This window comes from Streptomyces sp. NPDC096310, from assembly GCF_044763125.1.
Taxonomy (GTDB): domain Bacteria; phylum Actinomycetota; class Actinomycetes; order Streptomycetales; family Streptomycetaceae; genus Streptomyces.
This window is the reverse complement of the sequence record NZ_JBIWFO010000010.1, coordinates 168418-224062: the sequence shown is the minus strand read 5'-3', so window position 1 is coordinate 224062 and position 55645 is coordinate 168418. Positions and strand designations below refer to the sequence as shown.

The following is a 55645-nucleotide window of genomic DNA, read 5'->3' as shown; positions in this document are numbered from 1 at the left end:
TGCCACCGGGGGACTTCGTCGAAGCGTCGCTCGCGGCGCCGGCGCCGCGTCGGCGGCCGCACCGGGCCGCCACCCGCGGACACGTCGCTCAGCCCTTTCTCGGCGAGGGCGGTGGTCACTTGTAATCGCCTCCGAACTTGCTCAGGCGCAGATAGAGAATCGAGCAGAAGAGGAGGATCGCGAAGGCGACGGTGGTCAGCGCGGTGGCATAGCCGAAGTCGTGTGCCTCGAACCCGGTGACCGCGACGTACAGCGGCAGTGTGGTGGTGACACCGGCGGGCCCGCCCTTGGTGAGGGTGAGCAGCAGGTCCACGTTGTTGAACTCCCACACCGCCCTGAGCAGGGTGGAGAGGATGATCGCGTCCCTGAGGTGGGGCAGTGTGATGTGGGTGAACTGCTGGAAACGGTTGGCGCCGTCGACCGACGCGGCCTCGTACAGATCACCCGGGATGGACTGGAGGTCGGCCAGGATGAGGATCGCGAAGAACGGTACGCCGCGCCAGAGTTCGGCGAGCACGGCCGCCCAGAAGACGGTGCCGGTGTCGGAGAGCACGGAGGAGCCGTACTCGCCGATGCCCGCGTCCGCGAGGTAACGCCCCACTCCCGTGGAGGGGTTGTAGAGCAGCAGCCAGATGGTGGTGGTCAGGACGCCCGAGACCGCCCATGGCGAGAAGACCAGGGCGCGGGCCGCGGCCCGGCCCAGGAACGTCTGGTTGACCAGCAGCGCCAGGATCAGACCGAAGGCGAGTTGGAGACTGACCTCGGTGACGACCCACTTGCCGCTGAAGATCAGGCTGTCCCAGAACAGCGGGTCGTCGGTGAAGATCCGCCGGAAGTTGTCGAGGCCCGCGAAACCGTTCCGCCACGGCTTGGTGGCGTTGTAGTTCTGGAGGCTGTAGTAGAAGACGCTGAGCATCGGATACGCGATGAAGCCCACCATCAGCAGTACGGCGGGGGCGATCAGCAGATAGGGGAGGCGGCGTGGTGTCGCTCCGGTACGGCGTCCCGGCTTACGGGGCCGGGGGGCCTGGGGCGGCGCCCCTGAGTCCTGCGCCACAGCAGAGGCCATGACTTGCTTCTCCGTTCGGTGGGTGAAGCGCTTCGCAGACCGGGTCTGCTTCGCAGACCGGGTCCGGCGGAGCGGGCCCGGCGGTGTGCGGGGAGGGTCGCGCGAGGCGACGCGGTGGTCGGCTCAGCCGACGTACGGGTCGGGCACCTCGCCCGGCCTGGCGAGGAAGGAGAAGTCGCAGCCGGTGTCGGCCTGCGTGATCTGCTCGTCGTAGAGGGCGCCGTAACCACGCTGGTAGCGGGGCTCCGGCGCGGTCCACTCGGCCCGCCGGAGCGCCAACTCCTGGTCGGTGACGTGCAGATGGAGGCCGCGGGCCGCGACGTCGAGGGTGATGAGGTCGCCGGTGCGGACCAGGGCGAGCGGCCCGCCGACGTACGACTCCGGCGCGATGTGCAGGACACACGCGCCGTAACTCGTACCGCTCATCCGGGCGTCGGAGAGCCGCACCATGTCCCGTACACCCTGCTTGAGCAGGTAGTCGGGGATCGGCAGCATTCCGTACTCGGGCATCCCGGGACCGCCCTTGGGCCCGGAGTTGCGCAGCACCAGCACATGGTCGGGGGTGATCGCGAGCGCCGGGTCGTTGATGGTGCGCTGCATGGTGCGGTAGTCGTCGAAGACCACCGCAGGGCCGGTGTGCTGGAGCAGTCGCGGCTCGGCGGCGATGTGTTTGATGACCGCCCCGTCCGGGCAGAGATTGCCTCGCAGCACCGCCACCCCGCCCTCGGACGCGAGCGGCTTCTCCCGGGGGCGGATCACCTCCGGATTGTGGACGAGCGCGCCGGCGAGCTGTTCCCGCAGTGTGGTGTGGGCGACGGTCGGCCGGTCCAGGTGCAGCACATCGGTGAGCCGGCTCAGGAACGCGGGCAGTCCGCCCGCGAAGTAGAAGTCCTCCATCAGGTACTGGCCGCCCGGCCGGAGGTTCGCGAGCACCGGTACGGTCCTGGCGATCCGGTCGAAGTCGTCGAGGGTGAGCCGCAGTCCCGAGCGGCCCGCCATCGCGATGAGGTGGATCACCGCGTTGGTGGAGCCGCCCAGTGCGAGCACCGTGGCGACCGCGTCCTCGTACGCCTCCCGGGTCAGCAGCTTCGACAGCCGCAGCCCGCTGCGGACCAGCTCGACGATCCGCCGCCCGGAGGCCGCGGCCATCCGGTCGTGCCCGGAGTCGACGGCCGGGATCGAGGAGGCCCCCGGCATCGTCACCCCGAGCGCTTCCGCGGCGGCGGTCAGTGTGGAGGCGGTGCCCATCGTCATACAGGTGCCGGGGGAGCGGGCGAGACCGTTCTCCAGCTCGGCCATCTCGGCGTCACCGATCAGCCCGGCCCGCTTGTCGTCCCAGTACTTCCACATGTCCGTGCCGGAGCCGAGGACCTCGTCGCGCCAGTGCCCAGGCAGCATCGGACCCGCCGGGACGAACACGGCCGGCAGATCCACACTCGCCGCGCCCATCAGCAGCGCGGGCGTCGACTTGTCACAGCCGCCGAGCAGCACCGCCCCGTCGACGGGGTACGAGCGCAGCAGCTCCTCCGTCTCCATCGCCAGCATGTTGCGGTACAGCATCGGCGTCGGCTTCTGGAACGTCTCGGAGAGCGTCGAGACGGGGAACTCCAGCGGGAAGCCGCCCGCCTGCCACACCCCGCGCTTCACCGCCTGGGCGCGGTCCCGCAGATGGACATGGCACGGGTTGATGTCCGACCAGGTGTTGAGGATCGCGACGACCGGCTTGCCCAGGTGCTCCTCGGGGAGGTAGCCGAGCTGGCGGGTGCGGGCGCGATGGCTGAACGAGCGCAGCCCGTCCGTCCCCCACCACTGGTGGCTGCGCAGCTCCTCGGGGCGTACGGCGGCCTCCTCCCCGGCTGTTTCCCCGGCGGCGGGTCCGGCGGCGGGCTTGGGGTCGCGTCCGGGCTCGCGGGTCATATCGCCCACCCCGCGACCAGGGACGCGACCGCCGACCGCTGCTCCTCGGGCAGCGCCCGGCTCGGCGGGCGGATGTCGCGCCGGCACAGTCCGAGCGCGGCCAGCGCCTCCTTGACCACCGTCACGTTGTCGGCGGACTGGCGCGCGGCCCGCAGCTCCTCGAAGGGCCTGATCTGCTCCCAGACCTTCATGGCGCCCGCGTAGTCCCCGGCGCGCAGCGCCTCCAGCATCCCCAGCGAGACGGCGGGGGCGACATTGACCAGACCGGAGGTGAAGCCGGTCGCGCCGCCCGCGAAGTAGGAGGGGGCGTACAGCTCGGCGAGGCCCGCGACCCACACGAAGCGCTCCAGCCCGGCGTCGCGGGCGAAGGAGGCGAACCGCGCGGCGTCCGGCACGGCGTACTTGGCGCCGATGACATTGGGGCACAGCTCCCCGAGCCTGGCCAGGGTCTCGCCGCCGAGCAGCGGATTGCGGATGTACGGTACGACGCCCAGCTCCGGTACGGCGTCGGCGATCGCGCGGTGGTAGTCGATCCAGCCGTCCTGCGAGACATAGGGGTGCACGGGCTGGTGGACCATCACCATCCCGGCGCCCACGGCACGCGCGTGTTCGGCCGCGGCCACGGCGGTGGGCACGTCGAGACCGATGCCGACGAGGATCGCGGCCTCGCCCGCGGCCTCCTCGACGGTCAGCTCCGTGACGGCGCGCCGCTCGTCGGGGCTGAGCGCGTAGTACTCACCGGTGTTGCCGTTCGGGGTGAGGGTACGGACGCCGCCGTCGAGCAGCCTGCGGAGCAGGGCGCGGTGCGCCGCGGTGTCGACGGCGCCGTCGGCGGTGAACGGGGTCACGGGGATCGCCACGACATCGGCGAGCGCGTCCCGCGACGATGTGAGATCAGGGCTCTTCATGCGTGGTCTCTCCTTCGGGGAACGCCCGGTGCAGGAACGAGGCGATGTGGTCGTGGAGGGCGCCGGCCGCGCCGTCGATGTCACCGGCGAGGGCGAGCCGCAGGATCTCGCGGTGCTCGCCCGCCTCCCGCTCCCAGGACGGGACGGTGGCCCAGGCCACCGTGGAGACGAGGGCGGCCTGGTCGCGCACCTCGTCGAGCATCCTGGCCAGCAGCGGATTGCCGCAGGGCAGATAGAGCGACCGGTGGAACTCCCGGTTGGCCAGGGAGCGTTCGGCCCGGTCGGCGGCCTGGTCGGCGCGGAGCAGAGCTTCCCGGGCGGGCTCCAGCGAGGCGCGCAGGGCCAGGGAGCGCCGGAGCGCCGCCGGTTCCAGCAGCAGCCGTACGTCGTAGACCTCGTGGGCCATCGCGGCGTCGACCGTGCGGACGGTGGCGCCCTTGTACTGGCTCATGACGACCAGGCCGGTGCCGGCCAGGGTCTTGAGCGCTTCGCGCACCGGTGTCTTCGACACCCCGAACCGCGCGGCCAGTTCGGTCTCGACCAGGGCCTGACCTGGACTGAGCCCGCCGGTGAGGATGGCGTGCTTGATCGCTTCCTGGACGTACTGGGTGCGGGAGGGGATCGGACTCGGGGCGAAGGCCATGGGCGCTCTCAGATCTCGCGTCTCATATATGACGTACGAAGTACGACGCGATGAAGCTAGAGCGGCCCTTCATGTTTCGTCAATGCTTCCGACGGAAGTAGAAAGCGCTTTGACAGATGTCGTCCGAACCATTGACGTATGACTCACAGGTCCTTAATTTCTAGCGGCAAGCGCTTACCTAAAACGATTCAATTTTTCGGAGTGAGGGGCGAGCTATGCCTACGTCGGGGAGCGTCGACAGACGCGGCCTGCTCAAGATCGCGGGTGGCTCACTGGCCGCACTCGGACTGACCGCGGCGGGCTGCGGCTCCGGAAGTGGATCGAGCGGCGGGAACGTCACCATCCGCTACGCCTGGTGGGGGTCCGAGGACCGCGCGAAGCGGATCAACAGGACCATCGCCCTCTTCGAGGAGAAGTACCCGAAGATCAAGGTCAAGACGGACTTCCAGCCCTATCTGGACTTCTGGAAGAAGTTCAACACCCAGGCCTCCGGCGGCAATCCGCCCGATGTCTTCCAGAACGCCGTCGGCTTCCTGCGCAAGTACGACCAGAAGAACGTCCTGCTCGACCTGAAGCAGCAGGTGAGCGCGGGCAACCTCAGCATGGACGGCTTCCGGGCCGGCCTGGCCACCTTCGGCGAGGTGGACGGCAAGCTGCTCGGCGTGCCGGTCGGCAGCAACTCCATGGCGCTGGTCATCGACGAGAAGGTGTACGAGAAGGCCGGCGTCGCCCCGAAGCCGGGATGGACCTGGGACGACTTCGACGCCGCGATGCGCAAGATCCGCGACACCCAGGGCATGGCGGGCGACAGCGGGATGTACGGCGTCATGTACCTCTACGACCTCTACCTCCGCCAGCACGGCAAGGCGTTCTTCACCGCCGACGGGCTCGGCTTCACCGAGGCCGACCTCACCCAGTGGTGGACCAAGGCGTACGACGGGGTGAAGTCGGGCGTCTACACGGACCCGAAGAAGATCGCACAGATCAAGCCCAAGTCCGCGGTGGCCGCCGAACTTGCCGCCGGGGAGTTCACCTGGGACAACTTCACGGTCCGCTACACCGCCGAGGGCAAGAGCGCCTATGGCCTCGCCCCGATCCCCACGACCGACGGGAAGAAGACGGGCCAGTACCTCGGCTCGCTGATGCTGAGCGGTTCCCGGCGGACCAAACACCCCAAGGAAGTCGCCCAGTTCATCGACTTCATGGTGCACGAGCCCGAGGTCGCCAAGATCATGGGCTACGACCGGGGTGTGCCCACGACCACCGCGCAGTACGAGGCGTTCAAGCCCACCGACGAGGTGAACCGGCAGATCGCCGCGTACGAGCAGCAACTTGTCGACACCGGCGTGCTGGAGCCGATCACCCCGCACCCGGCCGGCGCGGATGTCGCCGAGTCGGCCTTCCTGCGGATCGCCGAGGAACTCGCCCTGGGCAAGCGGCCGGTGGGCGACGCGGTGAAGCAGTTCTTCACCGAGTCGAACACCGCGCTCGGCTCCTGATGGGACCCACGGTGGTGAGCGCAACGGCCGCCGGGGCGGAGCGCCGCGCCCCGGGCGCGTCCCCGCGGGCCGGCCAGGACCGCCCCGGACCCCCCGCCGCCGGACGGCGGGGCCGCCGGGAGAACCTGGCCGGCCTGCTCTTCATGTCCCCCTGGATCGCGGGCTTCCTGATCCTCACCGCGGGGCCGATGATCGCCTCGCTCTACTTCGCCTTCACCGACTACAACCTCTTCGACGCGCCGAAGTGGATCGGGCTCGACAACTTCACCGAGATGTTCGGGGACGCCCGCTGGCGCCACTCGGTCTCCCTGACGCTGTGGTACGTGGTCGTCGGCACCCCGCTCAAGCTGGCGGCGGCGCTCGGGGTGGCGCTGCTGCTCAGCCAGAAGCGCCGCGGACAGGCCTTCTACCGGGCCGCGTTCTACGCCCCGTCCCTGATCGGGGCGAGTGTCTCCATCGCCATCGTCTGGAAGGCGATCTTCTCGGACGACGCCGTGGTCGACCGGACACAGCGGCTCTTCGGCCTGCCGGCGGGCGGTTGGGTCGGCGACCCCGACATGATCGTGTACAGCTTGGTGGCGCTCACCGTCTGGCAGTTCGGCGCGCCCATGGTGATCTTCCTCGCCGGGCTGAAGCAGGTGCCGGTCTCGCTCCACGAGGCGGCGGAGGTCGACGGCGCGGGACCGCTGCGCCGGTTCTGGAACATCACCCTGCCGATGATCTCGCCGGTGCTCTTCTTCAACGTCCTGCTGGAGACGATCCATTCGTTCCAGATCTTCGGCTCCGCCTACATCCTCGGCGGCGCGGGCGGCACCTGCGGACCGGCCGACGGCACGCTCGTCTACACCTGTTACCTCTACATCCAGGGCTTCGAGAACAGCCGGATGGGGATGGCCTCGGCCATGGCCTGGATGCTGCTGCTCGCGGTCGGACTGGTGACCGCGGTGCTGTTCTGGTCCCAGAAACGCTGGGTGCACTACGAGGAGGCGACCCGATGAGCACACCGCGTACGCAGTCGTCCCCGCGCCCGGCCCCGGGGCCGCCCGTACCGGCGTCCGGACCGCGTCCCGACCCGGCCGCGGCGGTACGGGCCGCCTTCCGCCGCCGGAGCGCCGGCTCGCTGGCCTGGCACCTCGGCTCGCTGGCCGTCCTCGCGGTCGTCCTGTACCCGGTGGCCTGGGTGATCGGCGGTTCGTTCAAGCCGAACGACCAGATCGTGGGCAGCCTGGACCTCTTCCCGGTGGACCCCATCACCGAGAACTACACCCGGCTCGCCGACGGCATCGCGGACATCCCGATCTCCACGTTCTTCGTCAACTCGACGGTGCTGGCGCTGGGTTCGGTGGCCGGGGTGCTGATCTCCTGCTCGCTGGCGGCCTATGCCTTCGCCCGGATCCGGTTCGCGGGGCGCAATCTGCTCTTCACGCTCATGATCGGGACGCTGCTGCTGCCGTACCACGTGCTGCTGATCCCGCAGTACGTGCTCTTCCAGAAGCTCGAACTCATCAACACCTACACGCCGTTGCTGCTGGGCAAGTATCTGGCCACGGACGCCTTCTTCGTCTTCCTGATGATGCAGTTCATGCGGAACCTGCCGAAGGAACTGGACGAGGCGGCGCGGCTGGACGGCTGCGGACACGCGCGGATCTACTGGTCGATCGTGCTGCCGCTGTGCCGGCCCGCCCTGATCACCAGCGCGATCTTCACCTTCATCAACGCGTGGAACGACTTCATGGGCCCGCTGATCTATCTCAACGAGCCCGAGAAGTACACCGTTTCCCTCGGGCTGAAGATGTTCGTCGACCAGGACGGGGTCGCCAACTACGGCGGCATGATCGCGATGTCGCTCATCGCCCTGCTGCCCGTGCTGCTCTTCTTCCTCGCGTTCCAGCGCTATCTGATCGACGGTATGGCGACCTCCGGACTGAAGGGCTGAGCCGCTGCGATGAGCCAGACCGCCCACCTCGCCGAGGAGCGGGCCGAGCGGCGCCGTACGGCCCGCCAGGACTCCCTCTTCCTGCGGGCGTTCACCGTCTTCGCCGAGGCCCTGCTCACCGGCGTGTGGATCGCGCTGGCCTCGCTGCCCCTGCTCACCTTCCCCGCGGCGTTCGCCGCCGGAGCCGCGCATCTGCGCCGGGTGCTGGACCACGAGGTCGCCACCCGGCGTGAGTTCCTGGCGGATCTGCGCTCCGCCGTCCGGCGCGGCTGGCTCGTCGGGGCGGCCGGCTGGGCGGCCCTCTGGCTGCTCCGGGCGGACCTCACCGTCGTACGGGCCGGGCTGCCCGGGGGCGCCTTCGCCGGCACGGTCGGGGTGCTCGCCTTCCTCGGCGTGTGCGTCGCCGGACTGCGCGCCGCCGCGTGCTGGCGGCCCGGGGCGTCATGGCGGGTCCTGCTGCGCGCGGCGGCCCGCCGTACCCTCGCGGACCCCGCCGGATCGCTGCTGCTGGTCTGCGGTCTCGCCGTGGTACCGGCCTCGGCGTGGTTCGCCACCCCGCTGGCGGCGCCCGCGCTCGGCGTGGTGACGGCGGCGGCGCTGGCCGTGGAGCGCCGCCACCGTACCCGCTGACGCCGCGGCGCCCCCGCGCCTTGATCCGCACCCGCGCTCGCACCGCACCCGCGCTCGCACCGCACCCGCGCTCGCACCGCACCCGCGCCCGGCCGGCGCGGGGGCGCGCTTCTCCGCATATGTCATGTGCATGTAAATGCTGAGGAAGGATTGACGATGTCACCGATCCCCCGCAGGTCCCTGCTCAAGGCCGCCGCCGTCGCGGGCGCGGCCACCCAGTTCAGTTGGGCGCTCGGCCGGAACCAGGCCCAGGCCGCGCCCGCCTCCGCCGCCGCGGCCGACGCCCCCGTCACGGTCCGCTGGCTGGAGGACGAGGGCCCCGGGGCCGCGCCCGGCTCCACCTTCGGTGTGCCGTGGCCGCGCGGCGCCCACCCCGCCGGTACGGCGTTCGCCCTGGCCACCGAGGACGGCGAGGCGGTACCCGTACAGACCTGGCCCACCGCCTACTGGCCCGACGGCTCCCTCAAGTGGACGGCCCACGCCGTCGGGATCGAGTCCACGGGCACCGGCGCGGTCGCCGCCACCGGCCACTTCACCCTCACCGCGGGCGCGCCCGCCGCCCCGGCGAAGAAGGTCACCGTCACCGAGACCCGGCGGAAGATCACCGTCGACACGGGTGTCATCAAGGCCGTCATCCGCCGGGACGGCGACCAGCTCGTCGAGTCCCTGACCCGGGGCGCCACCCGGATCGCCACCGACGGCCGGCTCGTTCTGCTGCGCCAGGGCGAACTTGACGAGGACGACGCGGGCAGCGCCAAGTGGGAGCGGTTCGACGGCGAGATCGGCGCCGCCGAGGTGGAACAGGACGGCCCCGTCAGGGCGGTGGTCCGCATCGACGGCAAACACCGCCGGGGCAGCCGCAGTTGGCTGCCCTTCAGCGTACGGCTCTACTTCTACGCCAACGCCGACTCCTTCCGTATGGTCCACACCATCACCTTCGACGGTGAGCAGACCCCGGGCCGCACGAAGGGCGACTTCATCCGCGGCCTCGGCGTGCGCTTCTCCGTGCCGATGCGCGACGCCGCGTACGACCGTCACATCCGTATCGCCGGCGAGGGCAAGGGCTTCCTCACCGAGGCCGTCCAGGGCATCACCGGCCTGCGCCGCGACCCGGGCGCCGCCGTGAGGGCCGCCCAGGTCAAGGGCGAGAAGCTGGCCGACCCCGCGACCTGGGACCAGCGGGTCACCACCCGCCTGAAGTACATCCCCACCTGGGGCGACTACACCCTCTCCCAGCTCTCCGCCGACGGCTTCACCCTGCGCAAGCGCACCAAGCCGGGCCACGGCTGGATCACGGCGGGCGGCGGCGGCCGGGCGTCCGGCTTCGGTTACGTCGGCGGGGCGAGCGGCGGACTCTCCTTCGGGCTGCGGGACTTCTGGCAGAAGCACCCCGCGCAGCTCGACATCCGGGGCGCGGCGGGCGACGAGGCCGAGGTCACCCTCTGGCTCTGGTCGCCCGAGGCCCGCCCCATGGACCTGCGCTTCTACCACGACGGCATGGGCCAGGACACCTATCCCGAACAGATCGAGGGCCTCAACATCACGTACGAGGACTACGAGCCCGGCTTCGGCACCCCGTACGGCATCGCCCGCACCAGCGAGCTGATGTTCTGGGCCAACGCGGCCACCCCCACCGCCGCCGGGCTCGTCGCCCAGTCCCAGGCCGTACGCACCCCGCCGCAACTCGCGACGACCGCCGAAGTCCTCAGCGGGGCAGGGGTGTTCGGCGGCCTGTTCGCACCCGTCGACCGCTCGGAACCCGCGAAGGCGGAGATCGAGGACCAACTCGACTTCCTCTTCACGTACTACCAGGAGCAGGTCGAGCAGCGCCGCTGGTACGGCTTCTGGGACTACGGCGACTTCATGCACAGCTACGACGAGAACCGCCACCAGTGGCGGTACGACGTCGGCGGCTACGCCTGGGACAACTCCGAACTCTCGCCCGACCTCTGGCTCTGGTACGCCTATCTCCGCTCGGGCCGCTCCGACATCTTCCGCTTCGCCGAGGCGCTGACCCGGCACACCGGCGAGGTCGACGTCTACCACCTCGGCCAGTGGGCCGGCCTCGGCACCCGCCACGGCGTACAGCACTACGCGGACAGCGCCAAGCAGCAGCGCATCTCCACCGCCGTCTACCGCCGCCCGTACTACTTCCTCACCGCCGACGAACGGGTCGGCGACCTGATGCGCGCGCAGGTCGACTCCGACGAGACCTTCCTTGTCCTCGACCCCATCCGCAAGATCCGCACCGAACCGTACGAGCCCGACCGCAACGCCCTCTCGATCGGCTTCGGCACCGACTGGAGCGGACTCGCGGCGGGCTGGCTCACGGAGTGGGAACGCCGGGGCCCGCAGGCCGCCAAGGCCGAGGCGCGGCTGCGCTCCACCATGGCGTCGATCGCCGCACAGCCCAACGGCTTCGTGCAGGGCTCGGGGCTGTACGACCTGGACACCGGGAAGTTCGCGGTCTCCGGCACGCCCGTGGTCAGCGTCTCCCATCTCTCCTCGATGTTCGGCCTGGTCGAGATGTGCGCGGAGCTGATCGGTCTCATCGACCTGCCGGAGTTCAAGGACGCCTGGCTGGACTACTGCCGCTACTTCAACGCGACCAAGGCCGAACAGCGCGAACGGTACGGCTCCGACTTCGGCAGCCTGCTCCTCTTCCAGGGCCACTCACGCCAGGACGCGTACGCGGCAGCCCAGTTGGGCGACGAGAAGCTGGCGGCGCGCGCCTGGCAGAAGTTCTACGACAGCGACGCGTACACCTCGGCGATGGTCTGGGACAAGAAGCGCATCGAGGGCCCGGACGTACTCGAACCGGGCTGGGAGAACCTGCGGATCAACAGCAACGAGACGGCCCTCTTCGGGCTGGCGGCGATCCAGAACCTGGCGCTGGTGGGCGACAGCATCCCGAAGAAGTAGCGGAGGGGAGAGACACACCATGGACACGGAACGCGCACGAGGGCGCAGACCCGGCGCCCTCGCCAGGCACACGGGGGCGGTGGCGCTGGCGGCCCTCACGCTGGCGACGGCCCTGTCGTCCCCCGCCGAGGCCCGCCCGCCGCGCCTGCCCGCCGGGTGCGCGGGCACCTCCCCGGTGGTCTGCCACTTCGATGTGGCGCCGGGTACGTACGCGGTATCGGCGCTGCTCGGCGGCGCCACGGCGGGCTCCACCGGTGTCTCGGCGGAGACCCGCCGCACGATGCTGGCCGAGACGGCGACCGCGGCGGGCCGGACCGTACGGCGCGGCTTCACCGTCGACGTACGCGAACCCGAGGGTGAACCCACAGGGCCGAGCGGCAGCCCCGGCCTCGATCTGCGCTTCGACGGCGCGGCGCCCCTCCTGGCCGGGCTCCGGGTCACCCCGGCGCCCCGGACACCCCAGCTTCTCCTGGCCGGTGACTCGACGGTCTGCGACCAGGCGGGCGAACCGTACACAGGATGGGGCCAGCAGCTCCCGCAGTATCTGCGCGACGGCATCTCGGTCGCCAACTACGCCGATTCGGGGGAGGGTTCGCAGTCCTTCCTGGACACGCCCGCGCTCTTCCCCGCCGTCGAGGCCCAGGTGGGCCGGGGCGACCTGGTCCTCGTCCAGCTCGCGCACAACGACAAGCAGACCCCGGCCGACGTCTACCGCGCCAACCTCACGGAGATGACCGACCGGGTACGGGCGCGCGGCGGCCGGCCCGTCCTGGTCACCCCGATCGTCCGCCGCTGGTTCAACGCCGACGGCACACTCGACAACGGCACGGCCCTCCATGTGAACGGCCTGGGCGTCGACCTCCCCGCCGAGATGCGCGCGCTCGCCAGGGACCGGAACATCCCCCTCGTCGACCTCACGGCGCTCACCAAGCACCGGGTGGAGGAACTGGGCCCCGAGGCGTCCAAGGCGCTCTTCCTCTACGACGAGAAACGCGACAACACCCACACCTCGGTCAGGGGAGCGACGGAGTTCGCCTCCTCGGTCCTCGGGGAACTGCGCGCGCGGCGGCTGATTCCGGGCCGGGTGGTGCGCTGACACCCCGGCCCGCGATCCACGCGGATACCCGACAGAAGATGTCGGGTATCCGCGCCATCATCGTGCTGACGCCGCTACCTCGGGCGTCGGTACGACAGTGGTACGTGGACACGGAAGGACACACATGTCAGCAACGTTGGACGGCAAGGTCGCTCTCGTCGCGGGAGCGACCCGGGGGGCCGGCCGGGGCATCGCGGTGGAACTCGGCGCGGCGGGCGCCACGGTCTATGTGACCGGCCGCAGCACCCGCAAGCAGCGCTCGGAGTACGACCGCCCCGAGACCGTCGAGGACACCGCCGACCTCGTGACCGAGGCGGGCGGCCACGGCATCGCCGTCCCGACCGACCACCTGGACCCTGCCCAGGTCCGCGCCCTGGTGGACCGTATCGCGTCCGAACAGGGCCGGCTCGACGTGCTCGTCAACGACATCTGGGGCGGCGAGAACCTCTTCGAGTGGGAGGTTCCCGTATGGGAGCACAACCTCGACAACGGGCTGCGGCTGCTCCGGCTCGCGGTGGAGACCCACGCGATCACCAGCCACCACGCCCTGCCCCTCCTGCTGCGCACCGGAGGCGGCCTGGTGGTCGAGATGACCGACGGCACCGCCGAGTACAACCGCGCCACCTACCGGAACTCCTTCTTCTACGACATCGCCAAGGCCGCCGTCCTGCGCATGGCCTTCGCGCTCGGCCACGAGCTGGGATCACGTGGCGGTACGGCGGTGGCCCTGACGCCCGGGTGGATGCGCTCGGAGATCATGCTCGACCAGTTCGGTGTGACCGAGGCGGCATGGCGCGACGCCCTGGAGCGCGAACCGCACTTCTGTATCTCGGAGACCCCCCGCTATGTGGGGCGGGCGGTGACCGCACTGGCCGCCGACCCCCGGGTGAGCCGGTGGAACGGGCAGTCGCTGTCGAGCGGCCGGCTCGCGCGGGAGTACGGCTTCACGGACCTCGACGGCAGCCGGCCGGACGCCTGGCGCTACCTCGTCGAGGTGCAGGACGCGGGCCGGCCCGCCGACGCGAGCGGATACCGCTGAACGGATCCCGCTCGGCGGGCCCGTACGTCCTTGTCCCGACCCCTGGGGCAACCCCCGGAGTGACCCCCGAGGGGGCTGAAGCACCCCCGGGGTGACGCCTCACCCCGTCCAGCGGTAGCGGCGCTCCGGGCGCCCCGTACCGCCGTAACGGAGCGAGATCTCCGCCCGGCCCGTGGTCGCGAAGTACTCCAGATAGCGGCGGGCGCTCACCCGGGAGAGGGCTCCCGCCGCGGCACACTCCGCGGCGGAGAGCCCTGCGGAGTTCTCCCGCAGAACGCGTTCCACCAGCTCCGCCGTGTGCGCGGCCAGCCCCTTCGGAAGACCGCGGCTGCCCGGCGGCCGGGTGCCGAAGATATGGTCGACGTCCTCCTGGCGCGCCTCGCCCAGAGCGGCCAGCCGGCTCCGCAGCGACGCCACATGGCGAAGCTGCTCCTGGAGCGCCGTCCGGTGGAACGGCTTGATCAGATAGTGCAGCGCGCCCGCGCGCAGCGCCGCGCGGATCAGCTCCGCGTCCCGCGCCGCCGTGATGAACAGCGCGTCGACACTGACGGCCCGCCCGTCCCGTTCCTCGGCGGCCCGCAACTCCTTCAGGACCGCGATCCCGTCCATGTCGGGCAGGTAGATGTCGAGCAGCACCAGGTCCGGCCGGAGCCGCTCGGCCGCGCGCAGCGCCTCGGCGCCGCTGTGCGCGACGCCGACGACCGTAAAACCGTCCATCGCGGACACATAGCGGCTGTGCAGCTTGGCGACCATGAAGTCGTCGTCCACCACCAGCACGTTCATCACGCGCACACGCTAAGCCGCGACCACAACGACCACAACGTCCGTTGATTCCGGAAGAGAGACAGCTTGTTAACGCGCAGGCAACATGTGGCCCACTTCACACTCGCTTCCGAAGGACGGCTCACGTGCGATTGCGCACCCCTCTGGCCCTGCTCGGGTCGGCGCTCCTGGTGCTGGTGGGGCCGCCGCTGCTCAGCTCCGGCAGTGGCACTGACACCGGTACGCAGATACCCGGCCTGCGTTTCATGGTCCCCAACACTCCCGGCGGCGGTTACGACATCACGGCCCGCACCATGGCCAAGAACGCCGAGGACGCCGAGCTCACCCACAACATCGAAGTCTTCAACCTGCCGGGCGCGGGCGGCACCGTAGGGCTCACCCGGCTCGTCGGGGAGCACGGCAACGGCAAGCTCGCCCTGTCCATGGGGCTCGGGGTGGTCGGCGCCGTCCACACCAACAAGTCGCCCAAGACCCTCGCCGACACCACGCCGATCGCCCGGATCACCGAGGAGTCGGACATCGTCGTCGTCGGCAAGGACTCCCCGTACCGGACCATGGACGACCTGGTCACGGCCTGGAAGGCCAACCCCGCCAAGGTCCCGGTCGGCGGCGGCTCCTCGCCCGGCGGGCCCGACCACCTCGCCCCGATGCTGATGGCGAAGGCCGCGGGCATCCCCCCGAAGACCGTCAACTACGTGCCGTTCGACGGCGGCGGCGAACTCCTCGCCTCCATCCTCGGCAACAAGGTCGCCTTCGGGGTCTCCGGCGTCGGCGAATACCTCGACCAGATCAAGTCCGGCGAACTGCGCCTCCTCGCCGTCACCGGCCCCGAACGACTGCCGGGCCTGGACGCCCCCACGCTGCGCGAGGCCGGCCTCGACACCGACTTCACCAACTGGCGCGGCATCGTCGCACCGCCGGGCCTCTCCGGCGCCGAACGTGCCAAGCTGCTCGCCTTCTTCGAGAAGCTGCACGACTCGCCCCAGTGGCGCGCCTCGCTCAAGAAGAACGGCTGGGCCGACGCCTTCCTCACCGGTGACGCGTTCGGTGACTTCCTCGCGAAGGAAGACCGGCGCGTCGACTCCGTGCTCAAGGAGCTGGGACTGTGACACCGCCGACCGGCACCCCGGACACCCCGGACACCTCCGACGCCGCCGCGGCCCCGACGGGCCCCCGCGACGCCCGCTCCTGGCTGCGCGAACACTCCGAGATCGGCGTCGGCCTGCTGCTGCTCGCCCTCGGCGTCCTCGTCCTCACCGACGCCCTCACCATGACCGTCGACCTCACCCAGCGCGGCCCCGTCGGCCCGAAGACCGTGCCCGTCGTCGTCGGCACAGGGCTGCTCGTGGTCGCCGTACTCCTCACCCTCGACGTGCTGCGCGGCGGCCGGGGCGAGGCCGAGGGCGGCGAGGACATCGACCTCGCCGAACCCAGCGACTGGCGCACCGTGCTGCTGCTCGCCGGGGTCTTCCTCGCCAACGCCGTCCTCATCGGCCCGCTCGGCTTCCCCATTTCGGGCGCCCTGCTCTTCTGGGGCTCGGCGTACGCGCTGGGCAGCCGCCACTACGACCGCGACCCGCTGATCGCCGCCGGCCTCTCGCTCCTCACCTACTTCGTCTTCAACAACCTGCTCGGTGTCCCCCTCCCCGGTGGCCCGCTGATGGGGGTGCTGTAACCGATGGACTCCCTCAACTCCCTCATCGACGGCTTCGGTACGGCGCTCACGCCGATGAACCTGCTCTGGGCCGCGATCGGCGTGCTGCTCGGCACCGCGATCGGCGTCCTGCCCGGCATCGGCCCCGCCATGGCGGTCGCGCTGCTGCTCCCGGTGACGTACGGACTCGAACCGACCGGCGCGTTCATCATGTTCGCCGGGATCTACTACGGCGCCATGTTCGGCGGCTCCACCACCTCCATCCTGCTCAACACCCCGGGGGAGAGCGCCGCCGTCGTCGCGGCGATCGAGGGCAACCCCATGGCCAAGGCGGGCCGGGGCGCCCAGGCGCTCGCGGCGGCGGCCGGCGGGCACTTCGCCGGCGGCATGATCGGCACGATCCTGCTGGTCGTCCTCGCCCCGACCGTCGCCTCGCTCGCCGTCGACATCGGCGCCCCCGACTACTTCGCGATCATGGTGCTCGCCTTCATCGCCGTGACGTCCGTCCTCGGCTCCTCCCGGATCCGCGGGCTCGCCTCCCTCCTCATCGGCCTCACCATCGGACTGGTCGGGCTCGACCAGATGACCGGCCAGCAGCGGCTCACCTTCGGCACGCTCCAACTCGCCGACGGCATCGACGTGGTGATCGTCGCGGTCGGCCTCTTCGCGATCGGCGAGGCCCTGTGGGTCGCCGCCCATCTGCGCCGCACCTCGGGCGAGGCGATCCCGGTCGGCCGCCCCTGGCTGGCGAAGAAGGACCTCCGCCGCACCTGGCGGCCGTGGCTGCGCGGGCCGCTCATCGGCTTCCCGTTCGGGGCGATCCCGGCGGGCGGAGCGGAGATCCCCACCTTCCTCTCCTACGTCACCGAGAAGCGGCTCTCCCGGCACAAGGACGAGTTCGGCAAGGGCGCCATCGAAGGCGTGGCGGGCCCCGAGTCGGCCGCGTCCGCCTCGGCGGCGGGCACACTGGTCTCGATGCTCACCCTCGGCCTGCCCACGACGGCCGTCGCCGCGGTGATGCTCGCCGCCTTCCAGCAGTACGGCATCCAGCCGGGCCCGCTCCTCTTCGAACGCGAACCCGACCTGGTCTGGGGGCTGATCGCCTCCCTCTTCGTCGGCATGGTGCTGCTGCTCGCCCTCAACCTGCCGCTCGCCCCCGTCTGGGCCAAACTCCTGCGCATCCCGCGCCCGTACCTCTACGCGGGGATCCTCTTCTTCGCCGCGGTCGGCGCGTACGCGGTCGGCGGCGAAGCCCTCGACCTGGTCATCCTGCTGATCATCGGCCTGATCGGCTTCGGGATGCGACGCTACGGCCTGCCCGTGCTCCCCGCCGTCATCGGCGTCATCCTGGGCCCGGCCGCCGAACAGCAGCTTCGGCGCGCCCTCCAGATCAGCGACGGAAGCGTGACCGGACTCGTCAACACCCCGTTCTCGGTGACGGTGTACGCGGTGATCGTGCTGCTCCTGGCCTGGCCGGGCATCCGCAAACTGATCGCGTCGCGCCGGGGAGCCGCGTCGTAACGTAACGCTGTGACTCTCGTCGTGGGCGACCCGCCGACGGGAACGCTCGTCCGACAGAACGCCCGCCCCCGCGACTTCGGGGCGGGCGTTCTTCTTCCGGGGGATGCGGCCGAGCGCGGCGCGCGGGGCGCTGTTATTGATCACCCACCCCTGGGCTCAGAGCTCTTCGCCGAGGGCCGACCGCAGCCAGTCGAGTGATCCGGTCGACAGCACGGCATCGGCGATCGCCTGACCGGACCTGGTGGTGATGCGGCCACGGCTGTTGTCGATCCAGCGCTGAACGTCGGCGTAACCCTGGGCCCGGTACTCGATTCCCTGGATCATGCATTCCAGCTTGTCGGCGTCGCGCGCACAGACCGCCTCGGGGGACTCCTTCGCCTCGTACTCCGCGACGAGCTCCCTGACCGTGGCAGCCAAGACCTCGGGCATGCCCGCGACCTGGTCGGCGGTGATGTCGCGCGGATCGGCCTCTGAGTAGGGTCGGTTTCCCGGGACGAAGGAGATTGGCGTGTCGACGGACATCGTGATCGCGCAGACCACCATTGACGACGAGGGGAAGGCAGCCCTGCTGGCGGCGGGAGCCGTGGAGCGGCGACTTGCGGCGTGCGCGCATATCGACCCGGCGTTCACTGCCGTTTACCGCTGGAAGGGCGCGGTCCAGACGGAGAAGGAGTGGCGCATCTCGTACAAGACGACGCGCAGCCGTCTGCCGCTCCTGGCCGAGTGGGTCAAGGAAGCCCACGGGTACGCAGTGCCGGAGTGGATCGTCCTGCCTGTTGATGGCGGGTCGGAAGAGTACCTGGCGTGGGTGGTGACGGAGAGCGCGGAAGCGTGACCCGGCTGCGGGCGGGCCCGTTCGAAGCCGGGCCCGCCGCAGTCCTACGATGCGAGGCTGCTCAGGTGCTCGGCAAGGTCCCGCTCCTTGGCCGGGAGTTCGGCGGTGATCGCGTGTGCGCGATCACGGCCCATGGTGTTGGGCCGGGCGGCGGCAGCAACAGCGAATTCGTGTGCTGCGTGCACGCCTTGTTCAAGATCATCTCCCTGGAGCAGGGCTGTGGTGATGTCGCCGAGAAAGACCACACCGGCGTCGGGCCGTTCACTGCCGAGCCGCTCTGTGGCGGCGTTCGCCGCGTCGGTCAGTTCCGGGTGGGCGAGGCGTCCGTATGAGGACAGGACGAGGGAGTCCAGCCTGGCGGGGCTCATGAACCGGACCCACGCGTGCTCGGTGGTGTGGTCGGCGTACGCGGTCCGCGCGCGGTCCAGCGCACGGAGCGCGGCGACGGCGGGCCCCTTGTCAGTGGTGGCTGACAGCATCGGAACATGACCACCACCGACTGGGACGCCGCCGCCGACACCTTCGACCAGGAGCCCGACCACGGGCTCCTGGACCCCGCCGTGCGCGCAGCCTGGGCCGCCAGGATGGCGGGTTGGCTGCCCGCCGCGCCGTCCCGGGTGCTCGACCTCGGGTGCGGTACGGGGAGCCTCGCCCGGCTCGCCGCCGAGCGGGGGCACCGGGTGACGGCCGTCGATCTCTCCCCGCGGATGACGGCCCTCGCCCGGGCCAAGCTGGCCGGCACCGGTGCGGAGGTCCTGACCGGTGACGCGGCGCGGCCGCCGGTGGGGGAGGGGCGCTTCGACGTGGTGCTGGCCCGTCATGTGCTCTGGCTGCTGCCCGATCCCGAGGAGACGCTGCGCCACTGGACGTCGCTGCTGCGGCCCGGAGGCCGGCTGGTCCTGGTCGAGGGGGTCTGGTCAGGGACCGGCCTGCCCGCGCACCGGCTGACCACGGTCCTGGCCACCCTCACCGAACGCGTCCAGTACGAACGGCTCTCCGCGGACCCCGCGCTCTGGGGCCGCCCGGTCGACGACGAGCGGTACGCGCTGATCGCGTCGCGCCGGGGCCCGCGTCGTAACGTGGCGCTGTGACTACTCGCGATGACCGTATCCGCCCCGCGACCGCCGCCGATGTGCCCGGGGTGAAGGCGGTGACCGACGCCGCCTACCTCGGGTACGTCGAGCGCATCGGCCGCCCTCCCGCGCCGATGGACGCCGATCACGGGGCGGACGTGGCCGCGGGGCGGGTGTTCGTCGTGGGGGACCCGCCGGTGGGTGTGCTCGTCCTGGTGGAGCGGCCGGGCCATCTGCTGCTGGAATCCGTCGCCGTCCATCCTGACGCGCGGGGGCAGGGTCTGGGCCGACGCCTCCTGGACTTCACCGAACAGCACGCCAGGGCGCTGGGGTTGCCGGAGGTACGGCTGTACACCCACGCGCTGATGCGGGAGAACCGCGAACGGTACGCACGCCACGGGTACGAGATCGTGGCACGCCGGACCGACGGACCCTACGACCGGATCCACTTCCGCAAGTCGCTGCTCACCCCGCCCCGGCGCCACCGTGAAGTGGTCGACGTCCATCTCGTGCTGCGCAGAGGGGACGAGGTGCTGCTCGCCCGCAGGGCCGGGACGGGGTATGCGGACGGGTTGCTCAACTGCCCATCCGGACATGTGGAGTCCGGCGAGGACGTCCGTACGGCCGTGATCCGGGAGGCGGCCGAGGAGATCGGCCTCGCGCTGACGCCCGGCGATCTGCGCGTCGCCCTGGTCATGCAGCATCGCGGGCCCGGCGGGGCGCCGCGGATCGGGTGGTTCTTCGAGGCGGCGTACGGTGCGGGCGGTGAGCCGTACAACCGGGAGCCGGAGAAGTGCTCGGGCCTGTCCTGGCACCCGCTGTCCGGGCTCCCGGGCGATCTGGTCGCGTACTGCCACGCCGGTCTCGACGCCTACCGTGCCGGTGAGCGCTTCGTGCTGCACTGGCACGAGGACGACGACCCGATCGCCCACAACCCGGACGCCGACCGCTCCGTCGTGCTGCCCGCGACACACGGAGAAGGGGGTCAGCCCAGCTCGCGGACGTGGCGTACCTCGGATGCGCCGATCTCGTAGCCGAACCACCGGTTGACGGCCAGCATCGGGCCGTTGTCCGCGTCGTTCGAGGTGAACGCCTGCTGGTACCCGGCGGCGCGGGCGCGCCGGAGCGAGTCCGTCTTGGCGAGTTTCGCCAGGCCGCGGCCGCGGTAGGCGCGCCGCGTGCCCGTCATGCCGGTCAGATAGCGGGTGGCGCCGTCGGTGTGGGCCGCCGTGAACCCGGCGACCCGGCCGTCCACCTCCACCACCGTCGTCAGCTCACGGTCCAGACACGGGTAGTTCCAGGTGTGGTTCAGCCAGTCGTCGTAGTCGTCCATGCCCGTGTTGATATCGCTCGGCTCGTCGGCCGTCACCTCCGCGTCCGCCTCGAAGAGCGGGCGGGGGTCGGCCGCGTACTCCGCCGCCGTACGCAGCACCACCCCCGCGGGGAGCTCCGCGGGCAGCTCGGGCAGGGTGCCCCCGGCCAGATCGAGCCGCTGGAAGTGGGCCGGGCGCGTCGGGCGGTACCCGTGGCGCTCGGCGAAGGCGAGGCTGGACGGCTCGTCCCGCGCCCAGGAGTAGACGCTGGTCGCGCCGTTGGCCGCGAGATGGTCCTCGGCGGTACGGAGGATCAGCGACCCCGCGCCCCGCCCCCGGCGCCCGGGAAGGACCTGCGGGGTGACCGAGGACTGGCCCGGGACCTCGCTGTCGTACGCCAGGCCGACATGCGCCGTTCCGATCAATTCCCCGTCCTCCTCGGCCACCAGGAGGCGGTACTTCTTGGCCGGATTGGCGTTCGCCACCTCGAACAGCAGCGCCTTCTCGGTTTCGATGAGGAACGGAACGCAGGCGCGGCGCAGGGCCACGACGGCAGCCGCGTCCTCGGTGCGGAAATCACGGACAGTCACAGTCATGGGGAGTGACCTTATGTGGGGGCGCCGCCGGTCCGCCTCTTGTTTTTCCCGTCGCGTTCCGGCCAGCTCTGCCGCGTGTCACTCGGCGCCCACGGCTCGTGGGGGAGAATCGCCCTGTGACGTTGAAGATCGTGATCGACCCGGCCTCCGTGACCGCTCCGTACGAGCAACTGCGTACCCAGATCTCCGCGAAGGCCCGCTCAGGTCTGCTGCCGGTGGGGTACAAGCTCCCCACCGTGCGGGGGCTCGCCGAGGAGCTGGGGCTGGCCGCCAATACCGTCGCCAAGGCCTACCGCGCGCTGGAGACCGACGGGGTCATCGAGACGCGCGGCAGGAACGGTACGTTCGTCGCCGCGGCCGGTGAGGCCGCCGACCGCGAGGCCGCCTCCGCCGCCCGCGCGTACGCGGAGCGTGCCCGGCGCCTCGGACTCGGCAGGGCCGCCGCGCTCGCCGCCGCCGAGGAAGCCGTACGGGCCGTTTACGCGAAGTGACCGGGACGGCCAGACCCCCCGGGCAGCCCGCCCCCGGCGGGGCACCGGGCCTCCGGGGGCATTGGCCTCCGACTCCGGGACCCGGCCCCGGGTCACAGGTACAGGCCCGCCTCCGGGCTCGCGTGCTGGGCCGGGACCGACGCCGGGCCTGTCCCCCGGCGCAGCGCGTACAGCTCCGCCAGCGTGGCGCCCTCCCTGCCCACCGCCGCCTCGCCCTCGCCGTTCTCCCGGCCCAGCCAGGAGACCGCCTCCGCGCGGGTCAGCGAGCCGACCTCGATCCTCGCCAGACAGCGGCCGGGACGGACCACCGCCGGATGCAGCCGCTCCAGATCCTCGTTGGTCGTCACCCCCACCAGAACGTTCCTGCCCTGCCCGAGCAGACCGTCCGTCAGATTGAGCAGCCGCGACAGCGCCTGGCCCGCCGTGTGCTTGGCCTCCCCGCGGATCAGCTCGTCGCAGTCCTCCAGGAGCAGCAGCCGCCACCGCCCCTTGGCCGAGCCGTCGTCCTCGCCGATCGCGATGTCCATCAGATAGCCGACGTCGTTGAAGAGCCGCTCCGGGTCCAGCACACAGTCGACCTGGCACCAGTCGCGCCACGAACGGGCCAGCGTACGCAGCGCGGAGGTCTTGCCGGTGCCCGGCGGGCCGTGCAACAGCAGCAGCCGGCCCGCGATGTCGTCCGGTGTCACCTTCATCAGCCGGTCCATCGCCTCGGCCACCGGCGCGGTGTAGTTGGCCCTGACCTCGTCCCACGTACCGGCGGAGATCTGCCGCGTCGTCCGGTGCGGACCGCGCCGCGGCGACACGTACCAGAACCCCATCGTCACGTTCTCGGGCTGCGGCTCCGGGTCGTCCCGCGCGCCCTCCGTGGTCTGCTGGTGGATCTTCTCCGCCAGTTCGGTACTGACGGCCGTCACCGTCACATCGGCGCCCCGGTTCCAGCGGGAGACCAGCAGCGTCCAGCCGTCGCCCTCGGCGAGGGTCGCGCTCCGGTCGTCGTCACGGGCGGAACGCAGCACCGTGGCCCCGGGCGGCAGCAGCCCCGCGCCCGGCTTGACCCGGTCGATGGTGGAGCTGTGGGAGTACGGCTGCTCGCCCGTCGCGAAGCGGCCGAGGAACAGCGCGTCGACCACATCCGAGGGCGAATCGCTGTCGTCGACGGTGAGCCGGATCGGCAGGGCGTCCTGAGGCTTGGCAGACATGTCGCCCATGATCCGGCACCGGGACGTCCGGTGCACGGTGTTTTGGCCGCCGGTGGCGTCGGCGCGCGGCGCGATGTCCGCGACCCGCCGCACGCCCCGGTGCGCCCCGCCGTCACCGGCGGCGCGCTCCCCGCCCTGCGGCCCCGTCACCCGGCGTCGGCCCCGCCGTCGCCGTACCGCCCGCCGGTCACCGTCCCGCGCGCCACGGCCGCCGATCGGCGCGCACGCCGGACCAGTGCGTATCCCCGGGTCAGCGCCCGGTCCCCGGCGAAGGAGCGGGTGAGCCCCCGGCCCTCCACCAGCCGGCCGAACTCCTCGATCCCGGTGGTGCGCCGCACGGTCACCCGCTTCAGCGCGTACGGGCCCTGGCCCCGGCGCGCCGCCGCGTTGCCCACCGCCAGCGCCTGGCGGAACCCGGCCGCGCGGACGGCGTGGCGCACCCGCCGGCTGGAGTAACCGTACGGATAGGCGAAGGAGACGGGGTCCGTGCCCAGCTCCTCGGCCAGGATCTCCCGGCAGCGCCCGGTCTCGAAGCGCAGCCGCCCGTCGTCGGCCTGGTCGAGCTGCGGATGGGTGTGGCTGTGGCCGCCGATCTCCGTGCCGGCGGCGGCCAGTTCCCGTACCTGGTCCCAGTCGAGCATGGTGTCCAGGGCGCCGCCCTCGTCGTACGCGCCGCGCAGCCACGCCGTCGAGACGAAGAGCGTGGCCGCGAAGGAACGTTCCGCGAGAACGGGGAGCGCGTACCGGTGCACCCCCGCGTAGCCGTCGTCGAACGTGATCAGCACGGGGCGCTCCGGCAGCGGCTTGCCGGTGCGCCAGGCGTCGGCGAGCCGCGCCGTGGTGACCGGGGTGAAGCCGCGCGCGCCGAGCAGCGCCATCTGCGCCGTGAACGCCTCGGGCGCCACGGAGAGCGCGCGGGTGGCGGGCGCGGGCCGGTGCGCGACCGCGTGGTACATCAGGATCGGTACGGCGCCCGCGCCGGTGCCGGTCTCCGGCGGGGCCGGGGGGCCCGGCGCGCGCCGCGCCGGGCCCCTTCCTCCTGTCGTCATACGGCCGCCTCCCACCGGCCGCGCGACTCCTCGCCGGCGCCGGACCCGCCCCGTTCGATCGGGCCCGACGCGAACGCCACCTCCCCGCCCCGGGTACGGAAGCGGCCCACCAGATAGCCGGCCGCCGCCAGAACCGTCCCGGCCGCGATCGCCCCGGCGCGGCCGAGACCGCCGGGTCTGCCCCGTACCGCGTCGCGCAGACCGCGCGCGACGCCCGCCGGAAGCACGCGGGTGGTGTGGCGGCGCTCGGAGGCGAGCCCCTTGTCCGCCCCCACGCTCCGGGCGACCAGCGCCTTCGACAGCCCTTCGGCGTAGGTCCGGGTACGGAAGTAGCCGAACCGCTCGCGGGCCGCCGGGACCCGGTGGTGGATGACCGCGCGGTCGTCGATCAGCAGCACCGCGTCCGGTACGGCCTCGGTGAGCCGGATGCACAGCTCCGTCTCCTCGCAGCCGAGCGGTCGCCGGTCGCCGTCGCGCCCGATGCCGGTCGCGAACCCCCCTGCCGTGTCGAACGCCGTACGCCGGAACGACGCGTTGCCGCCGAGGACGTTGCGTACCCGTACCAGACCCTCCGGCAGTCCCCGGTACGTACAGCCGACGACCCAGTCGAACTCCTCGGGGAACCAGCCGGGTCTGCGTCCCGAGGCCCAGGCGGGCACCGTCCGCCCGCCCACGGCCAGGATCCGCGGATCGTCCCCGTACGCCTCGTCGAAGCGGCGCAGCCAGTCGCGCTCGGCCACCGCGTCGTCGTCCAGGAACGCCACGCACGCGCCACGGGCCGCGGCGATCCCGGTGTTACGGCCCGCGGAGAGCCCGCGCGGGCCCGCGTTGGCGAGCACCCGCACCTCGCCGCGCGCGGCGCGCTCGGCGAGGTGCGCGGTGAGCCGCGCCAGCAGGGACGGGTTGTGGTCGACCACGAGCAGCGTCTCCAGGGCGGGCAGTGACTGCCCGGCCACCGAGTCGACCGCCGCGAGGATGTCCTCCCAGCGCTCCTCGGCGTAGACGCAGATGACCACCGTGAACGGCCGGTGACGCGGGGGCGTTCCCCCCGGGGGCGCCGGACGTCCGGTCACGACGCCTCCCCGCGCGGCCCCACCGGGACGCTGATCCGCAAGGAGACCGGCCGGCGGCGGGTCGAGCGGGGCACGCCCCGCTCGCGGAGGATGACCTTCAGGACCCGCAGACCGTCCCGGACGGCTCTGAGATTGCTCACCCCGTGGATCCGGTCGTACTCGTGGCTCGGTATCTCCTGCACCTTCAGACCGGCCTTGACCACCCGGATGTTCATCAGGGTCTCGACCTCGAAGCCGGTGCAGTCGAGCGTGATCTCGTCCAGACAGTGGCGCCAGAAGGCGTTGTAGCCGTAGCAGAGATCGGTGTAGCGGGCGCCGAACTTGGCGTTGACGACGGCGCAGAGCACCCGGTTGCCGAGCTTGCGGATCGCCGTCATGTCGTCCGTACCGCCGCCGTTGGCGAACCGCGAGCCCTTGGCGAAGTCGGCGCCGGAGACCAGGGCCGACACATAGGAGACGATCTCCTGGCCGTCGGCCGAGCCGTCCGCGTCGACCATCACGATGATGTCGCCGGTGCATGCGGCGAACCCGCTGATCAGGGCGTCCCCCTTGCCCTTGCCGCGCTGGGCGACGACCTTGACGTCCGGCCGTAACGCGCGGGCGACCTCGACCGTGCCGTCGGTGGAGTCGCCGTCCACCAGGACGACTTCGTGGATCCACTCGGGCAGGGTCCGGAAGACGTACGGAAGGTTCTGTGCTTCGTTCATCGCCGGTATCACCACACTCACCGGCGGAGTGATCGCGAGATGCGAGGAGATCGCCCGGTACGGCAGCAGCCCCAGGTTCTGGTGGTCCGTGCCCTGGTGGTCGGTGGTGTGAAGGTCGGTGATCTGGTGGTCGGTGACCTGCTGATCGGTCGTGCTCCGTGCCGGAAGATCCAACGGATCGTCGCCCGGTATCGCCGGGCGCAGAAAAGCGCTCACGGGTCTTTTCCCTCTCGTCCGGTGGACCGCCCACCCCCGGGCGGTCCCGCAGTGTTTCCGGTTCGAAAGGGGGGTTCTCACCCCGCCATGACGGCCTGGCACATGGAACGTGGCACATGGAGCTCGGAACATGGAACGCCGTGCCGGCCGGGTGAGCTGTGGAACTGGTCGCGCGGCACGCGACTCGGCGGCGCGGAACGCGGTCACCGAGCGCGGCACCCCCCTACCGCGCCCCGCCCCGGGAGCCATCGCGACGCTTGAGCCCTCCCCTGGAGCCGCTTGCATGATGGACCGATGCGGGTGGATGTACGACGGTATTGATGATTGGGACTGTATGGCAAGAGGTGGAACCTCGGCGCGCTTTTTTGCTTCTTTGGTCGTACTTAGTCGGTCGCATCCGGAACCTCCCCGATCGGTTCCGCTCAATTTCGCATGATTCATGCGCCGATATCGATCCTGAAGAATCTCTCACCGAACGTTCTTGGCATGGACACTTCCGGTGAACTGTCGTCGCTGGTACGACAGTTGTGGCAGAAATCCTGCTAAGGAGAGGTTCTATGAAACTGGCCCGAATCACGGCATTCTCGTCCTCGCTCCTCCTTGGTGCGGTCCTGGCCCTCACCGGGGCATCGGCGGTCTCGGCCGCCGAGTCGGCCGCCGCCGTCGACTACGTGGCGCTCGGCGACTCGTACTCCTCCGGGGTCGGCTCCGGTGGGTACGACAGCGCGAGCGGCAGTTGCAAGCGCACGCCCAGGTCGTATCCGGCGCTCTGGGCGGCGGCGAACGCGCCGGCCACCTTCGCGTTCACCGCGTGCGCGGGTGCTCGTACGGGTGATGTGACCGCGGGCCAGCTCGGACCGCTCAGCGCCGCCACCGACCTCGTCTCCATCTCCATCGGCGGCAACGACGCTGGATTCTCCGACGTCATGACGGTCTGCGTCCTCCAGTCGGAGAGCGCCTGCCTCAACCGGATCGCGCAGGCCCGCGCGTTCGTCGACTCCACCCTGCCCGGCAGCCTCGACACGGTGTACACGGCGATCAGATCCAAGGCGCCGTCGGCCCGGGTCGTCGTCCTCGGCTATCCCCGCTTCTATCAGCTCAAGGGAACGTGCGCCGCCGGGCTCAGCGAGGCGAAGCGCACCGCCATCAACAACGCCTCCGACTACCTCAACGACGCCACCGCCAAGCGCGCCGCCGACCACGGCTTCACCTTCGCCGGGGTCTCCGGGACCTTCACGGGGCACGAGATCTGTTCCAGCGCCTCCTGGCTGCACAGTCTGAACGTGCTCGACATCGGCGAGTCGTACCACCCCACGGCCGCCGGTCAGTCCCAGGGTTACCTGCCGGTCTTCACCTCGGCCGCATAGGTTCTTCACCCCCGGGCGATCTGTCCAACTCGCCCTGAATTCACATAGATCGGGCTGTGTACATTCCTCCCCGTACGAGTGTGGTTCCGCCCGAAGGCGGGATACACGGGTGTCCTGAAGGGGCGATAGGGTTAACCTGCCCGGACCGGGTGCCCTCGTACGGGTGGGGAGTGAAATGGAACAGATAACGGTGCACAGCAGGGCACGAATCCCTGCGATCACCTGCGGGAGCAGCGCGAGCAGTTCGCGCCTCGACCGCCATCTCTCGGTGCTCGGCGGTCCCGCCGTACCGCAGCGCGAGACGGTCGAGGCGACCTTGCTGATGCGCGAGTTGACCGCACGGGACAGGTCGGACACGCACAGGAGCAGGGGCGCGCGGGTCTCGCTCTTCGCTCCGCTGCGGCGGCTGCGTCGCACGCTCCTCGGCAGCCGCCGCTGACGGTTCGGCTCCACGCGGCACCACCGCGCTCGGATCGTCCGCACCCGTTCGGCGGGCCGGCCGGGCGCAGGCCCCTCGCATCTTCCGCTCCGTCCCCTCCGCGGCGGCCCGGCCGGTGAGTTCACTCCCCGACACCGGCCCAGGCCGGCCGCGGCCCCGTCTCTTCCGCGCACTGCCGGCGTACCGTCTCACTCCCCGCCCCTGGCGTACCGCCGGACCGCGAGCGGTACGAACAGACCGAGCAGCACCAGCGACCACAGCAACGATCCGGCCACCGGATGCGCGGTCGGCCAGGCGGCGTCCGCCGCGGGCGCCGCGTTCCCGCACAGATCCCTGACCGCCGCGGCGAGCGCGCTGATCGGGTTCCACTCCGCGACCGTCCGCAGCCAGCCGGGCAGCCCCTCCGCCGGGATGTACGCGTTCGACAGCAGCGGCAGGACGAACGTCGCGGCGCCGAGCTGCCCCGCGATCTCCTCGTTGCGGACGAGCAGTCCGGCATACGTGCCGATCCACGCGGTCGCGAACCGGAAGAGCAGCAGCAGCCCCACCGAGCCGAGCGCGCCGGACACACCGCTCTCGACCCGCCAGCCCACCGCGAGCCCCACCAGCAGCAGCGGCACCATCCCCACGAGCGTGGTGAGCAGATCCGCCAGGGTCTGACCCAGCGGTACGGCGACCCGGCTCATCGGCAGCGAAAGGAACCGGTCCGTGACACCGCGCTGCGCGTCGTACGACGCCTGGAACATCCCCGTCATCAGGCCGCCTGCGGCCGTCGCCGCGAGCAGCCCGGGCACGAGATACGCGCGGTACTGCTCGCCCGGCATCGCCAGCGCGCTGCCGAAGACATAGCCGAAGAACAGCAGCATGTTGATCGGCATGGTCTGGGTGAGGATCACCACGCCCGGCGCATGTCTGATCCGCTGGAGGTGGCGGCCCAGGACGGCGCCGCTGTCGTACGCGAGTGTGCTCATGCGGCCTGCTCCTCGGGGTGAGAACCGTCTGTCCGGCCGGAACGGCCTGCGCGCCCGGAAGCCCCCGTGCGCCCGGTCAGGCGCAGGAACACCTCGTCCAGCGTCGGCGGCCGCAGGCTCACATCGACCACCGGGACGCCCGCCGCGTCCAGTTCCCGGACGAGCCGGGGCAGGGTCAGCGTGGGGTCCGTGGTCACGGCGCCGACGGCGCGGCGCTCCCGGTCGAACACCGGCTCGGCGCCGGTGAGCTGGTCGAGCACACCCGCCGCCGCGAGGAGCGCCGCCTGTGCCGCGTCGCCCGTCGCCACCTCGGAGAGGACGGCCTCCGCGTACGAGCCGATCCGCGCCTTGAGTTCGGCCGGGGTGCCGCTGTGGGCGGCCCTGCCCCGGTCGATCAGCACGATGTCGTCGGCGAGCCGGTCGGCCTCCTCCAGATACTGCGTGGTCAGCAGCACGGTGGTGCCCTCGGCCGCGAGCGCGCGCACGGCGGCCCAGATCTGGTTACGGCTGTGCGGGTCGAGCCCGGTGGTCGGCTCGTCCAGGAAGAGCACCTGGGGGCGGGTCAACAGGCTGACCGCGAGGTCCAGGCGGCGCCGCATCCCGCCCGAGTAGGTCCGCGCGACCCGGCCGGCGGCGTCCGTCAGCTCGAAGCGTTCCAGCAGCTCGTCGGCGCGCGACCGGCCCGCCGCGCCCCGGAGGCCGAGCAGCTTGGCGAAGAGCCGCAGGTTCTCCCGGCCCGTCAACTCCCCGTCGACGGCGGCGTACTGACCGGTGACCCCGATCGCGCGGCGGACCGCGCCCGGCGCGCGCACGATGTCGTGTCCCGCCACCAGGGCGCTGCCCGCGTCCGGCGCGGTGAGAGTGGTCAGCACCCGTACGGCGGTGGTCTTGCCCGCGCCGTTCGGCCCGAGCACTCCGCAGACGGTGCCCTCGGCCACGGCCAGATCCAGCCCGCGCAGGGCGGGCACGCCACCGGCGCCGCCGAAGCGCTTCTCCAGACCTTCACTAAGTACAGCGTACGTAGTTGTCATGCGGACCACCGTAGCGCACTACGTACGTTGTACGTAACTAGGATGGTGGGCGAGGTGATGATCCATGGCGGGGCGACCTGCTGAACCCGGAGTGATCTGGTCCCGCCCCGAGCGGGCCGGGCGTGGGCCGAAGGCGGCCTTCAGCCGCTCCGACATCGCGTCCGCCGCCGTCCGGATCGCGGACGCGGGCGGCATCGGCGCCGTGACCATGCGGCATGTGGCGGGCGAGCTGGGGTGCGGCACGATGTCGCTCTACAACTACATCCCGCGCAAGGAGGACCTGTACGAGCTGATGGTCGACGCGGTCGCGGGCGCCTACCCGCTGCCCGAGGAACCGTCCGGCGACTGGCGCGCCGACCTGACCCATCTCGCGTACCGCGCGCGCGGGATGATGCGGGACCACCCCTGGATGGCCGGGCTGATGTCGAGCGCCTACGGGTTCAGCCCGAACGTGATCAGCTTCCTGGAGTACAGCCTGCGCTGTCTGGACGCGCTCGACCTGTCGTACGGCGAGAAGATGGAGCTGGTCGCGATGGTCAACGGCGTGGTGACCACCTACGTGGCCAACGAGCTGCACACCGCGGAGCGCGTGCGGTCACTGCCCTGGTCCGCGGAGCGCGAACACGAGGTGCGGATCGCGTACATGGTGAGCGAGCTGTCCACGGGCCGGTACCCGCGGCTGTCGGCGGCGCTCGCGGAGGACTCGGGCCCCATCGACCTGGACGCGGTCTTCGACCGGGCGCTGGGCCGGGTGCTGGACTCGTTCGTACCGGCGGAGCGGAGGACCGGCCGGCCCTCCTGAGACATCGCGGCCCTGTGCGGTCCGCGCGGAGCCCGCGGGACCGAGCGCGCTTGCCGGGAGGGGCACTGGTGCCCCTCCCGGCAAGCTTTGCCGCGTCGCGCCGCCCAGCACGCACGCTCGCGGCGTTGGCCAAAAGCCCTGGTAGCTCCTTCCCCAAGCTCCCAACTCCGTTCGAGCAGGGGAGGGGCCCCGTCCAAGGACTTCCGGCCGCCTCGCGATCGCGCTCGGCATCCGCGGGATGAATCAAAGCGCCGAGACGGAGCGAGCGCAGTGCACCGGACGACCCTCCTTCGGGGCAAACATTGCCGGTCGCGGCACTAGACGAGGGCGAACTGCCCCTCCGGGCCCTCCTCGTGGTGGTCGAGCACCGACGCCGGTCGGCGGGCCGCCGCCCGGACCGGCAGGACGCCTGCCGTACGCAGCTCGGCCCGCCCGATGGTACCTTCGGCCCCGGCCCCGACTTCGGTGAGCAGCTTCCGTTGGAGCGGCCGCACCTCCGCGAGCAGCGCCAGGACCGTGATCAGCTCCAGCAGCTCCGAGGTCCACTCCCGGGGCCAGCCGGCCGGCCGGATCGCCTCCAGCGTGCCCGGCTCCGGCGGCTCCACCAGGCGGGCGCGGCGCTCGAACCACAGCTCCAGCACCCGCGCCCCGCCCACCGTGAACTCCCACGCCCCGGCCGGTACGGGCGAGACGCGCCCCGTACCGACGCACAGCGCCTCCTCCGCCGCGTCGTACGTCAGGGACCCGGGCCGCTCCGGCACGGCGGCGCGTACGTACGGCCGGCGCCCGCCGGGCAGCCGGGGGCGTTCGCCGCCCCGCCCCCCGCGGAGCTGGATCCCGGTCATCCGCCGCCCCAGCTCCACCCCGCAGGCCCAGACGCCGGGGTCGGCGGTGAGCGGCACCACGGCCCCGGCGGGGGAGGGGACGGCGGCGGCCACGGCCCACGCCAGTACGTCCTCGGCGCCGACCTCCCGGCCGAGGCGCGCGGCCAGCAGCTCCGTCAGCCCGGGGGCGAGGTTGGGCTCCCTGCCGCCGGGGCGCCGGTAGAGCGGCCGGATCCGGCCCGGCCGTCCCGTGGGCGTGTGGCCGTCCGGGAGCAGGGCACTGACCAGCAGCGCGGGCCCCGCCCCTGCCTGCGGTACGTACCCCTGCTCCACGGCGAAGAGCTGCCGGGCGTCGGCGACCCGCCACAGCTCGGGGCGCGCCGCGTCGATCAGCCGGTGGTCGGGGATCAGCCACTGCTCGTCGAACGGCCCGTGCGCCACCCGCAGCGGCTCCGGGCAGCGCCCCGTCTCCCGCGCGAACCGCCCGGTGCCCGTGGCCTGCCCGGGCAGCGCGGCGACCGCGCTGCGCGGGGTACGGGACCGGGTCACCCCGAACAGCGCCTCGCGCTCGGCGCCCTCGGCCCGTACGAGCCGGTCCCAGCGGGCCGTCAGCGAACCGGCGTCCGGCGCGAGCACCCACGGCCGCCCGAGCCGCAGCGGCGGCGTCGACCACGGCATCAGCTCACCGAGCGGCGGGGCATCCCCGAACGCCGCGTCGGCCCGCGTCGCAGCCATCCCGGACACCCTCCCCGTCGCCCTCTCTCCGTGCGCCGTCGGCGAAAGCGTAACCGCCGTCCAGGACGGCCGGGTCAGCGCTCCGGCGGTTCACCCGGAAGGCCGGTGTCCGTCTCCACGGTGACCGAGAAGGAGAACCGGTCGCCCCGGTAGCGGATCCTGGCCACGTCCACCACCCGGCCGGTCTCGTCGTACGTCACCCCCGTGTAGTGCAGGATCGGGCTCAGCAGCGGCACCCCCAGCAGCTCCGCCGTGGCCGGGTCCGCCAGCCGGGCCTCGACCGTGTCGGTGATCCTGCTGATCCGTATGGACCGGGTGTCGCGCAGCACCTTCGTCATCGGCCAGCGCTCCAGATCCGCGATGTCGATCCCGTCCGCGACCTCCGGACGCACCGCGTTCTCCGCCCAGTTGACCGGCTCACCGCTCTCGCCGTCGCGGCGCAGCCTGCGGTACGCGACCACCTCGTCCAACCCGGGGAAGTACTCGGCGAGTTCACCGGGGACCGGGGCCGGGCCATGGTCCAGGACCGTCGTCAGCTCGCCCGACTGCTGCGCCACGATCGCGTCGACCGAGCCGAGGACCCGGCGCGGGGCGCCGCGCCGCGCCCCCGGCTCGATGAAGGTGCCGCGCCGCCGGTGGCGGCTGATCAGCCCCTCGTGCTCCAGCTCCTTGAGCGCCTGGCGCATGGTCAGCACACTGACGCCGTAGTGCGCGGCGAGCTGTTCCTCCGTGGGCAGCCGCAGCGGATCGTGCGGGCGGCGGCCCAGTATCGAGGCGCGCAGGGACTGTGAGACCTGGTACCAGAGCGGCAGCTTGCGGTTCAGGACCAGCGAGTCGGGGGCGAAGGCGGTCACCGGTTACTCCCAGGACGAGTCAGGGCCTGAAGTGGCGCTCAAGACCCTGCCACACCTCGTCGTACCCCCGCTGGAGATGGGCCGCCTCCGCCGCCTGGCCGGACAGCGTCACCGGCCAGCGGGTCTCGAACATGAATGCGAGGCCGTCGTCGATCTTCTGCGGGCGCAGCTCGGCCGCGCTCGCCCGGTCGAAGGTCTCCCGGTCGGGACCGTGCGCCGACATCATGTTGTGCAGCGAGCCGCCACCCGGCACGAACCCGCCCTCACCGGCGGTCTTCGCGTCGTACGCGCCCTCGATCAGGCCCATGTACTCGCTCATCACATTGCGGTGGAAGTACGGCGGCCGGAACGTGTCCTCCCCGACCAGCCAGCGCGGCGCGAAGACCACGAAGTCGACGCCCGCGAGCCCCGGGGTGTCGGACGGCGAGGTCAGCACGGTGAAGATCGACGGGTCGGGGTGGTCGTAGCTGATGGACCCGATCACATTGAAGCGCCGCAGGTCGTAGACGTACGGCACATGGTTGCCGTGCCAGGCGACGACATCGAGCGGTGAGTGGTCGTAGGTGGCCGACCACAGGTTCCCGCAGTACTTGTTGATCACCTGGGTGGGCCGCTCGACATCCTCGTACGCGGCGACCGGTGCGAGGAAGTCCCGTGCGTTGGCCAGGCCGTTGGCCCCGATCGGGCCGAGGTCGGGCAGCACGAACGGCCGTCCGTAGTTCTCGCAGACGTACCCGCGCACCGTGTCGTCCAGCGGCTCGACCCGGAACCGCACCCCGCGCGGGATCAGCGCCACCTCGCCGGGACGGGCGGCGAGCAGGCCCAGTTCCGTACGGAGCAGCAGTCCGCCGCGCTCGGGGACGATCAGCAGTTCGCCGTCCGCGTCGCTGAACACCCGGTCCGTCATGGGGGCGTTGGCGTGGTACAGATGCACCGCCATCCCCGAGCGCCGGCCCGCGTCCCCGTTGCCGCCCAGAGTCCACAGGCCGGCCAGGAAGTCGGTGCCCGGCGGCGGTTCGGGCAGCGGGTTCCAGCGCAGCCGGTTGGGGTCGGGCACCGACTCCGTGAACGGCGCGCCGCGCACCGCGCCGCTGTCGATCCGTACGAACGGCGGATGCGCCGCCGAGGGGCGGATGCGGTAGAGCCACGAACGGCGGTTGTGGGCCCGGGGTTCGGTGAAGGCGCTGCCGCTGAGCTGTTCCGCGTAGAGCCCGAGCGGCGCGCGCTGCGGCGCGTTGCGGCCGTGCGGCAGCGCCCCGGGCACCGCCTCGGAACTGTGCTCGTTGCCGAAGCCGGGGGAGTGGCCGAGGTCCGTGGCCGCCTTCCGTGCCCGCTCGATGCCGCTCATCGTCCGCTCCCTGGTCGAGGGGGTCCGGGGCCTCGCGAACCCCGGGCTCAATCCTATGCTCAACCGTAGGATTGACCCCGGGGCACGTCAACGGGGCCGCGCGGCATCATGGAGCCCGTGTCACGCGACCGTACGAACCCACAGCCCGCCACCGTCGGCGCGGCGGACGGGGACGACGCCGGTTTACGCCGGGTCCCCGTCCAGCGCCGGAGCACGGAGCGGCTCGCCCGGATCCTCGACGCCTGCGCCGTACTCCTCGACGAGACGGGGTACGAACAGCTCTCCACCCGCGCCGTCGCCGCCCGCGCGGGCGTCCCCATCGGCTCCGTCTACCGCTTCTTCGGCAACAAGCGGGCCATGGCGGACGCCCTGGCCCGCCGTAATCTGGACCGTTACGCCACGCACGTCACCGACCGTCTCGCCCGGCTCGACGCGGGGGACTGGCGCGGGGCGGTCGACGCGCTGCTCGACGAGTACCTGGCCATGAAGCGCACCGTGCCCGGCTTCTCCCTGGTCGACTTCGGGGCGCAGCTCCCGCTCGGCGGCCACCGCCCCGCGTCCGCCCCCGGCCGGGGCGACCCGGACTCCGACCCGAACCACCGGGTCGCCCGCCGCCTCACCGAACTGCTCGCCGCGCATGTCGGCCGCGTCCCGGACGCGGCGCTGCACCGTACGGTCCTGGTCGCCGTCGAGGCCGCCGACGCGCTGCTCCAGCTCGCCTTCCGTACGGACGCGGCGGGCGAGCCGGAGATCGTCGCGGAGACCCGGGAGCTGCTGCGCGGCTATCTCGCGAGGACGCTCGACTGAAAGGGCCGTACCGCCCGCCCGGCCGCACCGCCGCCGCCGGACGGGCCGCACCGCCGCCGGAGACGTTCCGCGCGACCCCTTCCGCCATCCGTACCGGTCGGTATGCTCGGGGGGCGCGCTGCCCGGCCCGGCGCCGCCCGCGCGTCACCGCTGCCGCCGCCCCCGGAGGAACCATGCCCCGTACGGCACCGCGCATCTGCCCCCTCTGCGAAGCCACCTGCGGACTGACCCTCACCATCGAGGGCACCACCGTCACCGGCGCGCGCGGCGACCGCGACGACATCTTCAGCCGGGGCTTCATCTGCCCCAAGGGAGCCTCCTTCGGCGAACTGGACGCCGACCCCGACCGGCTGCGCCTGCCCCTCGTCCGCGCGTACGGCCTCGACGGGGCGCGCGGCGCACTGCGGGAGGCGAGCTGGCAGGAGGCGTACGAGCTGATCGCCGCCCGGCTGCCGCCGCTCGCCGCCGCACACGGCCCGGACTCCGTCGGCGTCGTCCTCGGCAACCCCAACGTCCACACCGTCGCCGGGTCCCTCTACCCGCCGCTCCTGCTGGGCGCGCTCCGCACCCGTAACCTCTTCACCGCCAGCACCCTCGACCAGATGCCCAAGCATGTCTCCAGCGGACTGCTCTTCGGGGATCCGTTCGCCATCCCCGTACCCGACCTGGACCGTACGGACCATCTGCTGCTCCTGGGCACCAACCCCCTGGAGTCCAACGGCAGTCTCTGCACCGCGCCCGACTTCCCCGGCCGGCTCAGGGCACTGCGCGCACGGGGCGGCACGCTCACCGTGGTCGACCCCCGCCGCACCAGGACGGCGCGCCTCGCCGACCGGCACCTGGCGATCCGCCCAGGCACCGACGCCCTGCTGCTCGCCGCCCTCGCCCAGGTCCTCTTCGAGGAGAAGCTCACCGACCCGGGACCGCTCGCGGAGCTGACCGAGGGGATGGACGATCTCCGGGCCGCCGTACGGGACTTCACCCCGGAGGCCGTCGCCCCGGCCTGCGACCTGACCGCCGGGGAGATCCGGGCGCTCGCCCGGGAGCTGGCCGAGGCGCCCACCGCCGCCGTCTACGGCCGGATCGGCAGCAGCGCGGTCGAGTACGGCACCCTGGCGAGCTGGCTCGTCGACGTACTGAACCTGCTCACCGGCAACCTCGACCGGCCCGGCGGTGCGCTCTTCCCCCTCTCGGCCACCGACCGCGCGCCACGTCCGCCAGGGCCCGGCAAGGGGTTCGCGCTCGGCCGCTGGACCAGCAGGGTCGCCGGACACCCGGAGGCCAAGGGGGAGTTGCCCCTCGCCGCGCTCGCCGAGGAGATCGAGACCCCAGGGGAGGGCAGGATCCGCGCGGTGATCGCCCTCGCCGCCAACCCGGTGCTCTCCGCGCCCGACGGCGACCGGCTCGACCGGGCCCTGGCCGGGCTGGACTTCATGGTCAGCGTCGACCCGTATCTCAACGAGACCTCACGCCACGCCGATGTCGTCCTGCCCCCGCCGCCACCGGCCAGAAGCGCGCACTTCGACTTCGCCTTCAACGGCTTCGCCGTACGCAACCAGGTCCGCTACACCCGGGCCGCCGTCCCGCTGGAGGAGGGGCAGCCCGACGAGAGCGAGATCCACGCCCGGCTGATCCTCGCGGTGAGCGGGGCGCACGGCGCCGACCCCGCCACCGTGGACGACCTGGCGATCGCCCGGGAGCTGGCCAAAGCCGTCGCCGACCCGCACACACCGGTCCACGGCCGCGATCCCGGCGAACTGGCCGCCCTCCTCACCGGCGAGAGCGGCCCGGAGCGCCGGCTCGACCTCAGGCTGCGCCTCGGCCCGTACGGGGACGGCTTCCGCACCCGTACGGCGGAGACGGCCGGCGCCGGCGCGGCGGGGACGGACGGCGGCGCACCCGGTGCCCGCGCCGGTACGCCCGGGCTCAGTCTGGCGCGGCTGCTGGAGCATCCGCACGGCATCGACCTCGGCCCGCTGCGCCCGCGCCTGCCGGGACCGCTGCGCACCCGCAGCGGACGGATCGAACTGCTCCCCGCGCCGATCGCCGCCGATCTGCCCCGGCTCCGCGCCGCCCTCGCCGCCCGGCCCGCCGGGCTCGTCCTGGTCGGGCGGCGCCATCTGCGCTCCAACAACAGTTGGCTGCACAACGTCCGTGCCCTGAACGGCGGTTCCAACCGCTGCACCCTCCAGATCCACCCCGAGGACGCCGCCAGGATCGGCCTCCACGACGGCGCCCTCGCCCGGGTCACCGCCGCCGGAGGGGTGCTGGAGGCGCCGGTGGAGATCACCGACACCGTACGGACCGGTGTGGTGAGCCTGCCGCACGGCTGGGGCCACGACCGCCCCGGCACCAGGACGTCCGTGGCGAGCGCACGGCCCGGTGTCAACGTCAACCAGCTTCTCGACGGCTCCCGGCTCGACCCGCTCTCCGGTACGGCCGTACTCAACGGATTCCCCGTCGAACTGACCCCCGCGGCCCTCGCCCCGCCGGGTCCGAACTGACCGCCGGCTCGTACCGCCCCCGCCGTGACCTGGGGTTCTGCTCGTATTGCTCGCATGTCAACATCTTGTTAACGCGGAGAACAGCGCCCTAACGTCATCCGCACCGCCGCCCCCGGCGGCAGTTCAAAGGTGAACGTGAGAGGCCTTCCATGCTGACCATCCTCGGCTTCGTCATGATCGCCACCTTCCTGGTGCTGATCATGATGAAGAAGATGTCGCCGATCGCGGCACTGGTGCTCATACCCGCACTCTTCTGCGTCATAGTCGGACAAGGCGCGCAGTTGGGCGACTATGTCATCAAGGGCGTCGGCGACCTCGCGCCCACCGCCGCGATGCTGATGTTCGCCATCGTCTACTTCGGTGTGATGATCGATGTCGGCCTCTTCGACCCGATCGTCCGAGGCATCCTGCGGTTCTGCAAGGCGGATCCGATGCGGATCGTCGTCGGCACCGCGGTGCTCGCCTCGATCGTGTCGCTGGACGGTGACGGCTCGACCACCTTCATGATCACCGTCTCCGCGATGTACCCGCTGTACAAGCGGCTCGGGATGAGCCGCGTCGTGATGACCGGCGTCGCCGCCACCGCCAACGGCGTGATGAACACCCTCCCCTGGGGCGGCCCGACGGCCCGCGCCGCCACCGCGCTCAAGGTGGACGCGGGCGAGGTCTTCGTCCCGATGATCCCGGCGCTCGCCGTCGGACTGCTCTGCGTGCTGATCCTCGCCTACGTCCTCGGCATCCGGGAGCGCAAGCGGCTGGGCGTGCTGACGCTGGACGAGGCGCTGAAGACGGACACGGCCACCGGGACGACGGACGGGACGTCCGGGACGTCCGGGACGTCCGGGACGTCCGGTACTTCCGGGAAGAAGACCGAGCAGCTTCTCGTGAAGACCGGCGGCGGCAACGGCACGGGCGCGAGCGCCGGTGCGGGCTCCGGCGCGGGATCCGGTACGGGTACGGGCGCCGGTGGCGCCTCCGCCGCCGGTACGGTCGGCGGCACCGGCGAGGCGGACGAGCCCGAGGACGACGGTTTCCAGGGACTCGACCCCCAGCGCGCCACCCTGCGGCCCAAGCTCTACTGGTTCAACGCCGGGCTGACCGTCGTGCTCCTCACCGCCATGATCATGCAACTGATGCCGATCCCGGTGCTCTTCCTCCTCGGCGCGGCCCTCGCCCTCACGGTCAACTACCCCAACATGGCCGAGCAGAAGGCCCGTATCGCCGCCCACGCCGACAACGTCCTCAACGTCGCGGGCATGGTCTTCGCCGCGGCTGTCTTCACCGGCGTCCTCACCGGTACCGGCATGGTCCAGAACATGGCCGACTGGCTCGTGAGCGCCATCCCCGACGGCATGGGCCCGCACATGGCCATCGTCACCGGTGTACTGAGCCTGCCGCTCACCTACTTCATGTCCAACGACGGCTTCTACTTCGGCGTCCTGCCCGTCCTCGCCGAGGCCGGCGCCGCACACGGTGTCTCCCCGCTGGAGATCGCCCGCGCCTCCCTCGTCGGCCAGCCGCTGCACATGTCGTCCCCGCTCGTCCCCGCCGTCTACGTCCTCGTCGGCATGGCGAAGGTCGAGTTCGGCGACCACACCCGCTTCACCGTCAAATGGGCCGCGCTCACCGCGCTGGTCGTGCTCGCCGCCGGGGTAGTCTTCGGCATCATCTGATGACCGAGAACCCCGCACACGATGTGCCGCCCGGTGGGAGAAGCTGGCTCCTGCGCCTCGTCATCGCCTTCGGGTTCGCCCAGGGCGCGGTGTCGATGGCGCGGCCGGCCGTCTCCTACCGGGCGCTGTCGGTCGGCGCCGACGAGCGCGCCATCGGCGTGATCACCGCCGTGTACGCGCTGCTGCCGCTCTTCGCAGCCGTACCCCTCGGCCGCCGGACCGATCACGGACGCTGCGTCCCGCTGCTCGTCAGCGGCGTCGTCCTCATCTCCGCCGGGTGCGCCCTCAGTGGTCTCGCGGGCTCCCTCACCGAACTCGCCGCCTGGAGCGGGGTGATGGGCCTCGGCCACCTCTGCTTCGTCATCGGCGCCCAGTCGATCGTCGCCCGCCGCAGCGCGCCCGCCGAACAGGACCGCAACTTCGGCCACTTCACCATCGGCGCCTCCCTCGGCCAGCTCGCCGGCCCCGCCGCGGCCGGTCTCGTCGTCTCCGGCCAGGGCGGCGCGATGGCCCGTACGAGCGCGCTGGCACTGCTCGTCGCCGCCGCGGTGGCCGCGGTCTCCTTCACCGCGCTGTGGCGCGTCGAGGCCCGTACCCCCGTCGTGGCGCCCGGCCGCGCCGGCGGCCGGGTCCCCGTCCACCGCATCCTGCGCACCAGGGGCGTACCCGCCGGGATCTTCATCAGCCTGGCCGTGCTCTCGGCCACCGACATCCTCACCGCCTATCTGCCGGTCGTCGGGGAGGAACGGGGCATCGCGCCCGCCGTGATCGGCGCCCTGCTCAGCCTGCGCGCCGCCGCCACCATCGCCTGCCGCCTGGTGATGCCCCCCATGCTGCGCCTGGCCGGCCGTACGGTCCTGCTCACCGCCACCTGTCTGCTCGGCGGGCTGCTCTGCGCGGGGATCGCCCTGCCCGTACCGGTGTGGGGGCTCGCGCTGATGCTCGCCGCGCTCGGCTTCTGTCTGGGCGTCGGCCAGCCGCTGTCGATGACGACCGTCGTACGGGCCGCCCCGGACGGCGCCCGCTCCACCGCGCTCGCCCTGCGCCTCACCGGCAACCGCCTCGGGCAGGTCGCCGCACCGGCCTCCGCCGGGCTGGTCGCGGGCGTCGCGGGCACGGGCGCGCCGTTCCTGATGCTCGGTGCGCTGCTGGTGGGCGCCGCCGCCCTCGGGCCGAGGAAACCGGACGCGGCGCGCGGCGGACGGGAGAGCGGACACGGCGGCGGAGGCGCGGGCGCGAGCGGCGGCGGGAGCGGCGGGGAGGGCGACGGGGCGAGCGGGGGCGGGAGCGGCGGGGTGGGCGACGGGGCGCACGGTCGTGGGAGTGCGGTGGAACCTTCGCGCGAATCATTCCCTGACCGCGCGTAGTCGGCTAACTTCAGGCGTTCGCAGCCGCTCCACCTTCCTCTTCCGGGCGGAACCATTCATGACTCGCGCCATTTCCCTGCACAGCGTCAGCAAGGCATACGGACGGACGGCCCGCGCGGTCGACCGGTTCTCCCTCGATATCGCGCCCGGCGAGTTCCTGGTGCTCCTCGGCCCCTCGGGGTGCGGTAAATCGACCGTGCTCCGTATGATCGCCGGTCTGGAGGACATCACCGACGGAGATCTCTTCCTCGACGGTGAATATGCCAACCACATGCCGCCGCGGGAACGCCGTATGGCCATGGTGTTCCAGAACTTCGCGCTCTACCCGTCGATGACCAACCGCGACAACATCGGTTTTCCGCTCCGGCTGGAGAACCCGAACGAGGACCGCACCGCGCGCGTCGAGGCCACCGCCCGCATGCTCGGCATCGAGAGCGTCCTCGACCGCTATCCCAGCCAGCTCTCCGGCGGCGAGCGCCAGCGCGTCGCGATGGGCCGGGCCATCTCCCGGCGCCCCTCGGCCTTCCTGATGGACGAACCGCTCTCCAACCTCGACGCCAAGCTGCGCAGCCATCTGCGCGCCGAGATAGCCCAGCTCACCGCCGAACTCGGCGTCACCACCGTCTATGTGACACACGATCAGGCGGAGGCGATGTCCCTCGGGGACCGGGTGGCGGTGATGCGCGGCGGGGTGCTCCAGCAGGTCAGCGCGCCGCGTGAGGTGTACGCCCTGCCGGAGAACGTGTTCGTCGCCGCGTTCATCGGCACCCCGCGGATCAATCTGCTCCAGGCCGTCGTGCACGCGCCGCTCGACGGCCGGATGTCGATCGACCTCGGCCGCCAGCGGCTGCCGCTGCCCGAACCCCTCAGCTCCGACCACCAGTTGCTCCGTATCCAGCAGGGCCGGCAGATCATCGTCGGGCTGCGCTCCGAGGCGGCCAGGATCGCCCCGCCGAGCCAGGCACGGTCGGGCGAGGTGGCCCTGAGCGGCATCGTCGAGCACATGGAGTACCAGGGCCACGAGGCGCTCGTCCATCTCGACATCGGCTCGCGGCCCGCCGTGGTCTCCGATCTCGAATCGCCCCGCCCCAAGTCCGCCGTACGCCGCCGCCGCAGCGGTCCCGGGCTGCTGGACCGGCTGCGCGGCCGGGCGGTCGGCGGCAACGGCTCCGGAGGCCGTGACGGCGGCGTGGCGGTGGACGAGCAGGCGCCCCCGCCGGAGCCCGCCGCGCACAGCCCCGAACGCGCCTCCATCGCCGCGAGCGACCTGGTCGTCCGTACCGGCCCCGACATGCGGCTGCGTACGGGCGCGCAGGTGCCGCTCCTGGTCGACCTGGCGCACCTCTACGTCTTCGACGACTTCGGCCGGCGGATCTGCCCCGCCCCCAGGGACCAGCCCGGACTCGACGCCTGACGCGTGCGGCACCGTGCCCGCCGGTGCGGGCAGTGGACGACCAGGATCACCAGGACCCCGGCGGGCATACGGGTGCTCGGATACCGCACGGTGCCGCGGCGCGCCGAACCGCGCCGTATACCGCCGTCTGCCGCCCGGCGCCACGGGTGCCGTGAACGCGGGCCCTGAGTAGCCGCTCTGAGTAGCTGTACGGATGTGGCCCCCGCCACAGCGGCGGAAGCTGTCCCGCATGACCGACACACCCGTCAAGCAGCAGATCAGCCCGGCCTACTACGTGCAGGCCGTCGCCTCCTTCGGCCTCGCGCTCGTGGCCATGACCGTCGGTATCGTCAAACTCGACGCCAGCGCCTGGGTACGGGGCTTCCTCGGCATCGCCGTCCTCTACCTCACCACCTCGGCGTTCACCCTCGCCAAGGTGATCAGGGACCGCCAGGAGGCCGGACAGCTCGTCAGCCGGGTCGACCAGGCCAGGCTGGAGAAGATCCTCGCCGAGCACGACCCCTTCCAGAAGCTCTGACCTCTAAGCGCTTGCTCACCGCCGGGGTATGGTGTGCGTCCTGTCGAATGGACGGCCGAACGGAAGGGGCGTGCGATGCGCACGGCGGAGCAGACGGCGGACGGCGAGAACACGCCGTGGGGTGAGGTCACCCCTGAGGCGGCCAGGAAGCTGCTGGTCGCCGCCGTCGAGGCGTTCGCCGAACGCGGCTATCACGCCACCACCACCCGTGACATCGCGGGACGCGCGGGGATGAGCCCGGCGGCGCTCTACATCCACTACAAGACGAAGGAAGAACTGCTCCACCGCATCAGCCGGATCGGCCACGACAGCGCCCTGGAGCTGCTGACGGCCGCGGCGGACGGCGAGGGCACGGCGGCGCAGCGCCTCTCCGACGCCGTCCGCGCCTTCGTCCGCTGGCACGCGGAGCGGCACACCACGGCGCGCGTCGTCCAGTACGAGCTGGACGCGCTCGGCGCCGAGCACCGCGCGGAGATCGTCGAGCTGCGGCGCAGCAGCAACGCGGCGATACGGCGGATCCTCGTCGACGGCGTACGGGACGGGGAGTTCGACGTCCCCGACGTGCCCGGCACGACGCTCGCGGTGCTCTCGCTCTGCATCGACGTGGCGCGCTGGTTCAACGCGGCGGGCCCCCGGACACCCGACGAGGTCGGCGCGCTCTACGCCGACCTCGTCCTGCGCATGGTCTCCGCGCGCCCGGCCGGGTAGACCCGGTCGCGGGGCTCAGAAGAAGTAGCGCGACACGGACTCCGCCACACAGGCCGGCTTCTCGCCGCCCTCGCGCTCGATCGTCACGAGGGTGGTGATCTGGACGCCGCCGCCCGCCTCGGTGACGTCCTTGAGGACGGCCGTCGCCCGCAGCCGCGAGCCGACCGGCACGGGGGAGGGGAAACGGACCTTGTTCGTGCCGTAGTTGATGCCCATCCTCACGTTCTCGACGCGTACGACCTGCGGTACGAGCGCGGGCAGCAGCGACAGCGTCAGATAGCCGTGCGCGATCGTCGTCCCGAACGGGCCCGTCGCGGCGCGCTCCGGGTCCACATGGATCCACTGGTGGTCGCCGGTGGCCTCGGCGAAGAGGTCGATCCGCTTCTGGTCGACCTCCAGCCAGTCGCTGTGCCCCAACTGCTCGCCGACCCCGGCGCGCAGCTCCTCGGCTGAGGTGAAGATCCTCGGCTCGGCCATGTCCCTGGTGCCGCCTCTCGAAGGAGTGGAAATCCGCGCCCACACATCTGTCCAAGCGCTTGCTCAGCATGAGCATGTGGCGCGCGCCCGCCGATGTCAACGAGGGCAGTAGGCTCCGGGGAATGCCACAGATCCCCGAGACGATCAGCGAACTCACGGTCGGACAGCTGTCGGCGCGCAGCGGCGCCGCCGTCTCGGCCCTGCACTTCTACGAGGCCAAAGGGCTGATCACCAGCCGCAGGACGAGCGGCAACCAGCGCCGCTACTCCCGGGACATGCTGCGCCGTGTGGCCTTCGTACGGGCGGCCCAGCGGGTCGGCATCCCGCTCGCGACGATCCGGGACGCCCTGGCGGGCCTCCCCGAGGAGCGCACGCCCAACCGCGACGACTGGGCCAGGCTCTCCGAGGCCTGGCGCACGGCGCTGGACGAACGCATCAAGCAGCTCGGCCGGCTGCGGGACCATCTCACGGACTGCATCGGCTGTGGCTGTCTCTCCCTGGAGACCTGCGTCCTGTCCAACCCCGACGATGTCTTCGGTGACCGTCGGACGGGTTCGAGCCTGATGCCGGAGCGCCGCGTCACCAAGGGATCCGACCCGGCTCCGGGCTGACCCCGGGCGGGCCCGCGGGCCGTGTCCCGTGCCGACTCCGTGGGGGCGTGCCGCGTCCCGGCCCCGCCCCCACAGGCCCTATGCCACCGACGCCAGATCCTTCAGCCGCATCCGCTTCGCCCGGGCCAGCGCCTCGGACGTGAGGACGGGCAGCGGTACGACGATGCCGCACCCCGTGCAGACCGGCCCCGACCACGGCTCGTTCGACAGGTCGGGCCGCCAGACGAACCCTCGCTCCGCGCAGACGGGGCAGGAAGCGCCGGGACCGCTCTTCAGCCCCGAGATCAGCCGGCGCAGCACCTCGGCGAGCGATTCCGACGGATGGACCGCCGGATCGTCGCACCGTGCGACGCCGTTCCCGCCCCAGGTCCGCCGGTGCCAGTCGTCGCAGCTCCCGGGCCGCCTCAGCCCGTCGTGCTTCTCGCGCCTGCGCCGCTCGGCGAACTCCATCTCGTACGCGAGCCAGACGGCCCGCGCCTCTTCCAACTCCTCCAGCGCGGCCGTCAGCCGCGCCGGGTCCGGCGCCCTGTCCTCCGGCTCCATGCTGTGGCGTGCGCACAGATGATCCCAGGTCGCCCGGTGTCCGTAAGGAGCGAACCGCTCCAGGCACTTGCGCAGTGAATACCGTCGCAAGGCCAGGTCGCACCGCGGGTCGCGCACCTGTCTCGCGAGACTCCGGAATCCGGCCATCGTCTGCCACCTCCGTCGCTGTTCGGCGTTGAGGAATGGACGTACGCCTGCCCCATTCGGCTCCATCAAAAAACAGATGGCAGCCATGAATTCGGTCATTCCGGTTCATATCGAGCGGTTTTCGAAGCCGATACACAGGAACCGGAGGGCGCGCCGGGTGTGGGGATCCGGAGAACGTGACTGATGTTCACCTTACCGGTGAGTTGTACCGCCGGTAACCTCCGGCGCACCGGCCTCCCCGAGGAGCACCCCATGCGACGACGCACCGGAAGACTCAACCGCGCCACCCTCACCGCCGCCGCGGTGTTCGCGCTGGGCGCGGCCCTGCTGACGCCCCAGTCGCAGGCCACCGCCGCACCCGCCTCGTCCCTCGCACAGACCCCCGCCGCCGCCGACCCCGACTACTGTCAGGGCCAGTGCGCCGACATCCTGCCGCCGGGACAGAACGGCAACGCCACCCTCGCCGACATCCTCGGCAACCGGCTGTTCGGGACCTTCCCCGCCCATGCCTCGGACCAGCTCAGCCGCTACGACTCCCTGGTGGCCGGACAGGACGGCCTCACCGACGCCAAGGTCACCGACTTCTTCAACGACGCCTCCTTCGGCGTACCGTCCGACCAGGTCGAGTCCGTCACCTCGCCGCGCTCGGACGTCACCATCACCCGCGACAAGAAGACCGGTGTCCCGCACATCAAGGGCACCACCCGCTACGGCACCGAGTTCGGCGCCGGCTACGCGGCCGGGCAGGACCGGCTCTGGATGATGGATCTCTTCCGCCACATCGGCCGCGGTGAACTGACCTCCTTCGCCGGCGGCGCCCTCGCCAACCAGGGCCTTGAGCAGCAGTTCTGGCCCGCGGCCCCGTACACCGAGGCCGAGTACGAGGCCCAGATCGAGCGGATCAGGTCCACCGAGGGCGCGCGCGGCGAGCAGGCCATGGCCGACGCCCAGGCGTATGTCGACGGCATCAACGCCTACCGCCAGAAGGCCAAGGACGGCCGCTACTTCCCCGGCGAGTACGTCCTCACCGGGAAGATCGACTCCATCACCAACGCCGGGGAGATCCAGCCCTTCGAACTCACCGACCTGATCTCCATCGCCTCGGTCGTCGGCGGCCAGTTCGGCGGCGGAGGCGGCGGCGAGGTGCAGGCCGCGCTCTCCCTCCTCGCCGCCCAGCAGAAGTACGGTGTGGCCGAAGGCACCGCCGTCTGGGAGTCCTTCCGGCAGCGCAACGACCCCGAGGCCGTCCTCACCATCCATGACGGCACCAGCTTCCCGTACGCCCAGAAGCCCGACCAGCCGCGCGGCACCGCCCTGCCCGACGCGGGCTCCGTCACCGCCGAACCCCTCGTGTACGACAGGACCGGCTCGGCCGTCACCAGGGCCCTGGCGCCCGTCGACGCCCCCGAGAAGCTGAAGCCGCTCCAGGGCATCTTCGACGACGGCGTCGTCCCGGCCGGGTCCCTCTCCGCCAAGCGCGGCATGTCCAACGCGCTGCTGGTCTCGGGCGCGCACACGAAGAGCGGCAATCCGATCGCCGTCTTCGGCCCTCAAACCGGCTACTTCGCGCCACAGTTGATGATGCTCCAGGAGCTCCAGGGTCCCGGGATCAGCGCCCGTGGTGTCTCCTTCGCCGGCGTCGGCATGTACGTGCAGATGGGCCGGGGCCAGGACTACGCGTGGAGCGCGACCTCCTCGCAGCAGGACATCACCGACACCTACGCGGTCGAACTGTGCGAGCCCGACGGATCGGCCCCCACCAGGGCGTCCACGGCGTACCTCTTCCGCTCCGTGTGCACCCCGATGGAGAAGATGGAGCGCAAGAACGCCTGGAAGCCCACCACCGCCGACTCCACCGCCGAGGGCTCCTACCGGCTCCAGGTGTGGCGCACCAAGTACGGCATGGTCACGCACCGCGCGACCGTCGGCGGCAAGCCCGTCGCGTACACCTCGCTGCGTACCACCTACCGCCACGAGGCCGACTCGATCATCGGCTTCCAGATGTTCAACGACCCCGCGTATCTGACGGACGCGGCCGCCTTCCAGCAGGCCGCACACAAGGTCGGTTATGCCTTCAACTGGTTCTACGCGGACTCCCGCACCGCCGCCTACTACAACAGCGGCCTGAACCCGGTCCGGGCGTCCGGTGTCGACGCCTCGCTCCCGGTGAAGGCGGAGCGCGCGTACGAGTGGCAGGGCTTCGACCCGGTGTACAACGAGTCCGCGTACACCCCCTTCGCCCAGCACCCGCGGTCGATCGGGCAGGACTACTACATCTCCTGGAACAACCGGCAGGCCAAGGACTACGACGCCGCCGGATTCGGCTACGGCGCGGTCCACCGGGGCGATCTGCTCGACGACCGGGTACGGGCCCTGGTCGCCGCGGGCGGCGTCACCCGCGCCTCCCTCACCCGCGCGATGGCGAACGCGGCCCTGGCGGACCTGCGGGGCGAACAGGTCCTGCCCGAGCTGCTGAAGGTGATCCGCTCGGCGCCCGTCACCGACTCCGCGCTCAACACCGTCGTCCAGCAACTGGAGACCTGGCGGGCGGCGGGCGCGCTCCGCAAGGAGACCGCGCAGGGCTCGCACACGTACGGCAACGCGGCGGCCGTCCGCACGATGGACGCGTGGTGGCCGAGGCTGGTGGAGGCACAGTTCAAACCGGGCCTCGGCGACGGTCTCTACACCGCGCTCACCGCCTCCCTGCCGATCGACGAGTCCCCGGCCTCCAGCCACGGCCCGACGGGCGCGCACAGCGGCTCGTCGTTCCAGTACGGCTGGTGGGGATATGTCGACAAGGACCTCAGGCAGGTCCTCGGTGACCCGGTCCAGAGCGCCATGCCGAAGACCTACTGCGGCGGCGGCTCGCTCAGCGCCTGCCGTGACCTGCTGCTGGCGACCCTGAAGACAGCGGCGGCGGTGCCGGCGAACACGGTCTATCCGGGCGACGACAACTGCTCGGCGGGCGACCAGTGGTGCACGGACACGATCATCCACCGGGCGCTCGGCGGCATCACCCACCCGAAGGTCAACTGGCAGAACAGGCCGACGTATCAGCAGGTGGTGGAGTTTCCCTCGCACCGCTGAGGGGCGAGGCGCGCCCCGCTCGGGGAGTGACCCGTGGGCCGGATCCGTTATCGGGACGCTGTTGGTTTATTCGGCCCTTCGCGTGACCTCGGTCCCCATGACCCGGTTGTGGTCATGGGGACCGACGTTGCTGTGTGGGGTGGGTGTCGATGTCGATGCAGCCGAAGGGGCCGGGGGAGATTCCGGCGGAGACGGTGCGGGTGGCGCGGGCCGCGTTCCCCAAGGGAAGCCTGGTGATCCGCGTTCGGAACGAACTGGGGCCGATGTTCCGCGACGAGGACTTCGCGGATCTGTTCGCTTCACGAGGCCGGCCTGCCTGGTCACCCGCCGGGCTGGCGCTGGTGTCGGTGCTCCAGTTCGTGGAGGGGCTGACCGACCGCCAGGCCGCGGAGGCGGTGCGGGCACGGATCGACTTCAAGTACGCGCTCGGGCTCCACCTCGACGATCCTGGCTTCGACTTCTCGGTGCTGTCGGAGTTCAGGGACCGAATGGCCGGGGCGGACGGTGGGCGCCGGGTCATGGACGGTGTGCTGGCCGCGGCCCGCGAGAAGGGGTTACTCAAGAGCGCGGGCAGGGCTCGTACCGACTCCTCGCACGTGCTGTCGTCGGCGCGTGAGTTGTGCTGGCTGGAGCAGGTAGCCGAGACGCTGCGTGCGGCGTTGAACGCGCTCGCGCAGCCGGCTCCGGAGTGGCTGTCCGAGGTCGCGGAGCCGGACTGGTTCCGCCACTACGCCACCAGGGCCGAGGACGCCCGGTTCCCCAAAATGACCCGGAGGCCCGTGTCGGGGTCAAACGGGACACCATGTGGGACGGATACAAAGTCCACCTCACCGAGACCTGCGGCGAGAGAGACGTTCCGAACCTGGTCACCAACGTGGTGACCACGGTGGCGACCGTCGCGGACAACGCGATGAACGAGGAGATCCACGCCTCCCTCGCCACCCGTGACTGCCTGCCCGCGGAGCACTGGGTGGATGCCGGGTATCCCACCGCCGCCCAGATCCTCACCACCCGGGCCGAGTACGGTGTCGAACTGCACGGCCCGCTGGCCGGCAACACGTCATCCCAGGCCAAGGGCGCATTCGGGCTGGATGCGTTCGCCATCGACTGGGAACGCCGGCAGGCGACCTGCCCCAACGGTGTCACGGCCACGAAGTGGTACGCGCGTGCTGATTCCAAGGGCTTACCGGTCATTCAGGTGCGGTTCCCCGACAGCCGCTGCGGGCCTTGCCCCGACCTGCGTTCATGCGTGAGCTCGGCCACCGGCCGCCGCCGGGAACTCATGCTGCGGCAGCGACAGGCTGAACACGATGCCATCCGCACCGTCCGAGCCGAGCAGCAGACCGACGCCTGGAAAGAGCGTTACAAGATCCGCGCGGGTGTCGAAGACACCATCTCTCAGGCCGTAGGGCGCTGTGGCCTGCGCAGATCCCGCTACCGGGGCCTGGACAAGACCAGCCTCCAGCACCAACTCACCGGCGCCGCGATCAACCTCGCCCGCATCGACGCGCACCTCACCGACACACCACGAGCCCGCACCCGCACCAGCCACTTCGCGGCACTTCGCCCCGCCAAGCTCATGCTCGACGGGGCGAAGCAGGACCGACCCCCGAATTGACCAACAGCGTCCCGTTATCGGGTCCGGCCCTTGACCGTGCTCACCGCTTGCCCTCCAAGTGCCCGGTAGAGGACAAAGTTCTGTTCGGACAGGCAAAAGTCGCCGGCCCGGACCGGGCCTCAGTCAAGCTCCCGTTCCCGCGTCTCCGGCAGAGCCCGTACGCACAGCAGCGACACCAGGGCCATCGCGCTGATGTACCAGCCCACCGACGCCGAACCGAAGGCCGGCTGGAGGCGCGGCACGACCAGCGGGGAGACCGCGCCGCCCAGGACCCCGCCGAGGTTGTACGCGAGGGACGCGCCCGAGTAGCGGACCCGGGCGGGGAACAGTTCCGACAGGTAAGCGCCCATCGGGCCGGACGCCACCCCCAGGCAGAACGTCGCGCCGCCCAGCGCCAGCGCCATCAGCACCGGCCGCCCGGTGTCGAGCAGGGGGAACAGCGACTGCCCCCAGATCACCGCGAGCCCGCACCCCAGGAGCGCCGGGCGGCGCCGGCCCGCCGTGTCGGAGCGGGTGGCGGCGAGCCAGATACCGGCCGCGAGGAAGAGACAGGCGACCAGGGACAGACTGAGCATCGTGGTGCGCGGCACGTCCAGGACGGCCGTCGCGTACGACAGGCTGTAGGTCATCGACGTGTAGAAGAGGGCGTACACGACGGCCATCGCGCCCGCGCCGAGCAGCAACTCCCGCTTGTGGCACCGGAGGAGTTCCATCGTGGGCGCCCTGCTCGCCTCCCGCTCCGTCACGGACCGTGTGAACACCGGGGTTTCGCTGATCTTCAGCCGAACCACCAGGCCGACGGCGACCAGCACGAAGGACAGCAGGAAGGGAACGCGCCACCCCCAGCTCGTGAAGGCCGCCTCGTCGAGCGACGCGGAGACCAGCCAGAAGGCGCCGGTGGCGGCGGAGAACCCGACGGGCGGACCGAGTTGGGGGAAGGCCGCGTACATCCCGCGCCGGCCGCGCGGCGCGTGCTCCACGGCGAGCAGCACCGCGCCGCCCCACTCGCCGCCGATCCCGATGCCCTGGAGGAAGCGGAGCACGACCAGTAGCAGGGGTGCCCAGACACCCAGGGTGGCGTAGCCGGGCAACAGCCCCACCAGCGCGGTCGACAGGCCCATCAGCAGCAGCGAGGCGACCAGGACGGACTTGCGGCCGACGCGGTCGCCGAAATGGCCGAAGACGATTGAGCCGATCGGGCGGGCCACGAAGGCGACCGCGTACGTGGAGAAGGAGGCGAGCGTCGCGTTGAGGGGGGAGAGGTTGGGGAAGAAGACGTCGTCGAGGACGAGCGCCGCCGCCATGCCGTAGAGGAAGAAGTCGTAGAGCTCGACGGTGTTGCCGATGAAGCTCGCCACGGCCACCCGGCGCGCGCTCTCCGGGCTCGCCGCGCGCTCCGGCGGGTCCGCGGCGGGATCCGAGGACGTGGGGGACAGGGTGTTGTCGATCACGACAGGCACTCTCACGGCCGCTGAACGGCGCGGTCAACGACACCTGTTGGCGACGCTCGGAAATCGAGCCGCTACCGACTGTTATCGGCCGTGCGGGGTGTGCGTACAGGCTTCCACGCGGGGTGTGCGCGCGGGCTTCCGCGCGGGGAGGACGGTGGCCGTATTCCATGGGGGCCTGTCCGTCCTCTGGGGGGTGTACGGAGCCGGACCTGGCGTGGGGATCTCCGCGGCGCGCCGGACCGGACGGCCGCGCGGCGGCGTACCGTCAAACCCCGGAAAAGGGCCCGCACATGCTCTACGTCATACCCATCGGCATCGGCATCCTCTACGCGCTGCTGATGTCCCTCATCCGTGAGCCGCACCGGCGGCGCTTCAACGCGGCCATGGTCGCCGGCGCGGGCGCCGCCTACCGGGGCCTGGACTCCTGGACGTTCATCGGCGTCGGCTGGCTGCTGCGCACCGCCTGGGACATCGTCCACCACCTCAAGGGCAGCCCCTTGATCCCCTTCTTCCACGACTCGTCGCTGGGCTGCGCGATCTGCGACCCGGTCATCGCCCTGTGGTGCTTCGCGGGCAGCCTCTCCCTCATCGGCCTCGCCCGGGGACGGCGGCCCGCGAAGGCCGCCGCGCGGCAGGGTCCGGAGCCTCACCGGTAGAGCGCCTCACCGGTAGAGCGCCCCACCGGTGGAGCGGATCACCGGTAGAGCAGATACCTCCGCCGTACGGCGCGGAACGCGGCCAGTTGGTCCTGCCAGGCGTCGGCCACCTCGTCCGGTTCCGCGCCCGCGTCGATCATCGTGCGGACGTCCGCCGAACCTGTCAGCTTGTCGATCCAGTGGTCCGAGCGCCAGGCGAACCCGCTCCACGACCGCTTCGCCGTCACCAGCAACCCGATCCCGGTCCGTACCGGGTCGAACGACTCCCGGTCGTGGACGTGGAGTTGGACCCCGCCGACCGTCTTTCCCTGGAACTTGGAGAAGGTCGGCGCGAAGTACGCCTCACGGAAGCGCACCCCCGGCAGCTCCAGCGCGTTCGCCGCCTCGGCCCACCGTCGGTCCACACCCTCCGCGCCCAGCAACTCGAACGGGCGCGTGGTGCCGCGCCCCTCGGACAGGTTCGTCCCCTCGAAGAGGCAGGTCCCCGCGTACACCAACGCCGTCTCGGGCGTGGGCATGTTGGGGCTCGGTGGCACCCACGGCAGCCCCGTCGCGTCGAAGAAGTCGTCCCGCGCCCACCCCGACATCCGTACGGTCTCCAGCGGCACAGGACGGTCCAGGAACTCGCCGTTGAAGAGCCGTGCCAGCTCCGTGACCGTCATGCCGTGCGCCTGCGCGATCGGCCGGCGGCCGACAAATGTCGCGAACTCCGGCCGCAGGACCGGGCCGAGGGCCGCGCGGCCGGTGACCGGGTTGGGCCGGTCCAGCACGACGAAGCGCTTGCCCGCGAGCGCCGCCGCCTCCATGCAGTCGTACAGCGTCCAGATGTACGTGTAGAAGCGCGCGCCCGCGTCCTGGATGTCGAAGACGACGGTGTCGACGCCGGAGGCGGTGAACACGTCCGCCAGCGGCTGCCCGCTCTTGAGATACGTGTCGTAGACCGGCAGGCCCGTCGCCGGGTCGTCGTACCGCCCCTCCGAGCCGCCCGCCTGCGCCGTACCCCGGAAGCCGTGCTCCGGGCCGAAGACGGCGGTCAGCCGTACCCGGTCGTCCGCGTGCATCACGTCGACTATGTGGCGTACGTCGGCGGTGACCCCGGTCGGGTTGGTGACGACGCCGACCGTGCGGCCGGAGAGCAGCCGGTAGCCGTCGGCGGCCAGCCGGTCGAAGCCGGTCCTCACGCGCGTACGGTGCGCCCCGCGACCGGAGCGCGGCGCGGCGGGCGGCTCGGACGGTGGTGCGGTCGGTGACGCGGGGGCCCGGGCCGCGCCCGTGGCCCCCACCGCGCCGACCGCGCCACCGGCGGCCAGCAGTCCCCGTCTGGACAGGCTCATCGCGCTACCTCCGCGGATCGGCGGTCGTCGGGCCGTCCGGCGTCGGCGTCCGTTCGCCCGCCGGGCGGCCTTCGTCTGTCATGGCCACGCAGGCTAGCGCCCCACGCCCGCCGGGGGAACGACGCCGCCCGGTGGTTCTCCACTCCTCTTCCCCGTGACATACCGACTGGTTAGTCTGTGGGCTGGAAGTCCGGAACTCCGTGACGGAAACGGAACGCCAGAAAGGCAGGCCCGATGAGCGCGGTGCACGGTGCGGGGGTTGTGGTCACAGGAGCCGGCGGCGGCATCGGCGCCGCCCTCGCCCGCAGATTCGCGGCCGAGGGCGCCCGCGTCGTGGTCAACGACCTCGACGCCGGGAAGGCCGCCGCCGTCGCCGACGAGATCGGCGCCACCGCCGTCCCCGGCGACGCCTCCCTCGTCGTGGCCGAGGCCCGCGACGCCCTCGGCGGCACCGTCGACATCTACTGCGCCAACGCCGGCATAGGCGCCGGCGGCGACGCGTTCACCGCCGAGGACGTCTGGGAGAGTGCCTGGGACGTCAACGTCATGGCGCATGTCCGGGCGAGCCGCGCCCTGCTGCCCGACTGGCTGGAGCGGGGCACGGGCCGGTTCGTCTCCACGGTCTCCGCCGCCGGGCTGCTCACCATGATCGGCGCGGCCCCGTACAGCGTCACCAAGCACGGCGCGCTCGCCTACGCCGAATGGCTGTCGCTGACCTACCGTCACCGCGGGCTCAAGGTCCACGCCATCTGCCCGCAGGGTGTACGTACCGACATGCTCGCCGCCACCGGGAGCGCGGGTGAGCTTGTCCTCATGCCCACCGCGATCGAACCGGAGGCCGTCGCCGACGCCCTCTTCGACGCCATGGCGAAGGACCGTTTCCTCGTCCTGCCGCATCCCGAGGTCGCGGGCTTCTACGCGGCGCGCGCCGGCGACCCCGATCGCTGGCTCTCCACCATGAACCACATCCAGCAGAAGTGGGAGGGAGCCGCCTCGTGACCACCGCCTCCCGCTACTCCGCCAAGCCCTGGCTCGGCCGGCTCAGCGAGGCCCAGCGGGCCCCGGTCGACCCGCCCGCCTCGCTCGTGCACGCGCTGCGCTCCGCCGCCCGGCGCACGCCGGAGCGCACCGCCCTCGCCTACTTCGACGGCCGGCTCGACTACCGGGAGACGGACACGCTGTCCGACTCCGTGGCCGGTCATCTCGCCGCCCGGGGCCTCGCCCGCGGGGACCGCGTCGCGATCATGCTCCAGAACACCCCGCACTTCGTCCTCGCCCTGCTCGGCGCATGGAAGGCGGGCGCGACCGTCGTCCCGCTCAACCCCATGTACAAGTCCGCCGAGGTCGCCCATGTCCTCGCAGACGCCCAGGTCACCGCCGTGATCTGCGCGGACCGGACCTGGGAGGCGTTCCTGCGCGAGACGGCCGCCGACTCGCCCGTACGGATCGCCCTCACCGCCTGCGAACTGGACTTCCAGACCCGCGACGACCCCCGCGTCCTCGGCTTCCCGCGGCAGCCGCCGCCCACCGACACCGACGACCTGCTGGCCGTGGCCCGCGGCGGCTCGGCCGCGCCCGCCGGACGCGACCCGGTCGCCGGCGACACCGCGCTGATCAGCTACACCTCCGGGACCAGCGGCAAACCCAAGGGAGCCATGAACTCCCACCACAACATCATGGTCAACGCCGAACGGCAGCGGGCCGGCCACCCCCTCGCCGAAGGCGCCTGCTACTTCGCGCTCGCGCCGCTCTTCCACATCACCGGCATGGTCTGCGAACTCGCGGCGTGCGTCGCCAACGCGGGCACCCTGGCCCTCGCGTACCGCTTCCAGCCCGGCGTCGTCCTCGACGCGTTCGCCGAGCACCGGCCCGCGTACACCGTCGGCCCCGCCACCGCCTTCATGGCGCTCGCCGCCCACCCGGACGTCACCCGCGAACACTTCGCCTCCTTCCAGGTGATCTCCTCGGGCGGCGCGCCGCTGCCGCCCGCGCTGGTCGAGAAGTTCCGCGCGGGGCTCGGTCCCTATCTGCGCAACGGGTACGGCCTCACCGAGTGCACCGCGCCCTGCGCCTCCGTACCGCCCCAGTGGGAGGCCCCGGTGGACCCGGTCTCCGGGACGCTCTCGGTCGGGGTGCCGGGGCCCGACACGGTCGTACGGATCATCGACGAGAAGGGCGAGGAGTGCCC

49 protein-coding genes and 3 pseudogenes (2 of these 52 running past the window's edge) are annotated in these 55645 nt (G+C 71.6%); 30 read left to right on the top strand and 22 right to left on the bottom strand.

Annotated features, from left to right (window positions below; genetic code table 11):
- The 5 genes from ACIQ7D_RS21100 to ACIQ7D_RS21080 all read right to left on the bottom strand — a co-directional run.
- A protein-coding gene (locus tag ACIQ7D_RS21100) for a carbohydrate ABC transporter permease (RefSeq protein WP_403939642.1) crosses the window boundary here: on the bottom strand, nt 1-119 show its 5' portion. It extends 787 nt beyond the left edge of the window; 119 of the gene's 906 nt are visible here — the first part of the coding sequence; the start codon lies at nt 117-119; its stop codon lies beyond the left edge, outside the window.
- Entirely contained in the window at nt 116-1069 is a 954-nt protein-coding gene (locus ACIQ7D_RS21095; RefSeq protein ID WP_403939640.1) for a carbohydrate ABC transporter permease, read from the bottom strand. The genes ACIQ7D_RS21100 and ACIQ7D_RS21095 overlap by 4 nt, the downstream gene beginning before the upstream one ends.
- A 123-nt stretch (nt 1070-1192) precedes the next feature.
- Entirely contained in the window at nt 1193-2986 is a 1794-nt protein-coding gene (araD, locus tag ACIQ7D_RS21090) for an L-arabinonate dehydratase (protein WP_403939638.1), read from the bottom strand.
- Entirely contained in the window at nt 2983-3894 is a 912-nt protein-coding gene (locus ACIQ7D_RS21085; protein ID WP_403939636.1) for a dihydrodipicolinate synthase family protein, read from the bottom strand. Before ACIQ7D_RS21085 ends, araD begins: the two co-directional genes overlap by 4 nt.
- A complete protein-coding gene (locus ACIQ7D_RS21080) occupies nt 3881-4537 on the bottom strand; it encodes a GntR family transcriptional regulator (RefSeq protein WP_403939634.1) in 657 nt (218 codons plus the stop codon). The genes ACIQ7D_RS21085 and ACIQ7D_RS21080 overlap by 14 nt, the downstream gene beginning before the upstream one ends.
- Nucleotides 4538-4752: 215 nt before the next feature.
- On the opposite strand from ACIQ7D_RS21080, the gene ACIQ7D_RS21075 reads away from it, so the two are divergent.
- From ACIQ7D_RS21075 to ACIQ7D_RS21045, 7 genes are all read left to right on the top strand, one after another.
- Complete coding sequence (locus ACIQ7D_RS21075) at nt 4753-6036, top strand: ABC transporter substrate-binding protein (RefSeq protein WP_403939632.1); 1284 nt, start codon at nt 4753-4755, stop codon at nt 6034-6036.
- Nucleotides 6036-7034: a carbohydrate ABC transporter permease gene (locus ACIQ7D_RS21070; RefSeq protein WP_403939630.1), complete on the top strand. Its 999-nt coding sequence runs from the start codon at nt 6036-6038 to the stop codon at nt 7032-7034. The genes ACIQ7D_RS21075 and ACIQ7D_RS21070 overlap by 1 nt, the downstream gene beginning before the upstream one ends.
- Nucleotides 7031-7972: a carbohydrate ABC transporter permease gene (locus ACIQ7D_RS21065; protein ID WP_403939628.1), complete on the top strand. Its 942-nt coding sequence runs from the start codon at nt 7031-7033 to the stop codon at nt 7970-7972. Before ACIQ7D_RS21070 ends, ACIQ7D_RS21065 begins: the two co-directional genes overlap by 4 nt.
- Before the next feature lie 9 nt (nt 7973-7981).
- A complete protein-coding gene (locus tag ACIQ7D_RS21060; RefSeq protein ID WP_403939626.1) occupies nt 7982-8602 on the top strand; it encodes a hypothetical protein in 621 nt (206 codons plus the stop codon).
- Nucleotides 8603-8758: 156 nt separating this feature from the next.
- The gene (locus ACIQ7D_RS21055) at nt 8759-11524 is read left to right on the top strand and encodes a Tat pathway signal sequence domain protein (protein WP_403939624.1); all 2766 of its coding nucleotides are present in this window, start codon (nt 8759-8761) and stop codon (nt 11522-11524) included.
- A 19-nt stretch (nt 11525-11543) separates the two neighbouring features.
- Nucleotides 11544-12620 carry a rhamnogalacturonan acetylesterase gene (locus ACIQ7D_RS21050; protein ID WP_403939622.1) on the top strand — a complete coding sequence of 359 codons (1077 nt, stop codon included), beginning with the start codon at nt 11544-11546 and terminating at the stop codon, nt 12618-12620.
- Between the two features lie 124 nt (nt 12621-12744).
- The gene (locus tag ACIQ7D_RS21045; protein ID WP_403939620.1) at nt 12745-13659 is read left to right on the top strand and encodes an SDR family oxidoreductase; all 915 of its coding nucleotides are present in this window, start codon (nt 12745-12747) and stop codon (nt 13657-13659) included.
- Between the two features lie 99 nt (nt 13660-13758).
- On the opposite strand, the gene ACIQ7D_RS21040 is transcribed toward ACIQ7D_RS21045, so the two are convergent.
- Complete coding sequence (locus tag ACIQ7D_RS21040; protein WP_403939716.1) at nt 13759-14442, bottom strand: response regulator; 684 nt, start codon at nt 14440-14442, stop codon at nt 13759-13761.
- Between the two features lie 125 nt (nt 14443-14567).
- Between ACIQ7D_RS21040 and ACIQ7D_RS21035 the strand changes: the two genes are divergently transcribed.
- Genes ACIQ7D_RS21035 through ACIQ7D_RS21025 form a run of 3 tightly spaced genes read left to right on the top strand, consistent with a single transcriptional unit; the run spans nt 14568 to nt 17617 of the window.
- A complete protein-coding gene (locus ACIQ7D_RS21035; RefSeq protein ID WP_403939619.1) occupies nt 14568-15551 on the top strand; it encodes a Bug family tripartite tricarboxylate transporter substrate binding protein in 984 nt (327 codons plus the stop codon).
- A complete protein-coding gene (locus tag ACIQ7D_RS21030) occupies nt 15548-16117 on the top strand; it encodes a tripartite tricarboxylate transporter TctB family protein (protein ID WP_403939617.1) in 570 nt (189 codons plus the stop codon). The genes ACIQ7D_RS21035 and ACIQ7D_RS21030 overlap by 4 nt, the downstream gene beginning before the upstream one ends.
- Nucleotides 16118-16120: 3 nt before the next feature.
- A complete protein-coding gene (locus ACIQ7D_RS21025) occupies nt 16121-17617 on the top strand; it encodes a tripartite tricarboxylate transporter permease (RefSeq protein ID WP_403939614.1) in 1497 nt (498 codons plus the stop codon).
- 156 nt (nt 17618-17773) lie between these two features.
- Here ACIQ7D_RS21025 and ACIQ7D_RS21020 read toward each other — a convergent pair.
- Nucleotides 17774-18088: pseudogene (locus ACIQ7D_RS21020) on the bottom strand (HD domain-containing protein); the annotation flags it as partial.
- Between the two features lie 37 nt (nt 18089-18125).
- Here ACIQ7D_RS21020 and cutA point away from each other — a divergent pair.
- Nucleotides 18126-18452: a divalent-cation tolerance protein CutA gene (gene cutA / locus ACIQ7D_RS21015; protein ID WP_403939613.1), complete on the top strand. Its 327-nt coding sequence runs from the start codon at nt 18126-18128 to the stop codon at nt 18450-18452.
- Nucleotides 18453-18496: 44 nt separating this feature from the next.
- On the opposite strand, the gene ACIQ7D_RS21010 is transcribed toward cutA, so the two are convergent.
- Entirely contained in the window at nt 18497-18931 is a 435-nt protein-coding gene (locus ACIQ7D_RS21010) for a hypothetical protein (protein WP_403939611.1), read from the bottom strand.
- A 6-nt stretch (nt 18932-18937) separates the two neighbouring features.
- Between ACIQ7D_RS21010 and ACIQ7D_RS21005 the strand changes: the two are divergent.
- Both ACIQ7D_RS21005 and ACIQ7D_RS21000 read left to right on the top strand, forming a co-directional pair.
- Nucleotides 18938-19531: pseudogene (locus ACIQ7D_RS21005) on the top strand (class I SAM-dependent methyltransferase); the annotation flags it as partial.
- 8 nt (nt 19532-19539) lie between these two features.
- Nucleotides 19540-20559 carry a GNAT family N-acetyltransferase gene (locus ACIQ7D_RS21000; RefSeq protein ID WP_403939609.1) on the top strand — a complete coding sequence of 340 codons (1020 nt, stop codon included), beginning with the start codon at nt 19540-19542 and terminating at the stop codon, nt 20557-20559.
- Here the strand turns inward: ACIQ7D_RS21000 and ACIQ7D_RS20995 are convergent.
- Entirely contained in the window at nt 20511-21434 is a 924-nt protein-coding gene (locus tag ACIQ7D_RS20995; protein WP_403939607.1) for a GNAT family N-acetyltransferase, read from the bottom strand. The genes ACIQ7D_RS21000 and ACIQ7D_RS20995 overlap by 49 nt on opposite strands.
- Nucleotides 21435-21550: 116 nt before the next feature.
- On the opposite strand from ACIQ7D_RS20995, the gene ACIQ7D_RS20990 reads away from it, so the two are divergent.
- The gene (locus ACIQ7D_RS20990) at nt 21551-21925 is read left to right on the top strand and encodes a GntR family transcriptional regulator (RefSeq protein ID WP_329824572.1); all 375 of its coding nucleotides are present in this window, start codon (nt 21551-21553) and stop codon (nt 21923-21925) included.
- A gap of 92 nt (nt 21926-22017) precedes the next feature.
- Here ACIQ7D_RS20990 and ACIQ7D_RS20985 read toward each other — a convergent pair whose 3' ends face one another.
- From ACIQ7D_RS20985 to ACIQ7D_RS20970, 4 genes are all read right to left on the bottom strand, one after another.
- Complete coding sequence (locus ACIQ7D_RS20985) at nt 22018-23127, bottom strand: DUF5925 domain-containing protein (protein WP_403939605.1); 1110 nt, start codon at nt 23125-23127, stop codon at nt 22018-22020.
- 146 nt (nt 23128-23273) lie between these two features.
- On the bottom strand, nt 23274-24083 hold the full coding sequence (locus ACIQ7D_RS20980) for a polysaccharide deacetylase family protein (RefSeq protein WP_403939713.1): 810 nt from the start codon (nt 24081-24083) through the stop codon (nt 23274-23276).
- A gap of 89 nt (nt 24084-24172) precedes the next feature.
- The gene (locus ACIQ7D_RS20975) at nt 24173-25249 is read right to left on the bottom strand and encodes a glycosyltransferase family 2 protein (protein WP_403939603.1); all 1077 of its coding nucleotides are present in this window, start codon (nt 25247-25249) and stop codon (nt 24173-24175) included.
- On the bottom strand, nt 25246-26031 hold the full coding sequence (locus tag ACIQ7D_RS20970) for a glycosyltransferase family 2 protein (RefSeq protein ID WP_403939711.1): 786 nt from the start codon (nt 26029-26031) through the stop codon (nt 25246-25248). Before ACIQ7D_RS20970 ends, ACIQ7D_RS20975 begins: the two co-directional genes overlap by 4 nt.
- Nucleotides 26032-26729: 698 nt before the next feature.
- Between ACIQ7D_RS20970 and ACIQ7D_RS20965 the strand changes: the two genes are divergently transcribed.
- Together ACIQ7D_RS20965 and ACIQ7D_RS20960 are read left to right on the top strand one after the other, a co-directional pair.
- A complete protein-coding gene (locus ACIQ7D_RS20965; RefSeq protein ID WP_403939601.1) occupies nt 26730-27539 on the top strand; it encodes an SGNH/GDSL hydrolase family protein in 810 nt (269 codons plus the stop codon).
- Nucleotides 27540-27714: 175 nt separating this feature from the next.
- Nucleotides 27715-27978 carry a hypothetical protein gene (locus ACIQ7D_RS20960; protein ID WP_403939598.1) on the top strand — a complete coding sequence of 88 codons (264 nt, stop codon included), beginning with the start codon at nt 27715-27717 and terminating at the stop codon, nt 27976-27978.
- 188 nt (nt 27979-28166) lie between these two features.
- Here ACIQ7D_RS20960 and ACIQ7D_RS20955 read toward each other — a convergent pair whose 3' ends face one another.
- Together ACIQ7D_RS20955 and ACIQ7D_RS20950 are read right to left on the bottom strand one after the other, a co-directional pair.
- Nucleotides 28167-28949, bottom strand: coding sequence for an ABC transporter permease (locus ACIQ7D_RS20955; RefSeq protein ID WP_403939596.1), 783 nt, complete (start codon nt 28947-28949; stop codon nt 28167-28169).
- Nucleotides 28946-29980 carry an ATP-binding cassette domain-containing protein gene (locus tag ACIQ7D_RS20950; protein ID WP_403939594.1) on the bottom strand — a complete coding sequence of 345 codons (1035 nt, stop codon included), beginning with the start codon at nt 29978-29980 and terminating at the stop codon, nt 28946-28948. The genes ACIQ7D_RS20955 and ACIQ7D_RS20950 overlap by 4 nt, the downstream gene beginning before the upstream one ends.
- 64 nt (nt 29981-30044) lie before the next feature.
- On the opposite strand from ACIQ7D_RS20950, the gene ACIQ7D_RS20945 reads away from it, so the two are divergent.
- Complete coding sequence (locus ACIQ7D_RS20945) at nt 30045-30782, top strand: TetR/AcrR family transcriptional regulator (RefSeq protein ID WP_403939592.1); 738 nt, start codon at nt 30045-30047, stop codon at nt 30780-30782.
- 317 nt (nt 30783-31099) lie between these two features.
- Here ACIQ7D_RS20945 and ACIQ7D_RS20940 read toward each other — a convergent pair whose 3' ends face one another.
- From ACIQ7D_RS20940 to hmgA, 3 genes are all read right to left on the bottom strand, one after another.
- Nucleotides 31100-32341 carry a type ISP restriction/modification enzyme gene (locus ACIQ7D_RS20940; protein ID WP_403939590.1) on the bottom strand — a complete coding sequence of 414 codons (1242 nt, stop codon included), beginning with the start codon at nt 32339-32341 and terminating at the stop codon, nt 31100-31102.
- Between the two features lie 74 nt (nt 32342-32415).
- Nucleotides 32416-33195 (bottom strand): GntR family transcriptional regulator, encoded by a 780-nt coding sequence (locus ACIQ7D_RS20935; protein ID WP_403939588.1) that lies wholly within the window; start codon nt 33193-33195, stop codon nt 32416-32418.
- 19 nt (nt 33196-33214) lie between these two features.
- Entirely contained in the window at nt 33215-34543 is a 1329-nt protein-coding gene (gene hmgA / locus ACIQ7D_RS20930; RefSeq protein ID WP_403939586.1) for a homogentisate 1,2-dioxygenase, read from the bottom strand.
- A gap of 108 nt (nt 34544-34651) precedes the next feature.
- Here hmgA and ACIQ7D_RS20925 point away from each other — a divergent pair, with 108 nt between their 5' ends.
- From ACIQ7D_RS20925 to ACIQ7D_RS20895, 7 genes are all read left to right on the top strand, one after another.
- Nucleotides 34652-35350, top strand: coding sequence for a TetR/AcrR family transcriptional regulator (locus ACIQ7D_RS20925; RefSeq protein WP_403939584.1), 699 nt, complete (start codon nt 34652-34654; stop codon nt 35348-35350).
- Between the two features lie 173 nt (nt 35351-35523).
- Nucleotides 35524-37854, top strand: a complete 2331-nt coding sequence (locus ACIQ7D_RS20920) for a molybdopterin oxidoreductase family protein (RefSeq protein ID WP_403939582.1) — start codon at nt 35524-35526, stop codon at nt 37852-37854.
- A 149-nt stretch (nt 37855-38003) separates the two neighbouring features.
- Nucleotides 38004-39527: a CitMHS family transporter gene (locus ACIQ7D_RS20915; RefSeq protein ID WP_403939580.1), complete on the top strand. Its 1524-nt coding sequence runs from the start codon at nt 38004-38006 to the stop codon at nt 39525-39527.
- Nucleotides 39527-40894, top strand: coding sequence for an MFS transporter (locus ACIQ7D_RS20910; protein ID WP_403939578.1), 1368 nt, complete (start codon nt 39527-39529; stop codon nt 40892-40894). The genes ACIQ7D_RS20915 and ACIQ7D_RS20910 overlap by 1 nt, the downstream gene beginning before the upstream one ends.
- Before the next feature lie 58 nt (nt 40895-40952).
- Nucleotides 40953-42308: an ABC transporter ATP-binding protein gene (locus tag ACIQ7D_RS20905; RefSeq protein WP_403939576.1), complete on the top strand. Its 1356-nt coding sequence runs from the start codon at nt 40953-40955 to the stop codon at nt 42306-42308.
- A 229-nt stretch (nt 42309-42537) separates the two neighbouring features.
- The gene (locus tag ACIQ7D_RS20900) at nt 42538-42825 is read left to right on the top strand and encodes a YiaA/YiaB family inner membrane protein (RefSeq protein WP_384993293.1); all 288 of its coding nucleotides are present in this window, start codon (nt 42538-42540) and stop codon (nt 42823-42825) included.
- Nucleotides 42826-42900: 75 nt separating this feature from the next.
- Nucleotides 42901-43533 carry a TetR/AcrR family transcriptional regulator gene (locus ACIQ7D_RS20895; protein WP_403939574.1) on the top strand — a complete coding sequence of 211 codons (633 nt, stop codon included), beginning with the start codon at nt 42901-42903 and terminating at the stop codon, nt 43531-43533.
- A 15-nt stretch (nt 43534-43548) separates the two neighbouring features.
- On the opposite strand, the gene ACIQ7D_RS20890 is transcribed toward ACIQ7D_RS20895, so the two are convergent.
- Nucleotides 43549-44010 (bottom strand): MaoC family dehydratase, encoded by a 462-nt coding sequence (locus ACIQ7D_RS20890; RefSeq protein ID WP_403939572.1) that lies wholly within the window; start codon nt 44008-44010, stop codon nt 43549-43551.
- Between the two features lie 122 nt (nt 44011-44132).
- Here ACIQ7D_RS20890 and soxR point away from each other — a divergent pair, with 122 nt between their 5' ends.
- Nucleotides 44133-44621, top strand: a complete 489-nt coding sequence (gene soxR, locus ACIQ7D_RS20885) for a redox-sensitive transcriptional activator SoxR (RefSeq protein ID WP_403939570.1) — start codon at nt 44133-44135, stop codon at nt 44619-44621.
- 78 nt (nt 44622-44699) lie between these two features.
- Here the strand turns inward: soxR and ACIQ7D_RS20880 are convergent, their stop codons facing one another.
- Nucleotides 44700-45311 carry a hypothetical protein gene (locus ACIQ7D_RS20880; RefSeq protein ID WP_403939568.1) on the bottom strand — a complete coding sequence of 204 codons (612 nt, stop codon included), beginning with the start codon at nt 45309-45311 and terminating at the stop codon, nt 44700-44702.
- 252 nt (nt 45312-45563) lie between these two features.
- Between ACIQ7D_RS20880 and ACIQ7D_RS20875 the strand changes: the two genes are divergently transcribed.
- Together ACIQ7D_RS20875 and ACIQ7D_RS20870 are read left to right on the top strand one after the other, a co-directional pair.
- The gene (locus tag ACIQ7D_RS20875; protein WP_403939565.1) at nt 45564-48398 is read left to right on the top strand and encodes a penicillin acylase family protein; all 2835 of its coding nucleotides are present in this window, start codon (nt 45564-45566) and stop codon (nt 48396-48398) included.
- 149 nt (nt 48399-48547) lie between these two features.
- Nucleotides 48548-50016, top strand: a pseudogene (locus ACIQ7D_RS20870) (transposase).
- Between the two features lie 119 nt (nt 50017-50135).
- Here the strand turns inward: ACIQ7D_RS20870 and ACIQ7D_RS20865 are convergent.
- Entirely contained in the window at nt 50136-51464 is a 1329-nt protein-coding gene (locus ACIQ7D_RS20865; RefSeq protein ID WP_403939709.1) for an MFS transporter, read from the bottom strand.
- Between the two features lie 293 nt (nt 51465-51757).
- Between ACIQ7D_RS20865 and ACIQ7D_RS20860 the strand changes: the two genes are divergently transcribed.
- Nucleotides 51758-52123 carry a DUF6010 family protein gene (locus tag ACIQ7D_RS20860; RefSeq protein ID WP_403939563.1) on the top strand — a complete coding sequence of 122 codons (366 nt, stop codon included), beginning with the start codon at nt 51758-51760 and terminating at the stop codon, nt 52121-52123.
- Nucleotides 52124-52161: 38 nt separating this feature from the next.
- Here ACIQ7D_RS20860 and ACIQ7D_RS20855 read toward each other — a convergent pair whose 3' ends face one another.
- Nucleotides 52162-53457, bottom strand: a complete 1296-nt coding sequence (locus ACIQ7D_RS20855; RefSeq protein WP_403939561.1) for an exo-beta-N-acetylmuramidase NamZ domain-containing protein — start codon at nt 53455-53457, stop codon at nt 52162-52164.
- 234 nt (nt 53458-53691) lie between these two features.
- Here ACIQ7D_RS20855 and ACIQ7D_RS20850 point away from each other — a divergent pair, with 234 nt between their 5' ends.
- Both ACIQ7D_RS20850 and ACIQ7D_RS20845 read left to right on the top strand, forming a co-directional pair.
- On the top strand, nt 53692-54456 hold the full coding sequence (locus tag ACIQ7D_RS20850) for an SDR family oxidoreductase (protein WP_403939559.1): 765 nt from the start codon (nt 53692-53694) through the stop codon (nt 54454-54456).
- On the top strand, nt 54453-55645 hold the 5' portion of the coding sequence (locus ACIQ7D_RS20845; RefSeq protein WP_403939558.1) for a class I adenylate-forming enzyme family protein. Its footprint extends 463 nt past the window's final position; 1193 of the gene's 1656 nt are visible here — the first part of the coding sequence; its start codon is at nt 54453-54455; its stop codon lies beyond the right edge, outside the window. Before ACIQ7D_RS20850 ends, ACIQ7D_RS20845 begins: the two co-directional genes overlap by 4 nt.

What these genes read in the sequence shown, in the direction of transcription:
- ACIQ7D_RS20940 (WP_403939590.1), bottom strand. Translation starts at nt 32,341, where the DNA reads ATGGCTGCGACGCGGGCCGACGCGGCGTTCGGGGATGCCCCGCCGCTC.
- ACIQ7D_RS20910 (WP_403939578.1), top strand. Translation starts at nt 39,527, where the DNA reads ATGACCGAGAACCCCGCACACGATGTGCCGCCCGGTGGGAGAAGCTGG.
- ACIQ7D_RS20860 (WP_403939563.1), top strand. Translation starts at nt 51,758, where the DNA reads ATGCTCTACGTCATACCCATCGGCATCGGCATCCTCTACGCGCTGCTG.
- ACIQ7D_RS20980 (WP_403939713.1), bottom strand. Translation starts at nt 24,083, where the DNA reads ATGTACCACGCGGTCGCGCACCGGCCCGCGCCCGCCACCCGCGCGCTC.
- ACIQ7D_RS20855 (WP_403939561.1), bottom strand. Translation starts at nt 53,457, where the DNA reads ATGAGCCTGTCCAGACGGGGACTGCTGGCCGCCGGTGGCGCGGTCGGC.
- ACIQ7D_RS20965 (WP_403939601.1), top strand. Translation starts at nt 26,730, where the DNA reads ATGAAACTGGCCCGAATCACGGCATTCTCGTCCTCGCTCCTCCTTGGT.
- ACIQ7D_RS21085 (WP_403939636.1), bottom strand. Translation starts at nt 3,894, where the DNA reads ATGAAGAGCCCTGATCTCACATCGTCGCGGGACGCGCTCGCCGATGTC.
- ACIQ7D_RS20890 (WP_403939572.1), bottom strand. Translation starts at nt 44,010, where the DNA reads ATGGCCGAGCCGAGGATCTTCACCTCAGCCGAGGAGCTGCGCGCCGGG.
- araD (WP_403939638.1), bottom strand. Translation starts at nt 2,986, where the DNA reads ATGACCCGCGAGCCCGGACGCGACCCCAAGCCCGCCGCCGGACCCGCC.
- ACIQ7D_RS20895 (WP_403939574.1), top strand. Translation starts at nt 42,901, where the DNA reads ATGCGCACGGCGGAGCAGACGGCGGACGGCGAGAACACGCCGTGGGGT.
- ACIQ7D_RS20985 (WP_403939605.1), bottom strand. Translation starts at nt 23,127, where the DNA reads ATGTCTGCCAAGCCTCAGGACGCCCTGCCGATCCGGCTCACCGTCGAC.
- ACIQ7D_RS21060 (WP_403939626.1), top strand. Translation starts at nt 7,982, where the DNA reads ATGAGCCAGACCGCCCACCTCGCCGAGGAGCGGGCCGAGCGGCGCCGT.
- ACIQ7D_RS20915 (WP_403939580.1), top strand. Translation starts at nt 38,004, where the DNA reads ATGCTGACCATCCTCGGCTTCGTCATGATCGCCACCTTCCTGGTGCTG.
- ACIQ7D_RS21045 (WP_403939620.1), top strand. Translation starts at nt 12,745, where the DNA reads ATGTCAGCAACGTTGGACGGCAAGGTCGCTCTCGTCGCGGGAGCGACC.
- ACIQ7D_RS21070 (WP_403939630.1), top strand. Translation starts at nt 6,036, where the DNA reads ATGGGACCCACGGTGGTGAGCGCAACGGCCGCCGGGGCGGAGCGCCGC.
- ACIQ7D_RS20960 (WP_403939598.1), top strand. Translation starts at nt 27,715, where the DNA reads ATGGAACAGATAACGGTGCACAGCAGGGCACGAATCCCTGCGATCACC.
- ACIQ7D_RS21050 (WP_403939622.1), top strand. Translation starts at nt 11,544, where the DNA reads ATGGACACGGAACGCGCACGAGGGCGCAGACCCGGCGCCCTCGCCAGG.
- ACIQ7D_RS20995 (WP_403939607.1), bottom strand. Translation starts at nt 21,434, where the DNA reads ATGACTGTGACTGTCCGTGATTTCCGCACCGAGGACGCGGCTGCCGTC.
- ACIQ7D_RS20955 (WP_403939596.1), bottom strand. Translation starts at nt 28,949, where the DNA reads ATGAGCACACTCGCGTACGACAGCGGCGCCGTCCTGGGCCGCCACCTC.
- ACIQ7D_RS20925 (WP_403939584.1), top strand. Translation starts at nt 34,652, where the DNA reads ATGGAGCCCGTGTCACGCGACCGTACGAACCCACAGCCCGCCACCGTC.
- ACIQ7D_RS21055 (WP_403939624.1), top strand. Translation starts at nt 8,759, where the DNA reads ATGTCACCGATCCCCCGCAGGTCCCTGCTCAAGGCCGCCGCCGTCGCG.
- ACIQ7D_RS20920 (WP_403939582.1), top strand. Translation starts at nt 35,524, where the DNA reads ATGCCCCGTACGGCACCGCGCATCTGCCCCCTCTGCGAAGCCACCTGC.
- ACIQ7D_RS21040 (WP_403939716.1), bottom strand. Translation starts at nt 14,442, where the DNA reads ATGAACGTGCTGGTGGTGGACGACGACTTCATGGTCGCCAAGCTGCAC.
- ACIQ7D_RS20850 (WP_403939559.1), top strand. Translation starts at nt 53,692, where the DNA reads ATGAGCGCGGTGCACGGTGCGGGGGTTGTGGTCACAGGAGCCGGCGGC.
- hmgA (WP_403939586.1), bottom strand. Translation starts at nt 34,543, where the DNA reads ATGAGCGGCATCGAGCGGGCACGGAAGGCGGCCACGGACCTCGGCCAC.
- ACIQ7D_RS20905 (WP_403939576.1), top strand. Translation starts at nt 40,953, where the DNA reads ATGACTCGCGCCATTTCCCTGCACAGCGTCAGCAAGGCATACGGACGG.
- ACIQ7D_RS21010 (WP_403939611.1), bottom strand. Translation starts at nt 18,931, where the DNA reads ATGCTGTCAGCCACCACTGACAAGGGGCCCGCCGTCGCCGCGCTCCGT.
- ACIQ7D_RS21065 (WP_403939628.1), top strand. Translation starts at nt 7,031, where the DNA reads ATGAGCACACCGCGTACGCAGTCGTCCCCGCGCCCGGCCCCGGGGCCG.
- ACIQ7D_RS20880 (WP_403939568.1), bottom strand. Translation starts at nt 45,311, where the DNA reads ATGGCCGGATTCCGGAGTCTCGCGAGACAGGTGCGCGACCCGCGGTGC.
- ACIQ7D_RS21075 (WP_403939632.1), top strand. Translation starts at nt 4,753, where the DNA reads ATGCCTACGTCGGGGAGCGTCGACAGACGCGGCCTGCTCAAGATCGCG.
- soxR (WP_403939570.1), top strand. Translation starts at nt 44,133, where the DNA reads ATGCCACAGATCCCCGAGACGATCAGCGAACTCACGGTCGGACAGCTG.
- ACIQ7D_RS21095 (WP_403939640.1), bottom strand. Translation starts at nt 1,069, where the DNA reads ATGGCCTCTGCTGTGGCGCAGGACTCAGGGGCGCCGCCCCAGGCCCCC.
- ACIQ7D_RS21025 (WP_403939614.1), top strand. Translation starts at nt 16,121, where the DNA reads ATGGACTCCCTCAACTCCCTCATCGACGGCTTCGGTACGGCGCTCACG.
- ACIQ7D_RS21080 (WP_403939634.1), bottom strand. Translation starts at nt 4,537, where the DNA reads ATGGCCTTCGCCCCGAGTCCGATCCCCTCCCGCACCCAGTACGTCCAG.
- ACIQ7D_RS20945 (WP_403939592.1), top strand. Translation starts at nt 30,045, where the DNA reads ATGGCGGGGCGACCTGCTGAACCCGGAGTGATCTGGTCCCGCCCCGAG.
- ACIQ7D_RS20875 (WP_403939565.1), top strand. Translation starts at nt 45,564, where the DNA reads ATGCGACGACGCACCGGAAGACTCAACCGCGCCACCCTCACCGCCGCC.
- ACIQ7D_RS20950 (WP_403939594.1), bottom strand. Translation starts at nt 29,980, where the DNA reads ATGACAACTACGTACGCTGTACTTAGTGAAGGTCTGGAGAAGCGCTTC.
- ACIQ7D_RS20900 (WP_384993293.1), top strand. Translation starts at nt 42,538, where the DNA reads ATGACCGACACACCCGTCAAGCAGCAGATCAGCCCGGCCTACTACGTG.